Annotated in this window: 54 protein-coding genes and 1 tRNA gene; 27 read left to right on the forward strand and 28 right to left on the reverse strand. The window is 59.8% G+C overall.

All coding sequences use genetic code 11. From position 1 onward, the window contains the following. The first annotated feature begins 166 nt into the window (after positions 1-166). Genes E4O98_RS06715 through E4O98_RS06725 form a run of 3 tightly spaced genes read left to right on the forward strand, consistent with a single transcriptional unit; the run spans position 167 to position 3,732 of the window. Complete coding sequence (locus E4O98_RS06715; RefSeq protein ID WP_148853410.1) at positions 167-826, forward strand: paraquat-inducible protein A; 660 nt, start codon at positions 167-169, stop codon at positions 824-826. Further along, complete coding sequence (locus tag E4O98_RS06720; RefSeq protein WP_032878056.1) at positions 813-1,436, forward strand: paraquat-inducible protein A; 624 nt, start codon at positions 813-815, stop codon at positions 1,434-1,436. Before E4O98_RS06715 ends, E4O98_RS06720 begins: the two co-directional genes overlap by 14 nt. Next, positions 1,429-3,732 carry an MlaD family protein gene (locus E4O98_RS06725; RefSeq protein WP_248134504.1) on the forward strand — a complete coding sequence of 768 codons (2,304 nt, stop codon included), beginning with the start codon at positions 1,429-1,431 and terminating at the stop codon, positions 3,730-3,732. The genes E4O98_RS06720 and E4O98_RS06725 overlap by 8 nt, the downstream gene beginning before the upstream one ends. Positions 3,733-3,918: 186 nt before the next feature. Here E4O98_RS06725 and mksF read toward each other — a convergent pair whose 3' ends face one another. From mksF to mksB, 3 genes are read right to left on the reverse strand one after another with little or no spacing between them, the layout of a single operon-like run. Beyond that, positions 3,919-6,759 carry an Mks condensin complex protein MksF gene (gene mksF / locus E4O98_RS06730; protein ID WP_103734688.1) on the reverse strand — a complete coding sequence of 947 codons (2,841 nt, stop codon included), beginning with the start codon at positions 6,757-6,759 and terminating at the stop codon, positions 3,919-3,921. Next, the gene (gene mksE / locus E4O98_RS06735) at positions 6,756-7,463 is read right to left on the reverse strand and encodes an Mks condensin complex protein MksE (RefSeq protein WP_032878054.1); all 708 of its coding nucleotides are present in this window, start codon (positions 7,461-7,463) and stop codon (positions 6,756-6,758) included. The genes mksF and mksE overlap by 4 nt, the downstream gene beginning before the upstream one ends. Then, entirely contained in the window at positions 7,453-8,730 is a 1,278-nt protein-coding gene (gene mksB / locus E4O98_RS06740) for an Mks condensin complex protein MksB (protein WP_005784507.1), read from the reverse strand. The genes mksE and mksB overlap by 11 nt, the downstream gene beginning before the upstream one ends. A gap of 187 nt (positions 8,731-8,917) precedes the next feature. Between mksB and E4O98_RS06745 the strand changes: the two genes are divergently transcribed. Beyond that, positions 8,918-9,664, forward strand: a complete 747-nt coding sequence (locus tag E4O98_RS06745) for a hypothetical protein (RefSeq protein WP_050549356.1) — start codon at positions 8,918-8,920, stop codon at positions 9,662-9,664. Next, positions 9,657-10,109, forward strand: a complete 453-nt coding sequence (rimI, locus tag E4O98_RS06750) for a ribosomal protein S18-alanine N-acetyltransferase (protein ID WP_003188286.1) — start codon at positions 9,657-9,659, stop codon at positions 10,107-10,109. The genes E4O98_RS06745 and rimI overlap by 8 nt, the downstream gene beginning before the upstream one ends. 58 nt (positions 10,110-10,167) lie before the next feature. Here rimI and E4O98_RS06755 read toward each other — a convergent pair whose 3' ends face one another. Further along, on the reverse strand, positions 10,168-10,572 hold the full coding sequence (locus E4O98_RS06755; RefSeq protein ID WP_032878051.1) for a hypothetical protein: 405 nt from the start codon (positions 10,570-10,572) through the stop codon (positions 10,168-10,170). 139 nt (positions 10,573-10,711) lie between these two features. Here E4O98_RS06755 and can point away from each other — a divergent pair, with 139 nt between their 5' ends. After that, on the forward strand, positions 10,712-11,356 hold the full coding sequence (can, locus tag E4O98_RS06760) for a carbonate dehydratase (RefSeq protein WP_005784518.1): 645 nt from the start codon (positions 10,712-10,714) through the stop codon (positions 11,354-11,356). On the opposite strand, the gene E4O98_RS06765 is transcribed toward can, so the two are convergent. The 3 genes from E4O98_RS06765 to acpA all read right to left on the reverse strand — a co-directional run bounded on the left by E4O98_RS06765 (position 11,353) and on the right by acpA (position 14,995). Next, positions 11,353-11,868 (reverse strand): hypothetical protein, encoded by a 516-nt coding sequence (locus E4O98_RS06765; protein WP_032878050.1) that lies wholly within the window; start codon positions 11,866-11,868, stop codon positions 11,353-11,355. The two genes, can and E4O98_RS06765, sit on opposite strands and share 4 nt — an antisense overlap. Before the next feature lie 137 nt (positions 11,869-12,005). Beyond that, complete coding sequence (locus E4O98_RS06770; protein WP_032878049.1) at positions 12,006-13,175, reverse strand: hypothetical protein; 1,170 nt, start codon at positions 13,173-13,175, stop codon at positions 12,006-12,008. A 119-nt stretch (positions 13,176-13,294) separates the two neighbouring features. Next, positions 13,295-14,995 carry an acid phosphatase gene (acpA, locus tag E4O98_RS06775; RefSeq protein ID WP_032878048.1) on the reverse strand — a complete coding sequence of 567 codons (1,701 nt, stop codon included), beginning with the start codon at positions 14,993-14,995 and terminating at the stop codon, positions 13,295-13,297. A 157-nt stretch (positions 14,996-15,152) separates the two neighbouring features. On the opposite strand from acpA, the gene E4O98_RS06780 reads away from it, so the two are divergent. Both E4O98_RS06780 and E4O98_RS06785 read left to right on the forward strand, forming a co-directional pair. Then, entirely contained in the window at positions 15,153-15,443 is a 291-nt protein-coding gene (locus tag E4O98_RS06780) for a nucleotidyltransferase family protein (protein ID WP_248134506.1), read from the forward strand. After that, positions 15,440-15,781, forward strand: a complete 342-nt coding sequence (locus tag E4O98_RS06785; protein WP_103734685.1) for a DUF86 domain-containing protein — start codon at positions 15,440-15,442, stop codon at positions 15,779-15,781. The genes E4O98_RS06780 and E4O98_RS06785 overlap by 4 nt, the downstream gene beginning before the upstream one ends. A gap of 38 nt (positions 15,782-15,819) precedes the next feature. Here E4O98_RS06785 and E4O98_RS06790 read toward each other — a convergent pair whose 3' ends face one another. Next, complete coding sequence (locus E4O98_RS06790; RefSeq protein ID WP_032878044.1) at positions 15,820-17,238, reverse strand: TIGR00366 family protein; 1,419 nt, start codon at positions 17,236-17,238, stop codon at positions 15,820-15,822. Positions 17,239-17,424: 186 nt separating this feature from the next. Between E4O98_RS06790 and E4O98_RS06795 the strand changes: the two genes are divergently transcribed. Further along, positions 17,425-18,714, forward strand: coding sequence for an MFS transporter (locus E4O98_RS06795; RefSeq protein WP_248134508.1), 1,290 nt, complete (start codon positions 17,425-17,427; stop codon positions 18,712-18,714). A 3-nt stretch (positions 18,715-18,717) separates the two neighbouring features. Here E4O98_RS06795 and E4O98_RS06800 read toward each other — a convergent pair whose 3' ends face one another. After that, positions 18,718-20,088 (reverse strand): gluconate:H+ symporter, encoded by a 1,371-nt coding sequence (locus E4O98_RS06800; protein WP_228309310.1) that lies wholly within the window; start codon positions 20,086-20,088, stop codon positions 18,718-18,720. Between the two features lie 217 nt (positions 20,089-20,305). On the opposite strand from E4O98_RS06800, the gene E4O98_RS06805 reads away from it, so the two are divergent. The 4 genes from E4O98_RS06805 to E4O98_RS06820 all read left to right on the forward strand — a co-directional run bounded on the left by E4O98_RS06805 (position 20,306) and on the right by E4O98_RS06820 (position 26,834). Further along, positions 20,306-21,211 (forward strand): cation diffusion facilitator family transporter, encoded by a 906-nt coding sequence (locus E4O98_RS06805; RefSeq protein WP_032878042.1) that lies wholly within the window; start codon positions 20,306-20,308, stop codon positions 21,209-21,211. Between the two features lie 109 nt (positions 21,212-21,320). Continuing rightward, positions 21,321-22,547, forward strand: a complete 1,227-nt coding sequence (locus E4O98_RS06810; RefSeq protein WP_248134510.1) for a TolC family protein — start codon at positions 21,321-21,323, stop codon at positions 22,545-22,547. A gap of 19 nt (positions 22,548-22,566) precedes the next feature. Then, positions 22,567-23,673, forward strand: a complete 1,107-nt coding sequence (locus E4O98_RS06815) for an efflux RND transporter periplasmic adaptor subunit (RefSeq protein WP_248134512.1) — start codon at positions 22,567-22,569, stop codon at positions 23,671-23,673. A 17-nt stretch (positions 23,674-23,690) separates the two neighbouring features. Further along, positions 23,691-26,834, forward strand: coding sequence for a CusA/CzcA family heavy metal efflux RND transporter (locus E4O98_RS06820; RefSeq protein ID WP_148853414.1), 3,144 nt, complete (start codon positions 23,691-23,693; stop codon positions 26,832-26,834). A gap of 74 nt (positions 26,835-26,908) precedes the next feature. Here E4O98_RS06820 and E4O98_RS06825 read toward each other — a convergent pair whose 3' ends face one another. From E4O98_RS06825 to E4O98_RS06835, 3 genes are all read right to left on the reverse strand, one after another. Further along, positions 26,909-28,363 (reverse strand): heavy metal sensor histidine kinase, encoded by a 1,455-nt coding sequence (locus tag E4O98_RS06825; RefSeq protein WP_248134514.1) that lies wholly within the window; start codon positions 28,361-28,363, stop codon positions 26,909-26,911. Continuing rightward, a complete protein-coding gene (locus E4O98_RS06830; protein ID WP_005784544.1) occupies positions 28,360-29,034 on the reverse strand; it encodes a heavy metal response regulator transcription factor in 675 nt (224 codons plus the stop codon). Before E4O98_RS06830 ends, E4O98_RS06825 begins: the two co-directional genes overlap by 4 nt. 335 nt (positions 29,035-29,369) lie before the next feature. Beyond that, on the reverse strand, positions 29,370-30,689 hold the full coding sequence (locus tag E4O98_RS06835) for an OprD family porin (protein WP_228309313.1): 1,320 nt from the start codon (positions 30,687-30,689) through the stop codon (positions 29,370-29,372). A gap of 226 nt (positions 30,690-30,915) precedes the next feature. On the opposite strand from E4O98_RS06835, the gene E4O98_RS06840 reads away from it, so the two are divergent. Both E4O98_RS06840 and E4O98_RS06845 read left to right on the forward strand, forming a co-directional pair. Next, the gene (locus E4O98_RS06840; RefSeq protein ID WP_248134516.1) at positions 30,916-31,248 is read left to right on the forward strand and encodes a DUF2790 domain-containing protein; all 333 of its coding nucleotides are present in this window, start codon (positions 30,916-30,918) and stop codon (positions 31,246-31,248) included. A gap of 96 nt (positions 31,249-31,344) precedes the next feature. After that, positions 31,345-32,661 (forward strand): PAS domain-containing methyl-accepting chemotaxis protein, encoded by a 1,317-nt coding sequence (locus E4O98_RS06845; RefSeq protein ID WP_248134518.1) that lies wholly within the window; start codon positions 31,345-31,347, stop codon positions 32,659-32,661. A 153-nt stretch (positions 32,662-32,814) separates the two neighbouring features. Here E4O98_RS06845 and E4O98_RS06850 read toward each other — a convergent pair whose 3' ends face one another. Both E4O98_RS06850 and E4O98_RS06855 read right to left on the reverse strand, forming a co-directional pair. Further along, positions 32,815-33,051, reverse strand: a complete 237-nt coding sequence (locus tag E4O98_RS06850; protein ID WP_005784550.1) for a hypothetical protein — start codon at positions 33,049-33,051, stop codon at positions 32,815-32,817. Positions 33,052-33,497: 446 nt separating this feature from the next. Continuing rightward, positions 33,498-34,307, reverse strand: a complete 810-nt coding sequence (locus tag E4O98_RS06855; RefSeq protein WP_032878033.1) for an AraC family transcriptional regulator — start codon at positions 34,305-34,307, stop codon at positions 33,498-33,500. 162 nt (positions 34,308-34,469) lie between these two features. Here E4O98_RS06855 and ddlA point away from each other — a divergent pair, with 162 nt between their 5' ends. Further along, a complete protein-coding gene (gene ddlA / locus E4O98_RS06860; RefSeq protein WP_032878032.1) occupies positions 34,470-35,564 on the forward strand; it encodes a D-alanine--D-alanine ligase in 1,095 nt (364 codons plus the stop codon). 3 nt (positions 35,565-35,567) lie between these two features. On the opposite strand, the gene E4O98_RS06865 is transcribed toward ddlA, so the two are convergent. The 5 genes from E4O98_RS06865 to E4O98_RS06885 form a co-directional block, all read right to left on the reverse strand. Beyond that, positions 35,568-36,284: a polyphenol oxidase family protein gene (locus tag E4O98_RS06865; RefSeq protein ID WP_148853416.1), complete on the reverse strand. Its 717-nt coding sequence runs from the start codon at positions 36,282-36,284 to the stop codon at positions 35,568-35,570. A 27-nt stretch (positions 36,285-36,311) separates the two neighbouring features. Beyond that, positions 36,312-38,141 (reverse strand): gamma-glutamyltransferase, encoded by a 1,830-nt coding sequence (gene ggt / locus E4O98_RS06870; RefSeq protein ID WP_050549354.1) that lies wholly within the window; start codon positions 38,139-38,141, stop codon positions 36,312-36,314. 36 nt (positions 38,142-38,177) lie between these two features. Continuing rightward, positions 38,178-38,957, reverse strand: a complete 780-nt coding sequence (locus E4O98_RS06875) for a PhzF family phenazine biosynthesis protein (RefSeq protein ID WP_032878029.1) — start codon at positions 38,955-38,957, stop codon at positions 38,178-38,180. A gap of 127 nt (positions 38,958-39,084) precedes the next feature. Then, positions 39,085-39,161, reverse strand: a tRNA-Met gene (locus E4O98_RS06880). Positions 39,162-39,399: 238 nt separating this feature from the next. Next, positions 39,400-39,951: an RNA polymerase sigma factor gene (locus E4O98_RS06885; protein WP_078820225.1), complete on the reverse strand. Its 552-nt coding sequence runs from the start codon at positions 39,949-39,951 to the stop codon at positions 39,400-39,402. Positions 39,952-40,214: 263 nt separating this feature from the next. On the opposite strand from E4O98_RS06885, the gene E4O98_RS06890 reads away from it, so the two are divergent. The 11 genes from E4O98_RS06890 to sctU are packed head-to-tail and all read left to right on the forward strand — an operon-like array spanning position 40,215 to position 50,361. Continuing rightward, entirely contained in the window at positions 40,215-41,279 is a 1,065-nt protein-coding gene (locus E4O98_RS06890; protein ID WP_078820226.1) for a TyeA family type III secretion system gatekeeper subunit, read from the forward strand. Next, positions 41,276-43,369 carry a type III secretion system export apparatus subunit SctV gene (gene sctV, locus E4O98_RS06895; protein WP_032878025.1) on the forward strand — a complete coding sequence of 698 codons (2,094 nt, stop codon included), beginning with the start codon at positions 41,276-41,278 and terminating at the stop codon, positions 43,367-43,369. The genes E4O98_RS06890 and sctV overlap by 4 nt, the downstream gene beginning before the upstream one ends. Positions 43,370-43,406: 37 nt before the next feature. Then, positions 43,407-44,312: an FHA domain-containing protein gene (locus tag E4O98_RS06900; protein WP_032881120.1), complete on the forward strand. Its 906-nt coding sequence runs from the start codon at positions 43,407-43,409 to the stop codon at positions 44,310-44,312. Beyond that, positions 44,309-45,667 carry a FliI/YscN family ATPase gene (locus tag E4O98_RS06905; RefSeq protein ID WP_005784571.1) on the forward strand — a complete coding sequence of 453 codons (1,359 nt, stop codon included), beginning with the start codon at positions 44,309-44,311 and terminating at the stop codon, positions 45,665-45,667. The genes E4O98_RS06900 and E4O98_RS06905 overlap by 4 nt, the downstream gene beginning before the upstream one ends. Then, positions 45,654-46,082 carry a YscO family type III secretion system apparatus protein gene (locus E4O98_RS06910; protein WP_032878023.1) on the forward strand — a complete coding sequence of 143 codons (429 nt, stop codon included), beginning with the start codon at positions 45,654-45,656 and terminating at the stop codon, positions 46,080-46,082. The genes E4O98_RS06905 and E4O98_RS06910 overlap by 14 nt, the downstream gene beginning before the upstream one ends. Beyond that, positions 46,079-46,537, forward strand: coding sequence for a type III secretion system HrpP C-terminal domain-containing protein (locus tag E4O98_RS06915; protein WP_078820228.1), 459 nt, complete (start codon positions 46,079-46,081; stop codon positions 46,535-46,537). Before E4O98_RS06910 ends, E4O98_RS06915 begins: the two co-directional genes overlap by 4 nt. Beyond that, positions 46,534-47,547 (forward strand): FliM/FliN family flagellar motor switch protein, encoded by a 1,014-nt coding sequence (locus E4O98_RS06920; RefSeq protein WP_032878020.1) that lies wholly within the window; start codon positions 46,534-46,536, stop codon positions 47,545-47,547. The genes E4O98_RS06915 and E4O98_RS06920 overlap by 4 nt, the downstream gene beginning before the upstream one ends. Continuing rightward, a complete protein-coding gene (gene sctR / locus E4O98_RS06925; RefSeq protein WP_078820229.1) occupies positions 47,544-48,197 on the forward strand; it encodes a type III secretion system export apparatus subunit SctR in 654 nt (217 codons plus the stop codon). The genes E4O98_RS06920 and sctR overlap by 4 nt, the downstream gene beginning before the upstream one ends. A gap of 7 nt (positions 48,198-48,204) precedes the next feature. Then, positions 48,205-48,468 carry a type III secretion system export apparatus subunit SctS gene (gene sctS, locus E4O98_RS06930; protein WP_248134520.1) on the forward strand — a complete coding sequence of 88 codons (264 nt, stop codon included), beginning with the start codon at positions 48,205-48,207 and terminating at the stop codon, positions 48,466-48,468. Positions 48,469-48,478: 10 nt separating this feature from the next. Beyond that, positions 48,479-49,267, forward strand: a complete 789-nt coding sequence (gene sctT / locus E4O98_RS06935; RefSeq protein ID WP_248134522.1) for a type III secretion system export apparatus subunit SctT — start codon at positions 48,479-48,481, stop codon at positions 49,265-49,267. Further along, a complete protein-coding gene (sctU, locus tag E4O98_RS06940; protein WP_032878016.1) occupies positions 49,264-50,361 on the forward strand; it encodes a type III secretion system export apparatus subunit SctU in 1,098 nt (365 codons plus the stop codon). The genes sctT and sctU overlap by 4 nt, the downstream gene beginning before the upstream one ends. Here sctU and E4O98_RS06945 read toward each other — a convergent pair whose 3' ends face one another. The 9 genes from E4O98_RS06945 to E4O98_RS06985 form a co-directional block, all read right to left on the reverse strand. Beyond that, positions 50,362-50,727 (reverse strand): transcriptional regulator, encoded by a 366-nt coding sequence (locus E4O98_RS06945; RefSeq protein WP_248134524.1) that lies wholly within the window; start codon positions 50,725-50,727, stop codon positions 50,362-50,364. After that, positions 50,724-50,927, reverse strand: coding sequence for an HrpT family type III secretion system protein (hrpT, locus tag E4O98_RS06950; protein WP_081883307.1), 204 nt, complete (start codon positions 50,925-50,927; stop codon positions 50,724-50,726). Before hrpT ends, E4O98_RS06945 begins: the two co-directional genes overlap by 4 nt. Next, the gene (gene sctC / locus E4O98_RS06955) at positions 50,924-53,050 is read right to left on the reverse strand and encodes a type III secretion system outer membrane ring subunit SctC (protein WP_032878014.1); all 2,127 of its coding nucleotides are present in this window, start codon (positions 53,048-53,050) and stop codon (positions 50,924-50,926) included. The genes hrpT and sctC overlap by 4 nt, the downstream gene beginning before the upstream one ends. Positions 53,051-53,064: 14 nt before the next feature. Beyond that, positions 53,065-53,457 (reverse strand): type III secretion protein, encoded by a 393-nt coding sequence (locus E4O98_RS06960; protein WP_078820233.1) that lies wholly within the window; start codon positions 53,455-53,457, stop codon positions 53,065-53,067. Beyond that, positions 53,458-53,673: a hypothetical protein gene (locus E4O98_RS06965; protein WP_032878012.1), complete on the reverse strand. Its 216-nt coding sequence runs from the start codon at positions 53,671-53,673 to the stop codon at positions 53,458-53,460. 88 nt (positions 53,674-53,761) lie between these two features. Next, positions 53,762-54,355 (reverse strand): type III secretion system stator protein SctL, encoded by a 594-nt coding sequence (gene sctL / locus E4O98_RS06970; protein WP_032878011.1) that lies wholly within the window; start codon positions 54,353-54,355, stop codon positions 53,762-53,764. After that, positions 54,333-54,914, reverse strand: a complete 582-nt coding sequence (locus E4O98_RS06975) for a type III secretion protein (RefSeq protein WP_228309320.1) — start codon at positions 54,912-54,914, stop codon at positions 54,333-54,335. The genes sctL and E4O98_RS06975 overlap by 23 nt, the downstream gene beginning before the upstream one ends. Before the next feature lie 13 nt (positions 54,915-54,927). Continuing rightward, complete coding sequence (gene sctJ / locus E4O98_RS06980) at positions 54,928-55,728, reverse strand: type III secretion inner membrane ring lipoprotein SctJ (protein ID WP_005784601.1); 801 nt, start codon at positions 55,726-55,728, stop codon at positions 54,928-54,930. Between the two features lie 2 nt (positions 55,729-55,730). Beyond that, entirely contained in the window at positions 55,731-56,102 is a 372-nt protein-coding gene (locus tag E4O98_RS06985; protein WP_032878008.1) for a hypothetical protein, read from the reverse strand. Positions 56,103-56,182 lie beyond the last annotated feature (80 nt).

The following is a 56,182-nucleotide window of genomic DNA, read 5'->3' on the forward strand; positions in this document are numbered from 1 at the left end:
CCCTGTTTGCTAACGCAAACAGGGGTTTTGTTTTGGGCGGTCGAAAAGTGTCTGCCCTTGCCCCGTACCGCTGGCGTCCCTCAATCGCCCGACAAAATTGCACAGTTATTTCCGAGCCAGAGCACTAGAATAGCCACCTAACTATTTTAGAGTCAGAGCCCTATCTATGCCCGATCCGGTTGATGCCGTTGAGGTGTCGGATTTACCACTGGACGACCTGGTGGCATGCCATGAGTGCGATTTGCTGATGCGCAAGCCAACGCTCGCCCTTGGCGAAAAGGCCCAGTGCCCACGCTGTGGCTACGAGTTGTACGCTCACCGCCACAATGTGGTCGAGCGAAGCCTTGCTTTAGTACTTGCGGCACTGCTGCTTTACATCCCGGCGAACTTTTTGCCCATCATGCAGCTCAATCTACTCGGGCAGTCCTCGGAGGACACCGTATGGAGCGGCGTTGTTGGCTTATTCGATACCGGTATGCAAGGCGTTGCTGCCGTTGTGTTCTTGTGCAGCATGGGGATCCCCTTGCTAAAGCTGCTCTGCCAATTGGCAGTGTTGCTCAGCATCCGCTGGAACATCGGTCGCAGTTACGGGCTGTTGTTGTACCGCATCTACCACCATATGAAGGATTGGGGGATGCTGGAGGTCTACTTGATGGGCGTACTGGTGGCAATCGTAAAGCTCGCCGACATGGCCTCCATCACGATCGGCCTGGGTCTGGTCTGCTTCGTCAGTTTATTAATGGTTCAAGTTCTGCTTGAGGTGGTGATGTCACCCCATCAGATCTGGCAAGCACTGTCAGGAGAGGATGACCATGCGGGCGATTGATGCAGGCATTCTGATTTGTACCGAATGCCATGAATTGAACAAGCAAGAAGCGGATACCGACGAGCAACTCTGTACCCGTTGCGGCGCGTTGATCCATGCGCGTCGCCCCAATAGCCTCACCCGTACCTGGGCATTGCTGATCACCGCAGCAATCTTGTATATCCCCGCCAACCTGTTGCCCATCATGACTGTCAACTCCCTGGGTCAAGGCGACCCGAGTACCATCATGGCGGGTGTGATCCAGCTGGTGCAGCACGGCATGTTTCCTATCGCCGCCGTGGTGTTCATCGCCAGTATCCTGGTGCCTACATTCAAGTTGGTAGGCATCGGCCTGTTGCTGTTTTCGGTGCAGCGTCACCAACCGCTGTCCGCGCAACAACGCATTGTGATGTACCGCTTTATCGAATTCATTGGCCGCTGGTCCATGCTGGATATCTTCGTGATCGCCATCCTGGTGGCGGTCGTTAACTTTGGGCGACTTGCCAGTGTCGAGGCCAATCTCGGTGCTGCAGCGTTCGCCAGTGTGGTGATCTTGACGATGCTTGCCGCAGTAACTTTCGATCCCCGACTGATTTGGGATAACACGGAGTCGGACGACGACCATGAGTGATTTGCCTAAAGCTAAAACCCGCCCGGCCTCCAATTGGTCGGCTATTTGGGTGTTGCCCCTGATTGCCCTGATCATCGGTGGCTGGCTGGGGTGGCGCGCCTACTCCCAGCAAGGTCTTGAGATTCAGGTTCGCTTTGAGAGCGGCGAGGGTATTCAAGTCAACAAGACTGAAGTGGTCTACAAAGGCATGACCGTCGGCAAGGTCAAGACCCTGGCCCTGGATGACGAAGGCAGCAATCGCGGGGTGATCGCCACCATCGAGATGAACAAGGATGTAGAGCAGTATCTGAGGACCAACACCCGCTTCTGGTTGGTCAAGCCCAGCGTCAGCCTCGCCGGTATCACTGGCCTGGAGACCCTGGTTTCGGGTAACTACATCGCCGCCAGCCCGGGCGATGGTGAGCCCACGCGCAAGTTCAAGGCGCTGTCTGAAGAACCACCGTTATCCGACGCCAAGCCGGGCCTGCACCTGACGCTCAAGGCCGACCGCCTGGGCTCGCTGAACCGTGGCAGTCCGGTGTTCTACAAGCAGATTCAGGTCGGCCAGGTCAAAAGCTATCTGTTGTCCGAAGACCAGAGCATCGTTGAGATCAAGGTTTATATCGAGCCGACCTACGCCAGCCTGGTGCGCAAGCACACGCGTTTCTGGAACGCCAGCGGCATCAGTATCGACGCCAACCTCTCCGGGGTGAAGGTGCGCAGCGAATCGCTTTCCAGCATTGTGGCCGGTGGTATCGCCTTCGCCACGCCTGAGAATCGCCAAGACAGCCCACCCACCGACCCGAGCCTGCCTTTTCGCCTGTACGAGGACTTCGATGCCGCCGCAGCCGGCATCAAGGTCAAGGTCAAACTCACCGATTTCGAAGGCCTCCAGGCCGGGCGTACCCCGGTCATGTACAAAGGCATCCAGGTTGGTAGCCTGAAAACCCTGAAGATCGACCCGGACCTGTCCAGCGCCAGCGCCGAGTTGACCCTTGATCCTTTGGCCGAAGACTACCTGGTCCAGGACACGCAATTCTGGGTGGTCAAGCCGTCCATCTCCCTGGCAGGCATCACCGGCCTGGAAGCACTGGTCAAAGGTAACTACATCGCGATCCGCCCGGGTGACAAAGGCACCCCGCCACAACGTGAGTATGTGGCCCGCGCCAAGGCGCCGCCGTTAGACCTGCGCTCCCCCGGCCTGCACATGGTGCTGCTCACCGACAACCTGGGCTCGCTGGATGTCGGCAGCCCGATTCTGTACAAACAGGTCAAGGTGGGTTCGGTGCAGAGCTACCAGTTTTCACGCAAGAAGAAGCAACTCGTGATCGGCGTTCATATCGAGAAAGAGTATGAAGGCCTGGTCAACGGCTCGACACGTTTCTGGAACGCCAGCGGTGTCACTCTCACTGGTGGGCTCACCGGTGGCATCCAGGTCAAAAGCGAATCCCTGGCCAGCCTGATGGCCGGTGGTATCGCCTTCGAAACACCGGAGCCCAACGTTCCCCTGAAGCACCGTATCCCGCGCTTCCGTTTGTTCACCGACCGTGACGCCGCGAATCAGCATGGCACCCTGGTGACGATCAAGGTCGATCGTGCCGACGGCCTGCGCCCCGGTACAGCCGTACGCTTCAAAGGCCTCGATGTTGGCAAGGTCGAGAGTGTCGACCTCAGCGCCGACATGCAGTCCGTATTGCTGCGCGCCCGTATTACTCAGGTGGCTGATCGTATCGCCCGCGCAGGCAGCCAGTTCTGGGTGGTCAAGCCGGAGCTGGGCCTGATGAAGACCTCCAATCTTGAAACCCTGGTCACCGGGCAATACATCGAGGTGCAGCCTGCGGTGAAAAATGCCGGGCCGCAAAAAAACTTTGTTGCACTGGATCAGCCGCCGGAGGCTGTCCATCAGGAGCAAGGCCTGAGCCTGACACTCAGCGCCGCTCGCCGTGGTTCGCTCAAAGAAGGCGTGCCGGTCACTTACCGTGAAGTCACCGTGGGCAAGGTCACCGGCTATGAACTGGGCCAGACCGCCGACCGTGTGTTGGTGCATATCCTGATCGAGCCCAAGTACGCACCCCTGGTACGCAGTGGCAGTCGCTTCTGGAACACCAGCGGCTTCGGTCTCGACTTCGGCCTGTTCAAGGGCGCGACGGTGCGCACCGAGTCCCTGGAGACCTTGGTGGCCGGCGGTATCGCCTTTGCCACGCCGGATGGCGAACGCATGGGCAACCCGGCACGGCCACAGCAGACCTTCCCGTTGTTCGATAAGTTTGAAGATGAGTGGCTGACCTGGGCGCCCAAGATTCCACTCGGTAAATAAACCGATGCGCGGCCTTCGCGAGCAAGCCCGGCTCCCACAGGGATATGCATTTTCAGCAAGTATGCATTCCAACTGTGGGAGCCGGGCTTGCCCGCGATGAGGCCCACAAACACACCGCAAATCCCAAGCCGAAAAAAAGGCCGCGATCCAAAAGATCGCGGCCTTTTTGCATGTCAGCGCAACGCGTCAGACCTCATCCAGCTCCGGCTCATCGGCTTGCACATTCATCGTCGCCTTCACCACATCATGGCGACGGATGTATTTCCAGTCCGCCTCATCAATGTAGATTCCGTTCGGCCCGCTGCCGCCTTCCAGGTCGATCGCCACCTGGGCGGAGACCTGCGGCTTCACACTGGCCAGGATCGGCACGAAGCCCAGTTGCAAGCTGGTTTCCAGCAAGGCAGCCTGGTTCTTCTCATCAATGTCTGCAGCCTCATCGAGGTAATACGGCAAACGCACACGGCCGGCCTGGTCACGGTCCATCAAGTGCAACAACAAGTACATGTTGGTCAGCGCCTTGATGGTCATGGTGGTGCCGTTGGACGCGGCGCCATCGATGTCGGTATGAATCACCGGCTGACCGTGCACCTTGGTGATCTCGAACGCCAGTTCGAACAAGTCCTTGAGGCCCAGCTGGTTATGGTTGGCCGCAACGAGGCGCGCCAGGTATTCCTTGGCCTCTTCGTTCTTGTTGTCCTGCTCGGCGCTCTGGCTGAGGTCGAACACCGACAGCGTTTCGCCTTCTTCATACTGGCCAGCACTGTGGATGATCTGGTCGATATGCTTGAGGGCTTCCTTGTTCGGCGCCAGCACGATGCGAAAACTCTGCAGGTTGGAGACCTGGCGTTTGTTGATCTCGCGGTTGAATAACGCCAACTGGTGTTCAAGGCTGTCGTAGTCGCTACGGATATTGCGCAGGGTACGGGCAATATCGGTCACCGCTGCTCGGCGTGCCTTCCCCAGCGTCAACGCCTCATCGGTGCGGTGCGCGTAAGCGTTGATCAGCAGCTGCAGGCGACGCTCCATGTCATCTTCGCTGTCGAACTTGGCCACACCCTTGAGGCGCACCTGAGCGTACAGGGCTTCGATCTGGCCGTCGGCGCGCAGCAAGCCCTGCCAGCTATCCTGGTAGTCATTGAGCAGTGGCAGCAAGTTGTCCATGGAGTCGTCGACCGGGTCCATGAACGGCGTGCCGAACGGCAGGTCCGCCGGCAACAGCTGACGACGACGCAACGCATCATCCAGCGTGCGTTGCTTGGCTTCCATATCGCCGATCTGGCGGCCGACCAGTTGCAGCTTGGCCGATAATTGCTGGACGCGCTCGGTAAAGGCATCGCTGGAGCGCTTCAGCTCATCCTGGGCGGCTTCCATTTGCGCCAGGTTTTCCAGCTTCTCGCCTTCTTCTGCACTTAGGGTCTGGGTGCGGCGGAAATCTTCCAATGCCTTCTGAGCATCCAGCACCTGCTGATACAGCGCTTCGGTCTGGGTCTTGCTCGCCGCGCGGTCGGAAGCTACGGCGTGCTGGGTTTTGAGTTGCTTGAGTTCTTTTTCCAGGCGCTCCTTCTGGTCGCGCAATGCGGCGCGGTCGGCCAGGGCCTGCAACGCAGGCGGCTCGATGTGCGAGATGTCGATGGACAGCCCCGGCACTTCAAAGCGCTCGCCTTTGAAGCCATCGAGAATCTGCTCCAGGGATTTGACCCACTGGCCGTCCTCATCCAGCGTGATGCCGTGCTCACCCAAAGGCAGGCTGAACAACGAGCTGTTGAACAGGCGCATCAGACGTTCGACATCCTGTTGCGAGAACTCCTCGCGCAGCTTGGCATAGCTGTTGTTGTCGGCGTGATCGAGTTGCTGCCTGACCGACTTCAAGCGCTTTTCCAGGTCGCGCAGACGCTCGTCCAGGTCCTCGGCGCTGAACTGTCGCGACTGCGCCAATGCGCCCGCCAGTTCATCGTGGGCGTCCTTGGCGGCGAGCAACTGTTGCTCCAGCACCTTGACGTCATCCACCAGGGCAAAGCGATGCTTGAGTACCGACAGCTCGCCCAGCCAACGCTGGATACCGCTGATCTCCCGCTCCAGACGCATCAGTTCCTGAGTACCGCCACGCTGGTCGTTCTGCAGCGCGTCCTGCTCGTTGCGGTAGTGCTCGGCCTGGATGGTCAGCTCTTCCTTGCGCGCACTGGCGTAGTCCGACCAGGTGCCCAGCAACGAATCCAGCAGCGGTGACAGGCGATGCAGTTTGCCGCGCAAGGCGTCGCGTTGTTTCACGCCATTGGCCAACGCCTCGACCAACGGCCCGGCAGCCACCAGCGAGTTGTAGTCCTGCTCCATGCGTCGCACATCACGGAAGGCTTCTTCGCACGCAGCGATGTAGTCGACACTGCCTGAACGCAAGCTGTGTTCGAACGCGTCGAGGAACAGTTGCTTGAGCTTGGCCGCGGTGATTTCGCGCATGTGCAGCAGGTTGATAAACAACGCACGGAACGTCTTCAAGCTCTGTTCGCTGGTGGAGCGCAGCGGGATCAGGGTCAGATCCAGCGGGATCGACGTATGGCCGCCCACCAGCAAGCGCCGCAGTTCATCAGGCTTGAGTTCGTAGGCTTTGAGGCCCTCGCGCTCAAGGTTGGTAAACAGCTCTTTCTGACGCAGACAGGTGTCGTTTTTCTGGTAGTGAGCCAGGTCCAGCTTGCCCGCATAGGCAAAGAACTGGTGACCGAAACCGCCGCCCGGCCCGCGTCCGACCACGCCGATGACGTGCGGGCCGTGGGGCAGGGAGACTTCTACCAGGATGTAGCTGGTATCGGTGGCAAAGTAGAAGCGCCGCGATTGTTCCAGCGTGTACTTGCCGAAACTCATGTCCGACATGCGCGCCAGGATCGGGAACTGCAAGGCGTTGATGGATGCGGATTTACCCAGGTTGTTCGCGCCGTACACCGACAGCGGCTCTTCCAGCGGGAACAAGCCCAGGCTGTAACCGGCGGTGTTCAATAGGGCGAAGCGGCGGATGCCGTAACGTTCCTTACTCATACGTCGGTTTCCTGTTCTTCGGCAATGGCTCGGGCCAGGGCGTCTTCTTCGCTTTCCTCATCGAAGGCGCTAAGGTCCAGCGGGTCATCGGTCTTCAGCAGTTTTTCATCGCTGTCTTCGTCGATGATCACTGGCACCGGCAGCGGCAATACGCTGTGCACGCTGGCGGCGAGGTCGCGGTCCTGTTGCACCGACAGGCACACGTCGAGGAAACGGTGCATTGGTGGCAGGAAGCGGTAGATACCGTTGTCTTCGCTGGCAAAACCGAGTTGGGTCATGCGACGCATGATTTTTTCTTCGAGCTCTTCCTGGGTCTGCACTTCGGCCTGGATAAACAGGTCGCGGTACTTCTCCAGCAACGAAGGCAATTCGTCGCGCCCCAGGCTGCCGCCGTCGAGCACGGCAACCGGGTCGCGGCCCTGGTCGGCCAGGTGCTCGACGAGAATGAAGGTAAACAAGGCCAGGCGCTGGGCGGTCTTGTTGACCTGCGCGGCAGCCACGGCGGTGTCCGGGACGAAGTAGTAGAAACCGCGGGTATCGCATACCAGCTCAAAGCCCAAGGCCTTGAACAGCGTGCGGTACTGGTCCTGGAAGTTCGACAGCTGCGCGTACAGCTCCGGGTCGCGGCGGCTGACGTGGTAACCCTTGAACAGCTCGCGAAAAATCGGCGCCAGCTGGGACAGTTCGGATAGATCAAGATGCATAAGGGGTGCTCGCAGAATTCTCGGTGGCGTCAACGCCGGCCGGGAGCAGGGCGAAGGAGCGCAGGCTGACCTGATGCTCGTGGGTGTGGTAATCGCGACGTTCCAGGCGCTCGCGCTTGAAGCGTTTTTCCCGGGACAGGCGTGAAAACCAGTACAGCAATTCGTCGGTGGCGCCGTCGGGCTCCTGTTCCAGCAGCCAGGTCATCAGGTCCGGCATCGGCAGGGCGTCTTCGCAGCGCTCGAGCATTTCCTTGACCGTACGCGGCGCGCGCGGGGCTTCGCCCTTGTGGGATTTGTGCGCCTTGGGGAATCGCGCCGGTTTCGGCTCGAAATTGGCCAGGGCATACACATAAGCCTCGACCTGGCTGGCGCTGCCCAGGAAGGTGCTTTGCGGTCGGGTGAACATCGGCATCGCCGCTTGCGGCACCGCGTCCAGGCCTTTACGGCGAATCGCCGACAAGGCTAGCGCAGCGCCGCGAGTCACTGCGTTATGCCGGCGTGCTTCTTCGCGCAGCGGCAACAGCAGCTCGCGCGCATGGCGCAAGGTCAACTGGGCGCTGGTCTGCATTTCGAGGATGCGCGCGTGAGTGCGCAGCAGCATGTCGTCGTCCACCAGGTGGCCAAGACGCTGTTGCTCGGTGAGCATGCGCAGCAGCACGTTTTCCACCTTGCGCACGCCTTGCTCGAAGGCGCCGTCAGCGTTCACCAGCTGAATCATCGGCTCGACGTATTCGTCCCAGGTTGCCAACACCTCGGCGTAGCGCTGGCGCAACGGGATCTGGCGGTCGCTGGTCTTGGCGCGATCGGCCACGGCGGCGAGGGCCTGTTCGTCGTTGGCAAGTTTTTTCAGCACGTCGCGCACGCGCATATCCAGCAAGCGCAGTTGCCGGGCCAGGTCATGGCCGTCGCGGATGTCGAAGGCGTCCTGGATATAACCGGCCAGGCGCTCGAGGTGGCGCAGGTAGGCTTCGATTTCCAGGCACAGGCCAAGCCGGTGCTCCTTGCGAAGATAAGCGAGGAAGTCGTGGATCTGCGCGTTGAGCTCGAAACGGTTCGGGCTCTTGGCGACAGGTACCAGGATATCCAGGCGAATCCACACGTCCAGCAGGCTGGTAATGTCCTGGGGCGTGCTGTCCAGTTGTTGGGCGGCCAATTGTGCGCGCAGCTCGCTCAGGCTCAGGGTGCCTTGGTCGAAGTGTTCGCACAGAGGCTCAAGTAAGGCCCAGTGTTCGGCGAGGGCGCGCAGGACGCGCTTGGGTTCGATCATGGGAATGGCCGGCTGGTTGGCGATTAAAAGTCGCGATTGTACTGCATCAGGCGCGGGATTTATCCACAGCCGGTCAGTGCGCAGTGGGCGATTGTTGCCGAACAGCGGTAGAATCCCCGCTCTTTACTTATCCACAAGTGGCCGAGCTGTGCTTATCGAGTCCCGACGTCGCGCTTACTTGACCGCCATGCAGGTGGTCAACTGGCTGCCCCGCACCGAACTGCCGTTTGCCGCGCCGTCGCGGCCCGAGTTGTTGCAGGCGCTTGAGCCCTATGAGGCGTTCGAGTCGTCGGGGGAAGAGGCTGCCGCGCCCGTGGCGGTGGTCAAGCCCCCAGTCGAAACACGCCCGGTGGTCGAACGGGCAAAGATCGAAGTGCCACGCCCTGCGCCGGTGACCAAGGCTGCCAAGGTGGTGGAGGAGGCCGCGCCGGTGGTCAAGGCACCGGTAGTGCCGCCGCCCCGCTTTGCCCTGCAATTGCTGCGGGCCGGGCGTTGCCTGTTGCTGGTGGAACTGCCAACCGGCGAGCGCTTCCAGTCGCGCGACCCGGCCTACCTGCTGCTCAAGGACATGCTGCGCGCCGCCGGCCTGCCCGACAGCCCGCAAATCATCGGTGAGCCTGTGCGCTGGCCGCTGCTGGTACGCGGCACCATGGACCAGGGCCCGGAAGCTGCGCGGGATTTTGTCCAGGGCTTTGTCTCGGCGCGTCTGGAAGACGAACCCTGCGTGTGCCTGTGGCTGATCGGCTTGCCTGCCGTGCGGTTTGCCGGTGAAGCCAATGCCGAGGCCTGGTACCGCGAACTGCAGGTCGACAGCCTGGGTTCGGTATGGGCCCTGCCGGGTCTGGAATTATTAATGGAAGAGCCACAGCGTAAGGCTGATGTCTGGCAAGCCATGCGCCGGCTGATGGCGCGCTGGAAAACAACTGATGAGTGAGGCTTTATCCTTCCGCCCGATGACCGAGGCCGACCTCGACGCGGTGCTGAAAATCGAATACGCAGCGTTCAGCCATCCCTGGACGCGAGGGATCTTTCTCGACGGGCTGGGCAAGTACCAGATATGGCTGATGTTCGAAGGCGAGCAGCAAGTGGGCCATGGGGTGGTGCAGATCATTCTCGATGAGGCGCATTTGCTGAACATTACCGTCAAGCCGGAAAACCAGGGGCGCGGATTGGGTTTGGCGCTGCTGGAACACCTGATGTCCCGTGCCTACGCGGCCAACGCGCGGGAATGCTTCCTGGAAGTGCGGGACAGCAATACCGGGGCTTTTCGGTTATATGAGCGCTATGGCTTCAATGAGATTGGCCGTCGCCGGGATTATTACCCTGCTGTGGGTGGTCGCGAAGACGCGGTCGTCATGGCTTGCACCCTCGTCGACTAAATACCGGAACCAATGTGGGAGGGAGCAAGCCCCCTCCCACATTTTGAGCTGCGTTGTGTCAGCGTTTGCCGTTGAGCGGGTCCAGATCGGCCAGTTCGGCCTCATCCAGGCCATTTCCGCCACCAATATCCTCTTCACCAACAACACTCAGATCGTAGTCCGCCGGGCTGTCTTCTCCTTCCTCCCGAGCATCTCTGGCACCGTCCTCGTGAATCAGCGTTTCCGGGCTCATATCATCATCGGTTGATTCATGATCAGCGGTCGAGGCCCCGGTCATCCCGGCCTCTCGTACCCGTTCGTCGGGCATCAGCTGCTCGCGCTCGCCACGCGGGATTTCATCGCCGATTTCCGCTGTCTGGTCCTCTTCGTCAAAATCCAGCTCGCGCATCGAACCCATGCGGTCTTCGTTGTCGTCGATCGGTTCCGGCTGGGTTGCGCCGTAGGGACGTCGTGATTCAGTCATGGCCAGTCCTCATACTGTGGGGCTTATAGTGTGTGGACAGGCGCTGAGCCCCAAAGATTCAAGCTAATTTGCGCCAGGCGTGACCCGGACGAGGGGTTGTCAGTCACAAAACTGCGCATCATTCCTGAGGCTTTCCCTGATGAACGAACTACAAGACCTGCTTGATAACAACGAACGCTGGGCGGATGCGATCAAACAGGAAGATCCCGAATTCTTCGCCAAGCTCGCCCGCCAGCAAACCCCGGAATACCTGTGGATCGGTTGCTCCGACGCGCGGGTGCCGGCCAATGAGATCGTCGGCATGTTGCCCGGTGATCTGTTCGTGCACCGCAACGTGGCTAACGTGGTGCTGCACACCGACCTCAATTGCCTGTCGGTGATTCAGTACGCGGTGGACGTGCTCAAGGTCAAACACATCCTCGTCACCGGCCACTATGGCTGCGGCGGCGTGCGTGCGTCGATGCAGGACCGCCAGTTCGGCCTGATCGACGGCTGGCTGCGCACTATTCGTGATCTCTACTACGAGAACCGCGAACTGCTGGCTCAACTGCCAACTGAAGAAGAACGCGTCGACCGCATGTGTGAACTCAATGTGATCCAGCAGGTGGCCAATGTCGGTCACACCAGCATTGTGCAAAATGCCTGGCACCGTGGGCAGAGCCTGTCGATCCATGGCTGCATCTACGGCATCAAGGACGGTCGCTGGAAGAGCTTGAACACCACCATCAGTGGCTTCGAGCAACTGCCGCCGCAGTACCGCCTGCGTCCGTTGGGCGAAGCCTAGGACCTTTTGTTTTCGCGCCACCAGGCCAGGCCTTGGGCGTTCAACGGCTCTTTGCTGCCGGTGATCCAGCCCCGGCAGTTCAGCTCGCCGCAATGGCAAGCGAACTGCCGGTAAAGCGCGTCTTCAGTAATGGCGTAATCCAGGGTCAGCAGGCTGCCTGCGGTAATGGTGTTCAGGGTCCATAGTTCCATGTACGTGGTGTCCAGGAGCACGTTCGGCTTGCAGGAGTGCCGTATCAGGCCGCAGAACCATCTATCGTACAAGTGAATACGCGGCGACAGTTGCAGCGTATGCGCCCGGCGCTCGCTGACTGCGTAGCCTGAAACCAGAGCGATGCGTACTCGACTGTCAAAGTCGATGCGAGCCTTGATGCCACCCCGCTTGCCATTAGGGTATCGCACGACCTTGAATTGTGCGGTCGAGGGGTAACCCTGTTCCACCTGCAGCGTCTCAAAGGGGTAGAGGCAGTCATTCACTGCCGTTTTAGCCTTATCCATGGCTTGAGTCTTCATCACTCTCCTGAATTGGGCTGCATGGATCTGGGGTGTTCTGACTGCCAGTCTTGCAGCAAGTGGGCGCAAGCCAAGACTCGCCGAAGTTGAAGCCGGTTTCTACTGTCAGATCTGACAGTAGAAACCGCGGGTTCGCGTTAAAGCGCGGGAGAGGTAACAGTGGGGGGCGGCGCGGCGTTTTTCAGCTGCTTCAATTGCGCCTTGATAGGCGGTGTGGCGCACTTGGTATTGGCCTGCTCCGGGGTCAGGTTGCGCACCGAGGTGAAGAACAGCTCACAGGTCTGCTCCTTGCGTGTGACCTGCCAGGTATTCAAGCAGGCTTTGAGCAACACATTCGCATCGCTGGCGGGTTTCTGGCCCATGCCCGCTTGCCAGCAGGCCGCGCTTAAATCCTGCCCCATTACTTTCAATCCGGCCTCGTCGGCCTTTTGTTCATCGCCGTCATAGCTTGCCGGGTCCGCCGCGTACCAGATGTAGCTGGGGTGGTTGGCGCCCAGCACTGACACGCTCGTGCCTGGTGTCGGGCTGATCTGGGTCAGCTCCAGCACGCCGACGTTCTGACCGTATTGTTGCTTGAGCCAACTGCGCACCGGCGCGCCGAACGCCACCATCGGCAGTGAGCCGTTGGCGTGCAGGCTCAGTTCCTTGACCATGCGGGTCTGGTAGTCGGTGAAGTAGCTGTAGACGCTCTCGAGATCCTTGCCTGCGTTGGACGGTGCGGCGATGGGCGCGATATCGATGATGGTCTGGTAAGCCGGTGTCTCGCTGGCCGGGATGCCGTTGTCGGTAAGCAAGGCCGCCCAGCGGTCAGTGGTGGCCGACTCCAGGTAGTCCTGGGCCTGGGTGAGCGAGTAGTCCGGAGGAAAGTGCAGCAGTTCGATGCTCTTGCGGTTCTCCAGGGCCATGCCCAGCGGCAGGAACAGGTACCAGTTATAAGCCCACTTGCCATCGCTGTTGAGCCGGCTGGCCCCCTGGTAAGCGAGGTCGGCGGTATTGAGCAAGGTGGTCAGGGACTGGCCGTAGGTGTCCGGTACGCCGCTGAAATTCGCCCAGACCTGGCCATCGTGGGTTTTCACACTGACCCTGGCGCGGCCGTAGCCGTCACGCTGCAGGCTCTGGTTCAAGTAGTGCTCAGCGGTCTGCTCCAGCGTCCATGGCCGAAAGCAGATCACGTTGCAGTTATTGGGAAATGCGAATAACTGGGTGACGCGCTGCGTACTGCCCAGAGGCACCTCGATGTCGGCCTGTACGACCGCACTCACCAGCAGTGCGGCGAGGGTGAAGGACAGCCTGGTCGTTTTAAACATAGTTGGTTCCTTGTCAGCGACGCCCGTCTGCGCGGGATAAAAGCCCACCTGCACACAGTAGCGGCTGACCGGGAAAATCGCGTGTTAAATCGCCAGGCATGTCGTTATTGGATAAGCCTCTACGGGTGAAATTGCAAAGCGTTGGTCAGGTCGCCCATGGGCTTCTGGCCGCGGGCGATCATCGCGTCGTCACGCTGCTTGAGGCCGTCCAGAGTCTCCAATTGGAACACTCGGGTGATCAAACGCAGGATCGATGCAGTGTCGTACACCGTGTGGTCAACCGTGCCTTTGCGCGCAAACGGCGACACCACCAGGGCCGGCACCCGCGTGCCCGGGCCCCAGCGGTCACCCTTGGGCGGCGCGACGTGATCCCACCAGCCGCCGTTTTCATCGACGGTGACCACCACCACCATGTTTTTCCATTGCGGGCTCTCTTGCAGCACTTTCAGGGCGCGGGCGATATGGCGGTCGCCCGAGGCCACATCGGCATAACCGGCGTGCATGTTCAGGTTGCCCTGGGGTTTGTAGAAACTCACGGCCGGCAGCTTGCCGGCCTGGGCATCTGCGAAGAACTTGTTCGTGCTTGATTCATCCCCCAAGCCGCCGTCGCGCAGGCGTTTATCACGTTCCGCACGGTTTTGCGGACCTTGCTGCTTGAAGTAGTTGAACGGCTGGTGGTGGTACTGGAAGTTCGGGATCTTGGGGATCCCGCCCGAATCCTTGAACTGCTCCAGAGTGGCCTGCCACGCGCCGGCATACCAGGCCCAGTCAACGTTCTTTTTCGACAGCTTGTCGCCAATGTGCTCGTGGGTTTGCGGCACCAGCACATTGGGCAGGTCAGGCTTTGAGTAATCCGGGTTTTGCGGGTCGCGAATCCAGGTGGGCCAATACGGCGGGGCCAGGGTGTTTACGGCGTAACCGTCCGGGGTCAGCGCGCTGGGGCCGAACTGCGGCGGGCCGGTCATGGCGCTGGCCGGGGACGCGTCCAGCGGCTTGAGGCGCGTGTCGGTGGGGTCATCACTTTGCAGCGTGGCGATCTGCGCCTTGGCCACCGATTGCGCGGCATTGGGATAAACCGGCGCCGTGGCGCTGATCAGGTAGTGGTGGTTAAGAAACGAGCCGCCAAATGCGCCCTGGAAAAAGTTATCGCAGAGCACAAACTCCCTGGCAACGTCCCACAGGCGCAGAGAATAACGACTTTGGGCGTAATGGCCCATCACCAGGCCCCCGGCATCGCCCCAGGCGACAAAACCGTCGTTCTTGCCGCCGTTGATCTGCATCTGGTTTTGATAGAACACATGCCACAGGTCGCGGGTTACCAAGCTCAATGGCAGGTCTTCGGCGTTCGGGCCCTTGAGGGCAAACGGTGCGTTGGAAAGGTTTTCCTGGAATTGCACACCGCTGGGGTAGGTCACCCCGTCCACCGTTTGCGGGCCGACTTGCAACACACCGCCCCATGTGGGCGGCAGGCTGGCCAGCACACTACCGTCGCGGTCGCGCTGCCGGGTGTCAGTGGCGGATAACGCCGACAGTGGTTTTTCAAGCCCGGGGAAATCGGCAAACAGGTTGTTGAAGCTGCGGTTCTCGGCGTAGATCACCACCACGGTTTTAACCTGGTCGCTCAAGGCCTTGTCCAGTTCCTGGGGCGTGAGCGGCCTGGCTACCGGTGTGCTCGGCGCTTCGCTGGTATGGCCGCAGGCACTCAAAGTCGCGCCTACCCCCAACACCGCCGCACCGCCGAGGAAGCGCCGACGGCTGGTGTCGACCGGCGTTTTGGGGGCGGAGTCGGGGGTAGGGCGGTCGTTGTGCTCGTCACTCATTGCGGGGGGAGTCCTTGGCGAGATGTTGCAAGATATTTCGCAGGACGGTAGCAATGGAATGTGACGGAACGAAGACACACATGTGATGTGCGGGGCGTGTCTACACAGAGTAAGCGCTGCTAGACTGGGCTTCTAATGCACACCATCGAGGTGAGTCGTGAAACCTTCAACTGCACTTGATCTACAACGAGCAGCTGTCAGAGAAGTGATAGGACGTTTCCAAATATCAAACCCGAGAGTATTTGGGTCTGTATTAACGGGTACCGACCAAGAAGGCAGTGATCTTGATTTGTTGGTTGATGCGCCACCGGGGACAACTCTTTTTGATCTTGGCGGGTTGCAGGTCGAGCTTGAGGACTTGTTAGGCGTCAATGTCGACCTGTTGACGCCTGGCGACTTGCCTTTGAAATTTCGCGCCAAGGTGTTGGCTGAGGCCCGTCCTGTATGACAGAAAATCGCTTAGGGGATTATCTGGAGCACATAAGGCAAGCTGCCACTGACGCTATCACTTTTGTAGAGGGCTTGAGCAAAGAAGAGTTTTTGGAGGACCGGCGAACACAACAAGCTGTGGTCATGAGCCTGATCATCGTTGGTGAAGCGTCGACGAAAATCATGGATCAGCATCCGGACTTCGCGGCACGCCATTCACATATTCCTTGGCGCAATATGCGAGCGATGCGCAACCGAATCGCTCATGGTTACTTCGATATCAACTTGGATGTTGTTTGGGACACGATACAGAGTGCATTACCTGATCTATTGGCACGCCTTCCTGTAAATCCTTGACCGCAGCTGTTCTACCAACAGTTGCGGTCACCCGTTATTCAGGGCATCACAGGCGGCAAATACTTCAACGTCGTCCCCAGCGCCCACAACAAGAACAACACCAGCGGCGTGTGCACCAACAACTGCACAAACGAAAACCCGATCAAGTCCCGCGCCTTCAGCCCCAACACCCCCAGCAGCGGCAGCATATAGAACGGGTTGATCAAGTTCGGCAGTGCCTCGGCGGCGTTGTAGATCTGCACCGCCCAGCCCAGGTGGTATTGCAGGTCATTGGCCACTTGCATCACATAGGGCGCCTCGATAATCCACTTGCCGCCACCCGATGGGATGAAGAAGCCCAGCACCGCCGAATACACGCCCATCAGCAGCGCGTAGGTGTCGTGGGAGGCGATGGAGGTGAAGAACGTCGAGATATGGTGCGCCAGGGTCTGGCCGTCACCGCCCTTGACCACCGTCATCAGTGCGGCAATCGAGCCGTACAGCGGGAACTGGATCAGCACGCCGGTGGTGGTCGGCACCGCACGGGCCACGGCATCGAGGAAGCTGCGCGGGCGCCAGTGCAGCAGGGCGCCGACCATGATGAACAGGAAGTTATAGGTGTTGAGCCCCGAGATGGCGCTGATCGCCGGCTTGGTTGAGAACTCATGGAACAGCCAGCCGGCTGCCAGCAATGCCAGCAATATCGTCAGCAACGGGCTGTGTTCCAGCCATTCGCCAGGACGCGTCGGCGGTTGTGGCTTGGGCAGGTTAAAGGCCGGGTCGACGCCGCAGGCCTTGGCATCCCGGGCACTGTTGGGGCCTGGCGCGGTGGCGTAGGCGATGATCAGCGACACCACGATCAGCGCCAGAAGCAGCACACCGGATTGCCACAGGAAGATCGTTTCGGTGAACGGGATCATCCCGGTGATCGACAGGATCGACGGCGGCAAGCTGGCCGGGTTGGCCTGCAACTGCGCGGCTGACGACGATAGCCCCAACGCCCACACGGCACCGAGGCCCAGGTATGCTGCAGCGCCGGCGGCGCGGTAGTCCATGCGCAAATCGGTACGACGGGCCAACGCCCGCACCAGCAAACCGCCGAACACCAGGGACAAGCCCCAGTTGAGCAACGATGCCACCATGGAAATCAACGCCACCCAGGCTACCGCCGAACGACCGTTCTTGGGGATGCGCGCCAAGCGGTCGATCAACTTCACCGCGGGCGGCGAGCTGGCGACTACATAGCCGCCGATCACCACAAACGCCATCTGCATGGTGAACGGAATCAGGCTCCAGAACCCGTCGCCAAATGCCTTGGCCGCTTCGGCGGGCGCTGCGCCCATGCCCAGGGTCGCCACGGCGACGATAATCACCGCGAGGGCGGCAAACACCCAGGAGTCGGGAAACCAGCGCTCGGCAAAATTGGAACAACGCAGAGCAAATCGAGCGTAACGGCTTTCTTCGATAGCATCGGCCATGAAGCTTTCCTCTTGTATTTATTATGGGGTTTGGCAGTTTTACGGCATGTTCCTCTACCCCCATTGATTTTGGAATGTAGTTATCTTCAACGATCAATGAGTAAAACAAATATATCCGTCGTGATTGCCTTCAATGGGTTCAGCTCATAACCTGCACGCCATTTTGTTTGTCTGCCGAGCCTGCACATGACTGCCACCTTTTCCCCACGGGCGCAGCGTTTTTCCCGCTCCGACTACAAAACCCTGGGCCTGGCCGCCCTCGGTGGAGCCCTGGAAATCTACGACTTCATTATTTTTGTGTTTTTCGCGCTGACCCTCAGCCAATTATTTTTCCCCCCGGAAATGCCTGAGTGGCTGCGCCTGTTGCAAAGCTTCGGCATCTTCGTTACTGGCTACCTCGCCCGTCCGCTGGGCGGCATCCTGATGGCGCACTTTGCCGACCACCTGGGGCGCAAGCGCGTATTCAGCTTGAGCATCCTGATGATGGCCTTGCCCTGCCTGCTGATCGGCATCATGCCGACCTACGCGCAGATCGGCTATTTCGCACCCTTGATCCTGCTGGCGCTGCGCGTGCTGCAAGGTGCCGCAGTGGGCGGCGAAGTGCCCAGCGCCTGGACCTTCGTCGCCGAGCACGCGCCGCGCCATCACCGTGGCTACGCCTTGGGCTTCCTGCAAGCCGGCCTGACCTTCGGTTACCTGCTGGGCGCATTGACTGCCACCTTGCTGGCGCAAGTCTTCACCCCCGCCGAAATCCTCGACTACGCCTGGCGCTTGCCCTTCCTGCTCGGCGGCGTATTCGGCGTGATTGGCGTATGGCTGCGTCGCTGGCTCAGCGAAACCCCGGTGTTCCTCCAAATGCAGGCGCGTCGCCAGGCCGCCGCCGAAATGCCATTGCGCACCGTGCTGCGCGAGCATCGCGCCGTGCTGTTGCCGGCCATGATCCTCACCTGCGTACTCACCTCAGCCGTGGTGGTGCTGGTGGTCATCACCCCGACCATGATGCAGAAAACCTTCGGCATGAGCCCCAGCCACACCTTCGCCCTGAGCGCGTTGGGCATCGTTTTCCTGAATATCGGCTGCGTCCTCGCCGGCTTGCTCGTGGACCGCATCGGCGCCTGGCGCGCGGTGCTGGTCTACAGCCTGTTGCTGCCGGTAGGGATTTTTATCCTGTATGCCAGCCTGATCAGCGGCGGTGTGTGGCTGGGCGCGGCGTACGCCGTGGCAGGCTTGAGCTGCGGGGTGGTGGGCGCGGTGCCGTCGGTGATGGTCGGTCTGTTCCCGGCGCAGGTGCGGGTATCGGGGATTTCCTTCACCTACAACATTGCCTATGCGCTGTGGGCGAGTACTACGCCGCTGCTATTGATCGCGCTGATGCCGACCAGCCCGTGGGTCTGCGTGGGGTATTGCGTGGTGATGGGGGCGGTGGGAGTGGGAAGTGTGGCGTTGTTTGGCAAACGCCACACCTTGGCCGCCTGAAGTTCAGGTCAAGAAGTGCCAGAGCAACAAGGTACCCACCAGCCCAACCACCGAAACAATCGTCTGCAACACCGACCACACCCAGATCGTCTGTTTCAACTGCAAGCCAAAGTACTCGCGCACCATCCAGAACCCGGCGTCGTTGACGTGGCAAAAAAACACCGAACCGGCGCCAATCGCGAGGGCGACCAATGAGCTTTGCGTTGCCGCCAGCCCGGCCATCATCGGCGCGAGGATGCCCGCCGTCGTAGTGGTAGCGACGGTGGCCGAGCCGGTGGCTTGGCGCAGGGCCACGGCGATCAGCCAGGCCAGCAACAGGTAGGGCATGTGCGCGCCTTCGGCGACCTTGCTGATGGTCTGGCTGACGCCTGCGTCCAGCAGGGTTTGCTTGAGGCCGCCACCAGCGCCGATGGTCAGCAGCAACACGGCGATGGGCGCCAGGGCTTTGCGCAGGGTGTTGCCGACGTCGGCGCGTGGCATGCCTGCGGCCCAGCCGAGGCAAATCACTGCGGCGATGACGGCCAGGCCGAGAGCGATCAGCGGTTCACCGAGGAACTTCAAGGTCAGGCCGAGGGGGCTTTCTGGCGCCAGCGCGACTTTGGCCAGCGTGCTGCCGAGCATCAGGATCACCGGCAACAGAATGATCAGCAACGACACCCCAAAGCTCGGCTGGCGCGGAGCCTTGGGCGGTGCGCTGAACAGCGCGCCAATCTCGGCCGGTTCGTCCACATGCAGGCGCTTGGACAACCAATTGCCGTAGAGCGGCCCGGCCAGGATCACCGCCGGTACCGCCAGGCACAAACCCAGCAACATGGTCAGGCCCAGGTCGGCGTGCAACGCACCCACGGCAATCAGCGGCCCCGGATGCGGCGGCATCAGGGCGTGCAGGGTGGTCATGCCCGCCAATGCCGGGATGGCGATTTTCAGCAGCGGCTGGTTCGAGCGCTTAGCCATCACAAAGATGATCGGCACCATCATCACCAGGCCCACTTCAAAGAACAGCGGCAGGCCGATCACCATGGCGACCAGCGCCATCACCCACGGCAATGACTTGCCTTTGCCCAGCCCAAGCAAGGTAGTGGCGATACGGTCGGCTGCACCGGATTCGGCCATCAGCGCGCCGAGCATTGCGCCCAGGGCAATGATAATACCGGCCTCACCCAGAATCGCCCCGGCGCCCTTGCTGAACGCTTTGGCCACTTCCTCTGGTGGTAGACCGGCACCCACACCGGCGATAAAGGTGCCGATCAGAATCGACAGGAACGGCGGCAATTTGGTCGCGCTGATCAGCACGATGATGCTCGCGATGGCCAGCAGGACGCAGAGCATAAGACGGGTGTCGTGAACCATCCACGCGGCAGTCGATAACTCCAAAACGGAACTCCTTATCGAGCAGGTTGGCTAATATGTTTCTTTTTGTTTCGGCTTGAAAAGCATACCTGATAGAACTGCCCCAGCGTGTCCATGAACGATTTTGGTGCGCTCAACGCTAACGACGTTCTGGCGTGCAGATGACAATTTTGCAAACCATGCCCGTGGATCTGGCCTATAGCTCTATGATCCGTTTCCTCCCAACCCACAAGGACATCCCATGAGCGCAGGACACAGCCACGCCCAAGTACGCGCCGGCCACGAACGCAAGTTGTGGATCGCCCTGGGGCTGACCGGCAGCTTCATGCTGGCCGAAGTCATCGGCGCCTTTATCACCGGCAGCCTGGCACTGTTGTCGGACGCGGCGCACATGATGACCGACGCCCTGGCCCTGGCGATTTCCCTGGTGGCGATCCAGGTCGCCAAGCGCCCGGCAGATCGCAAGCGCACCTTCGGGTATGCGCGGTTCGAGATTCTGGCGGCTGCGTTCAATGCATTGCTGCTGTTCGCCGTGGCGTTCTACATCTTGTACGAGGCTTACCTGCGGCTGCAGACGCCCGCCGAGATCCAGTCCACCGGCATGTTGGTGATTGCGCTGCTGGGGCTGGTCGTCAACCTGATCTCCATGCGCCTGCTCAGCGCGGCCAGCGGCGAGAGCCTTAACGTCAAGGGTGCCTATCTGGAAGTCTGGAGCGACATGCTCGGCTCCGTCGGCGTGATCATTGCCGCGCTGGTGATCATGTTCACCGGCTGGGGGTGGGTCGATTCCGTGGTCGCGGCCGCCATCGGCTTTTGGGTATTGCCGCGCACCTGGACCCTCCTCAAGGCGAGCATGAACATCCTGCTGCAAGGTGTGCCGGAAGGCGTCGATATCGAGCAGGTGGAGCAGGCCATCCGCAGCGTGCCTGGGGTCAGGGACGTGCACGACCTGCACATCTGGGCCCTCACCAGTGGCAAGAATGTGCTGAGTACGCATTTGGTCGCGGATGCATCCCAGGGCACTGAGCAGCAGATCCTCAGCCGAGTGACGGAGTTACTGCACGAGCAATTCGATATTTCCCATGCCACGATCCAGGTCGAGGGCGAGGGTTTTCAGCATGACGATCACGACGACGTGCATGCCTGAGCCTGGCTAACGGATTTGTAATCTTTCACCCACGGCCCTGATAAGTACCGACAGCTACATTGCCCCCGCTGGGACACCTCAGCGACTTCATGGGCGTGGAACTCTCGTTATGGCAATTTCCGTTAGAACACTGTTGGGGGCGGCAGCATTGGCATTGTGGATATCCGCAAACGCCGCCCAGGCACAACCCCTCACCCTCGATGCAGCGCTGCAAACCGCCTTCGCCAACAACCCGGACCTGGCGGCCGCACAATGGGAAATCGACATCGCCCAGGGCGGCCGCCAGCAGGCCGGCTTGATCCCCAACCCGGTGGCCTCCTGGGATGCCGAAGACACCCGCCGCAACAGCCGCACCACCAGTATCAAACTCAGCCAGACCCTGGAACTGGGCAGCAAGCGCGGTGCGCGCATCGAGGTGGCCACCCGCGCCCAGGACGCCGCCGCGCTGACCCTGGAGCAGCGCCGTAACCTGTTGCGCGCCGAGGTCATCGACAGCTACTACGGCGCCCTGCGCGCCCAGGAGCGCCTCGACCTGGCGCAACGCTCCATGACGCTTGCCGAGCGCGGCCTGGTGGTCGCCAACGGGCGTGTCACCGCCGGCAAGTCATCACCGGTGGAAGCTACCCGCGCCCAGGTGCAGGTGTCGGAAATCCGCCTGGAATTGAACCGCGCACAGATTGGCCTCACTGATGCCTACCGTCGCCTGGCCACCAGCACCGGCAGTGCGGCCACCGACTTCCAGGCCGTCGCCACGCCAAACACCTCCGCGCCGGCGTTACCCGCCGCCGCGCCATTGCTGGCACGTCTTGAGCAAACCGCCGAACTGCGCCTGGCCGAACTGAACATTGTGCAGAACGAAGCCAGCGTGGGCCTGGAAAAAGCCCAGCGCATTCCGGACCTGGATGTGTCCATTGGCAGCCAGTACGACGCCAGCGTGCGCGAGCGGGTCAACCTGGTGGGCGTGTCGATGCCGATCCCGCTGTTCAACCGCAACCAGGGCAACATCCTCGCGGCCACTCGACGCGCCGACCAGGCCCGCGACCTGCGCAACGCCGCCGAGCTGCGCCTGCGCACCGAAACCCGCCAGGCCCTGGACCTGTGGCAAACGGCGAACACCGAAGTGCGTGCGTTCAACCAACAGATCCTGCCTGCCGCACAGAGCGCGGTAGACAGCGCCACCCGTGGTTTCGAGATGGGCAAGTTCAGCTTTCTCGACGTGCTCGACGCCCAGCGTACCTTGATCGCGGCCCGCACCCAGTACCTCGCGGCGACGGCCCAGGCCACCGACGCCTGGGTGCGTATCGAACGAATTTACGGCGACCTCGCCCGGTTTTGATTTTTCCTGGAGTCCCCTGATGAACAAAAAACATGGCATGGCGCTCGCCGTCGCCTTGGGCCTGCTGCTATCGGGCTTGGCCCACGCCGAGGAAGAAGAAGGCAAACTTGAACTCACCGAGCAGCAGATCCAGGCCGCCGGTATTCAACTGGCCCAGGCGCAACCGCGCTCGATCAGCACGGTGCTGACGCTGCCCGGCGAGGTGCGTTTTGATGAAGACCGTACCTCCCACATCGTGCCCCGTGCTGCGGGCGTAGTGGAAGCGGTGAACGTCAATCTGGGCCAGTCGGTAAAAAAAGGCGAACTGTTGGCGGTGATCGCCAGCCAGCAGATTTCCGACCAGCGCAGTGAGTTGGCGGCCAGCCAGCTCCGGGTCGAACTGGCGCGTACCACCTTTGAGCGCGAGCGCCAGTTGTGGCAGGACAAAATCTCCGCCGAGCAGGATTACCTGCTAGCGCGGCAAACCCTGCAAGAGGCCGAAATCGCCCTGAACAATGCGCGGCAGAAGATGACCGCCCTCAGCGGCAGCGCAGTTCTGGCCGGTGGCAATCGCTATGAACTGCGGGCGCCGTTCGCCGGGGTGGTGGTGGAAAAACACCTGGGCGTGGGCGAGGTGGTCAGTGAAACCAGCAACGCATTCACGCTCTCGGACCTGTCTCAGGTGTGGGTCACCTTCGGTGTCTTTCCCAAGGACTTGAACAAGGTCCGTGTAGGCAAACCAGTAAAAGTCAGCTCGACGGAAATGGGCACCGAAGTGCTGGGCACCGTGGCGTATGTCGGCAACTTGCTCGGCGAGCAAACGCGTACCGCCACCGTGCGTGTGACGGTGCCCAACCCCGACGACGCCTGGCGTCCTGGTTTATTCGTGGCCGTGCAAGTCGCCACCGATACCTACCAGGCCAAGGTGACCGTGCCGCAAGCCGCCATCCAGACCGTCGAGGACAAGCCCTCGGTGTTCGTGCGCACTGCAGAAGGCTTTATCACCCGCCATCTTGAACTGGGCGTCAGTGAAAACGGCTACGTCGAAGTGCGTCAGGGCCTGGAGGCCGGTGCGCAAGTGGCGACGGCTGGCAGCTTCATCCTCAAGTCCGAACTGGGCAAAGGCTCGGCCGAACACGCCCATTGATCTGCGAGTGATTCCCCATGTTTGAGCGCCTTATCCAATTCGCCATCGAGCAGCGCATTATCGTGTTGCTGGCGGTGCTGTTGATGGCCGGTGTCGGCATCGCCAGCTATCAGAAACTGCCCATCGACGCGGTGCCCGATATCACCAACGTGCAGGTGCAGATCAACTCGGCGGCCGCCGGTTTTTCGCCGCTGGAAACCGAGCAGCGCATCACCTTTCCCATCGAAACCGCCATGGCCGGTCTGCCCGGCTTGCAACAGACACGTTCGCTGTCGCGTTCCGGTTTGTCCCAGGTCACGGTGATTTTCAAGGACGGCACCGACCTGTTTTTTGCCCGCCAACTGGTCAACGAGCGCCTGCAAGTGGCCCGAGGACAATTGCCCGATGGCATCGAAACCGCGATGGGGCCGATTTCCACCGGGCTTGGGGAAATTTTCCTGTGGACCGTGGAAGCTGAGGACGGTGCGCGCAAAGAGGACGGTACGCCTTACACCCCCACCGACCTGCGGGTGATCCAGGACTGGATCATCAAACCGCAGCTGCGCAATGTGCCGGGCGTGGCCGAGATCAATACCATCGGAGGCTTCGCCAAGGAGTATCAGATTGCGCCGGACCCCAAGCGCCTGGCCGCCTACAACCTGACGCTCAACGATCTGGTGACCGCTCTGGAGCGCAACAACGCCAATGTCGGCGCCGGTTATATCGAGCGCAGCGGCGAACAGTTGTTGATCCGCGCGCCGGGGCAAGTGGCGTCTATCGATGACATCGCCAACATTGTCATCACCACCTCGGACGGCACCCCGATTCGTGTGCGTAACGTGGCCCAGGTCGACATTGGCCGCGAGCTGCGCACCGGCGCCGCCACCGAAAACGGCCGCGAAGTAGTACTGGGCACCGTGTTCATGTTGATCGGTGAGAACAGCCGCAGCGTGTCCCAGGCAGTGGCGAAAAAGCTCGAGGAGATCAACCGTTCACTGCCCGAAGGCGTGGTGGCGGTCACCGTCTACGACCGCACCAACCTGGTGGAAAAAGCCATCGCCACCGTGAAGAAGAACCTCTTCGAAGGTGCGTTGCTGGTGGTGGCGGTGTTGTTCCTGTTCCTGGGCAATATTCGTGCGGCGCTGATCACGGCGATGGTGATTCCGCTGGCGATGCTCTTCACCTTCACCGGCATGTTCACCAACAAAGTCAGCGCCAACCTGATGAGTCTCGGTGCGCTGGACTTCGGCATTATCGTCGACGGTGCGGTGGTGATCGTCGAGAACGCCATCCGTCGTCTGGCCCATGCGCAGCAGCGTCACGGCCGCCTGCTGACCCGCAGTGAGCGCCTGCACGAAGTGTTCGCTGCTGCCAAAGAGGCGCGACGGGCGCTGATCTTCGGGCAACTGATCATCATGGTGGTGTACCTGCCGATCTTCGCTCTTACCGGGGTGGCCGGGAAGATGTTCCACCCGATGGCGTTCACGGTGGTGATTGCCTTGCTCGGCGCGATGATTCTGTCGGTGACCTTCGTACCGGCGGCGATTGCGTTGTTCGTCACCGGCAAGGTCAAGGAAGAAGAAAACTTCGTCATGCGCAGCGCACGCCGGGTGTATGACCCAGTGCTCAATTGGGTGATGACGCGCCGCCCCTTGGTATTTGGCCTGGCGCTGCTGACCATCGTCGTATCGGGCCTGGTCGCCAGCCGTATGGGCAGCGAATTTATCCCCAGCCTCAGCGAGGGCGACTTCGCCCAGCAGGCGCTGCGCGTACCTGGCACCAGCCTGACGCAATCGGTGCAGATGCAGCAGCAATTGGAAAAAACCTTGCTGGCCGAAGTGCCGGAAATCGAGCGGGTATTTGCGCGCACCGGTACGGCGGAAATCGCCTCCGACCCGATGCCGCCGAACATCTCCGACAGCTACGTGATGCTCAAACCCAAGGACCAATGGCCGGACCCGAGCAAGTCACGCGAGGCGATCATTGCCGACATCCAACGCGCCAGCGCGATTGTGCCGGGCAGCGTGTATGAGCTGTCGCAACCGATCCAGCTGCGCTTCAACGAGCTGATTTCCGGGGTGCGCAGCGATGTGGCGGTGAAGGTGTTTGGCGATGACATGGCGGTGCTCAACCAGACCGCCGCAGAGATTGCCGAGACCTTGCAGAAACTCGACGGTGCCTCGGAAGTGAAAGTGGAACAGACCTCCGGCCTGCCGGTTCTGACCATCAATATCGACCGCGACAAGGCCGCTCGCTTTGGCCTGAATGTGGGCGATGTGCAGGACACCATCGCTGTCGCCGTCGGTGGGCGTCAGGCCGGTACGTTGTACGAAGGTGATCGGCGTTTCGACATGGTCGTGCGCTTGTCCGACGCACTGCGCACAGACATCGAAGGCTTGTCACGGTTATTGATTCCGGTGCCGGCGCTGGCCGGTAGTACCTCGGGACAACTGGGCTTTATCGCCTTGTCCCAGGTCGCCAGCCTCGACCTGGTGCTGGGCCCCAACCAGATCAGTCGCGAGAATGGCAAGCGCCTGGTGATCGTCAGCGCCAACGTGCGTGGGCGTGATATCGGCTCGTTTGTCGAGGAAGCCGAAGCGGCCATTGCCACTCAGGTGAAAGTGCCCGCCGGTTACTGGACCACCTGGGGCGGGCAATTCGAGCAGTTGAAAGAAGCCTCCGAGCGCCTGCGTATCGTGGTGCCGGTGGCGTTGCTGCTGGTGTTCGGCCTGCTGTTCATGATGTTCAACAACCTCAAGGATGGCTTGCTGGTGTTCACCGGGATTCCGTTCGCGTTGACTGGTGGAATCATGGCGCTGTGGCTGCGGGATATTCCGCTATCGATTTCGGCAGGGGTGGGCTTTATCGCCTTGTCCGGTGTGGCGGTGCTGAACGGCCTGGTGATGATCGCCTTTATCCGCAACCTGCGCGAAGAAGGGCGCTCGTTAGCGGTGGCGATCCACGAAGGCGCGCTGACCCGCTTGCGCCCGGTGCTCATGACTGCGCTGGTGGCGTCCCTCGGGTTTATCCCCATGGCACTCGCCACCGGCACCGGCGCCGAAGTACAACGCCCGTTGGCGACGGTGGTGATTGGCGGGATTATTTCCTCGACCTTGCTGACGTTGCTGGTGCTACCAGCGTTGTACCAATGGGCTCATCGCCGTGAAGAAGAGGCCGAATAACAATCTTGAATGCACCACACAACCAATGTGGGAGGGGCGGTGCGACGATTCGACTTGCTCCCGATAGCGGCAGGTCAGTTGATACATGTGTTGACTGACACACTGCCATCGGGGGCGAGCCCCCTCCCACATGAGATCTCTGTTGTTTGCAAAGGAAACACCAGGCTAAACCGTGTGAAACGCCCAGGTTGGCTGGTGACATGAGCATGCCCCTGATGCAAATGCATGATCGATTTCACTATGGCCAACCCCAGCCCGTTGCCGCCTTCGGCGCGGGTACGACTGCTGTCGGCGCGGTAGAAACGTTCGAACAGGTGCGGCAGGTGGTGCGCGTCGATGCCTCGGCCGGGGTTGCCCACCGACAGCGACACGCTCTGGCCATAGGTTTCCACCAACAGCAGGATGCTCGAACCTTCTGGCGTATGGCGTATGGCATTGGAGAGCAAATTGGAAATCGCCCGCTGGATCATCAGACGATCCCCCGTCACCCAGGCCTCGCCGCGCAGGCTCAGGGTGACTTGCTTGTCTTCGGCACTCAGGGCAAACAGCTCCATCACTCGCTCGGCCTCTTGCCCCAGGGATACGTCGGTGAATGACGCCCGCGCCGCCGGATGGCTGACCTGGGCAAGGAACAGCATGTCGCTGACAATACGCCCCAGGCGTTCAAGCTCTTCGGTGCTGGATTCCAGCACCGCCTTGTATTCCTCCGGCGGGCGCTGGCGCGACAGGGTCAGTTGAGCCTTGCCCATCAGGTTGGTCAGCGGGGCGCGCAGTTCGTGGGCCAGGTCATCGGAGAATTGCGAGAGTTGCTGTACGCCCGCATCCAGGCGGTCGAGCATCACGTTGAAGCCTTGGGCCAGTTCCCCCAGTTCGTGGGGCAAATTGTCGACGGACAAACGGTGTGTCAGGTCCTGGGTGGTGACCTTCGCCGCCACCTGGCTGAATTGCTTCAACGGCGCCAAGCCGCGTTGTACCAACCACCAGGCACCCATGCCGATCAGTATCAACAGCAGCGGCAGCGCAACCAGCGTGGCGCGCAGATAGGCGCTGAGCAGTGCCTGGTCGTCTCTGCGGTCCAGGGACAGCAGCACCCGCACGCGTTCACCGCTGGCCAGGCGCATCAGGCTGGAGGCGCTGAGCACCTGGTTGCCGTCGCTGTCGGTCCAGTTCAGGTAGCCGAGGGTTTCCCGCGGTTTGAAGTCGGTGAGCAACGGCGATTGGGGCTTGGCGCCGATGTTCAGTAACACGCGGGTGTCGGGCGCGGTGCCGACGATAGTCAGGTAGAAATTGTCGTGGCCGATGACCAGGTCCAGCAGCGCATGGGGACGAGCGCGAATGGCCTGGGCGTCGAGCCCCAGGGACAGGCTGTGCTGGAGCTGCTCCATCTTGCTTTCCAGGCCCTTGCGCGCCAGTTTTTCCAGTTCATGGGTGAGGGCCAGGTAGGCCAGGGTGGCCAGCAGCAAGACCAGGCCCGCGCCCATCAGGCTGACGGTCAAACCCAGGCGCATCGACAGGCTGCCGGTTTTCATGGACGCGCCTCCAGCACGTAGCCGACGCCGCGAATGGTGTGGATCAGCTTGACCTCGCTCTGGTCGTCGACCTTGGCGCGCAGGCGGCTGATGGAGACTTCCACCACATTGGTGTCGCAGTCGAAATTCATGTCCCATACCAGCGAAATAATCTGCGTGCGGGTCAGCACTTCACCGCTCTGGCGCATCAGCACCTGCAGCAGGGCGAATTCCTTGGTGGTCAAGTCGATGCGCCGAGTGCCGCGATAGGCGCGGTGGCGACGCGGGTCCAGTTCCAGGTCCGAGACGCGGAACACTTCCGGCTGGGGGATGTGTTCGCTGCGCCGCAACAGGGTGCGCACCCGCGCCAGCAGCTCGGGGAACTCGAACGGCTTGACCAGGTAATCGTCGGCGCCCATGTCCAGGCCCTTGATCTTGTCCGCCAGCCTGCCGCGGGCCGTGAGCATCATCACCCGCTGGTTGCCGTTGCGGCGCAGTTGTTCCAGCACTTGCCAGCCATCCTTGCCCGGCAGGTTGACGTCCAGAATCACCAACTCGTAGGCATGCTGCTCGGCCAGGTGCAGGCCATCAATGCCATTGGCGGCGCAGTCGGCCACGTAGCCGCTTTCGTTCAAACCCTGTCGCAAATAGTCAGCGGTTTTTTGCTCGTCCTCAATCACAAGGATACGCATGGGGGTTACCTCTTGAATGATGGAGAGAAGGCGCCCATGTCCTTATGGCGGCTGTTATCAAAGTGGGAAAAGTCTGAAGGCTAAAGTAGCTTTAGGGTCAACTGCGACCATCGGTCGCATAGCCCGGCGCACAAAAAAAACGCCCCAAGCGGGGCGTTAAAAATTCATCTCTTTCCAAAGGAGCTACACAAAAGCTTCAGAGATGAACGTGCTCGGTAAATAAGTTGGCGCGAGTATAGAAAGTTGAAACTAACGAGAAGCTGAGGCCAATATTACAATTTTGATAACCGGCTATTTGTGAACAGATGTTAGTTAATCGCGAGCGAATGTAAGTGTCACAAAATGGCCAGTGGATATTCGGCGATCAAGCGAACTTCTTCCAGATCGGACTCAAAGGCGCTGGAGCGCACGGTGGCCTGGCGCAAGCGCAGGGACAAATCCTTGAAACGCCCACTTTGCACCACGTACTTGGCCTCGATATCCCGTTCCCAACGGCGTTGATCGGTCAGCGGGTTACCCGCCGCATCGCGACGCATGTACACGGCGTTGGCGTTGCTGTAGTCGGCGCCGGTGCCCTTGCCGTAGCGGGTCATGAACGACAGGCCCGGGATGCCGAACGCCTGCATGTCCAGGTCGTAGCGCACCATCCATGAGCGCTCCTTGGGCGAATTGAAGTCGCTGTACTGGATCGAGTTGTTGAGGAAGATCGAATCAGACTGGCGCAGGTAGTCGAAGTCATCGTCGCCATTGTTGCGCTGGTGCGACACGGCCACGCTATGGGCGCCGACCTTGACCCCAAGCCTGGCGCTCCAGATGCTGTTGTCGAATTCGCCGAGCCGTTTGCGGCCTTCGTCCACGGCCTTGTAGTAGTTGAAATCGCCGAACAGTGACACGTCGTCGGTCAGCGCATAGTTGGCGTTGCTGCCCAGGTAGTACTGATCCCAGGCGTCCTTCAAGCGGCTGCTGTAGAGGCTAAAGCCCAGATGGCTGTTGAGCTGGTAGTCACCACCGAAGTAGGCGATCCAGGGCGAGTCGACCTTGCCTGCATAGAAGGTGGCAAAGCCTTTGTTCATGCCGCTTTCACTAGGCTGGCTCATGCCGCTCAGGCGCCCGCCTTGCAGGCTCAAGCCTTCCAGGCTGGTGTTTTGCAGGGTGACGCCGCGAAAGCTCTCGGGCAACAGGCGAGAGTCGCCGTAGGCCACCACCGGGGTGAGTGGGAACACGTCGCCGGCCTTGATCACCGTGTCCAGCACGCGCAGTTTTGCCGCGCCGCCGATTTTGCTGTAGCTGTTTTCCGGCTGGTTGTCGCTGTTCACCGGCAGCACGCCGAACGAGCCTTTGCCGCCGCTGCGGCCGCTGCCCGAGTCAAGCGTAAGGCCGTACATGGCGAACGCGTCCAGACCAAAACCCACGGTGCCCTGGGTAAAACCGGATTCGAATTTGCCTATAAAACCTTGGGCCCAGGCTTCGGAGTAACCATTGCCAGTGGGGCTGGACTGGCCTTTGCGGTCATCGCGGTTGAAGTAGAAATTGCGTGCCAGCACGTTGATGCGGCTGCCCTCGATAAAACCCTCGGGTGTGTCTTGCACCGCCACAGCGGTCAGGGGCAACGCGGCCATCAATGAAAAGGGAAGGGTGTAATGACGAATGCTCATGATGCGCTCCTCGGTGATGGCAGTTATCAGCTTCTTATAGAGGCGGGCGTTCTTATTGATCTGGCCCTGGCTGATAGTTGCAAACGACGGATAACAGCTGCATGGCGCGAAGATTACAATTCTGGAAACTAACGGCCATCTAACAAATAAGTAATGTTCTGGTGAACCTGGCGTCAGGGTGGGTTGGTTAATCTCGACACTGAACTTTTCAGTCGAGGAAACCGCAATGAACTTTTATAAAGCAGGTGTGGCTGTATTAACGGCTGTGTTGTCATTTGGCGCACTGGCCGAAGGGGGCGGGGATCGCACCTTTGCCCTGATGATGGAGCGCAATGAGAAAGCCATGGCCGCCTACGCGATCAAAAAAGGCAAGCCGGTGCCCGAGGTTCAGGCTTACCGCTATGGCATGGACCTGGACATTGCCAAGGTCGTCAACGTGACGCCGCCGATCCGCTCGTGCAACGTCGTGCCGTCGCGCATGACCTATGAAGACTCCAGCGGCAAGCTCAATACCCTGGAATATCAGGTCATGGGCGTATGCCGTAACAATGGCGGTTGAAAATATAGTTCGGCCCAGGGCTCAAGCGCTCTTCAGAAAACCCCGGCAGCGCCGATGCAAGTTAGAACACCCACCTCACTTGCCTAACGGTGCCCCATGTTCAATACCGGCCTGAAGCAGGAGCTGACCGCTCTGCGCGAAGAATTGTCGAGCTTGCTCCAGGTGAAAGAGAGCCTGGAAAACGAAATGCTCTGCCTGACACTGGACCCTGAAGGCCGTGTGGAGTGGGCCAATGCCAACTTCCTGCAGGAACTGGCTTACTCGCTGGGCGAGATTGTCGGGCGCGCGATCGAAGACCTGGTGCCGGCACATGTGCGCCAGGACGAGTTCCAACTGCGCTTCAAGCACGCGCTGGCCCGCGGGGAACACTTTGCCGGCGCCGTGCGCCTGATGCGTGGCAATGGCAAAGAAGCCTGGTTGCGCTCAATCTTGCAGCCGGTGCGCAGTTCACAGGGGCATATCAAGCATTTTTCGATGTTCTCCAGCGACCTCACCCGCACCATCGAGAGTTCGCGTGAGCATGAAAACCTGATCACCGCGCTGATGCGTTCCACCGCGTTGATCGAGTTCGACCTGGACGGAAACGTGCTCACCGCCAATGACCGCTTCCTCAGCAGCATGGGTTACAGCCTGGCGCAGATCGAAGGTAAACATCACCGTATGTTCTGTGAGCCACAGGAATACAACAGCGCCGAGTACCAGCAGTTCTGGAAGCGCTTGAACGCCGGTGAGTTCGTGGCGGCGCGCTTCAAGCGCGTGGACAGCCACGGTCGCCTGGTGTGGTTGGAAGCCACCTATAACCCTGTGCTGGACGCCAACGAACGGCTGTACAAAGTGGTCAAGTTCGCCACGGTGATCACCGAGCAGGTCAACCGCGAGCAGGCGGTGGCCGAGGCCGCCAACATTGCCTACAGCACCTCCTTGCAAACCGACGACAGCGCCCAGCGCGGCACCACCGTGGTCACCCAGGCGGTGGACGTGATGCGCGACCTGGCCCAACACATGCAACAGGCCGGCGAAGGTATCGAGGCGCTGAACGCTCAGTCCCAGGTGATCGGCAGCATCGTCAAGACCATCAGTGGCATTGCCGAGCAGACCAACCTGCTGGCGCTCAACGCCGCCATCGAAGCCGCGCGTGCCGGTGAGCAGGGGCGTGGCTTTGCGGTGGTGGCCGATGAAGTGCGGCAACTGGCTTCACGCACCAGCAAAGCCACCGAGGAAATCGTCGGCGTAGTGCGCCAGAACCAGGACATGGCCCGCGATGCGGTTGCGCTGATGGCCGACGGTCGCCTGCAAGCCGAGCAAGGCCTGGCCCTGGCAGCCGAGGCGGGTACGGTGATTGTGGAAATTCAGGACGGTGCGCAAAAAGTGGTGAGCGCGGTCGGGCAGTTTGCCAATCAGTTGTCGAGCTAAAGAGCACGTTCGGACACCAAACTCGATTTTGGCGACAACAGAACCCAAATGTGGGAGCTGGCTTGCCTGCGATAGCATCACCTCGGTGTACCTGATGTACCGAGGTGTTTGCATCGCAGGCAAGCCAGCTCCCACATGAGTTTTGTCGTGTTTTCAGGTGCGCGGCATGCACTCGATGGTGCGGTTTAGCACGGTCTTGGCCATCTCCAGCAAATGCCACGCGGCATGGATTCTGGCGCGGTCATGGGGTTGCAGGTGATCGCAACAGTCCCACACGGTGGCAGAGGCGCTGTTGATCAGGTGTGAGATATAGAGTTGAGCGTCTTCGAAGCTGAGGTCTTCGTTGACGACGAGGCAGTCCATGGGTGGATCGGGAAGTGCTTTGGTCATGGTGTAACTCCTATTAACTCAAAGGAGCCGACCCGTCGCGACTAAACGTTGGGTGGCGGCTGTACGCAGGTTAGTCGACCGGCAAATAGGCAAAGTCCGGCGCACCCGAGGGCGCCCTGCGCACAGCCACCATAAAACCTCATGGAGAACCATGCGCCTATTAAATCCGAGCGACTAAACCCGATCACTGAAAAGGCAGTGACGGACCGAAGACTAGCCATCGATTCCAACAGGCACAAGGCGGCAGGGATTGTCTCGGAAACGTCCTGCAATTTAAAGGGACACAGCTTGCTGGCCCTTTACAAACCATGACCAAATGCCAGCAACACCACCTCATCCAACTGTGGGAGCTGGCTTGCCTGCGATAGCGGTGTGCCTGATACACCGAGGTGTCTGCATCGCAGGCAAGCCAGCTCCCACAGTTTGAACGTATTCCAACCCAGCACTCAGCGTCCGAGCATCTTTACCCAACGCGACGGCGGCATGCCGTAGGTGCTGCGAAATTGCCGGGTCATGTGGCTTTGGTCGGTGAAGCCGGCGGTCATTGCGGCATCCACCAGAGATTGGCCCTGGGCCAACAAGTGACGCACCAGGTCCAGCCTGCGCATGGTCAGGTAGCGGTAGGGGCTGGTGCCGAACAACAAGCGAAAATCCCGCGATAACGCCCAGCGGTCGCGGTCGGCATGGTCGGCTATTTCATCCAGGGTGATGCTGCGGCCCAGGGCGCTGTGGATAAATTCACGGGCGCGTTCGGCGGCCACGTAGTCGAAGGATTTACGGCTGACGACGGCACCGGATGCCTCGCTCAGGGCCTGGGCCAGGTCGAACATGGCGTCTTGCTCTTGCATCGGGTCAATCGGGCAATCCAAGCTTTGCAGCAGCACTTCGCTGGCGCGGTGCAGCCGAGGGTCGGTGGACAGGCCGCCGGGAATGAAAGGCAAGGGTTTGCCGCCGAGGATCTGCTGGATTAGCGCCGGCTCCACATAAATCATCCGGTACTTGAAGCCTTCATCGCTGCCGGCACGGCCGTCGTGGGTTTCGTCCGGGTGAATCACCATGGTGGTGCCAGGCATGCTGTGGGTCATGCCACCGCGATAATGAAAACTCTGCACGCCGAACAACGTGCGCCCGATGGCGTAGGTGTCATGGCGATGGGGGTCGAATGCGAAACCGGCAAAGTACGCCTCGATACGGTCCAGGCCACTGGCGTGCGGCGCGCGGTGCAGCCAGTCGAGGGAGTGGGTGGGTTTGCCCATGGTGACTTGTCACAGAAGGAGGTGGGAACACGTTAACCGAGTCTGCCACGGTTGTCTGTCTGGGGTCTTGTACGATTGTGCAGGCGTCGGGTGGTGCAGATTGCTAGCGGATCGCTGACCGCCCGTGTTAAGAAGCCTTACTTTCAACAGTGAGGCCAGGTCATGAGCAAGGTGCGGGTAGGTATTATTTTTGGTGGCCGTTCGGCTGAGCATGAGGTCTCGCTGCAATCGGCGCGCAACATCGTCGATGCCCTCGACCGTTCGCGCTACGAACCCATCCTGATCGGTATCGACAAGGCCGGTCACTGGCACCTCAACGACACGTCGAACTTCCTGATCAACCAGGAAAACCCGGCCCTGATCGCCCTCAACCAATCCAACCGCGAATTGGCGGTGGTGCCCGGCAAGGCCAGCCAGCAGGTGGTGGAAACCTCCGGGCAGGGCCTGCTGGAACATATTGATGTGATCTTCCCGATTGTCCACGGCACCCTTGGCGAAGACGGTTGCCTGCAAGGTTTGCTGCGTATGGCCGACTTGCCTTTCGTCGGCTCCGACGTGCTCGGCTCGGCCGTGTGCATGGACAAAGACATCAGCAAGCGCCTGCTGCGTGACGCCGGTATTGCCGTCACGCCGTTCATCACCCTCACCCGTGGCAACGCGGCGCGCACTTCCTTTGAAGCGGCGGCGAACAAGCTCGGCGTGCCGATGTTCGTCAAGCCCGCCAACCAGGGCTCCTCAGTGGGCGTGAGCAAAGTCGGCAGCGAAGCCGAGTACCACGCTGCGGTTGAGCTGGCGTTGGGTTTTGATGAAAAAGTGCTGGTGGAGTCCGCCGTCCAGGGCCGTGAAATCGAATGCGCCGTGTTGGGCAATGACCACCCAATCGCCAGCGGTTGTGGTGAGATCGTGGTGAGCGACGGTTTTTATTCCTACGACAGCAAATACATCGACGATCAGGCCGCCCAAGTGGTGGTGCCTGCGGCTATCAGCCGTGAAGCCAGCGAACGAATTCGCAGCTTGGCCATTGAAGCCTTTGAGGTGTTGGGTTGCGCAGGGCTGGCGCGGGTGGATGTGTTCCTGACGAATGAGGGCGAAGTCCTGATCAACGAGATCAACTCACTGCCTGGTTTTACCCGCATCAGCATGTACCCCAAGCTTTGGCAGGCGGCGGGCATGAGCTACAGCGAGTTGGTGAGCCGGTTGATCGAATTGGCGCTGGAGCGACATGCGCGGCGCAAGGGGTTGAAGAGCAATCGCTGATCGTTAGCGTTTACGAGCAATCCACGAATAGATCAATGTCTTCGGCTCCTCCAAGTGATGCGTCCTCCTGCGATAGCTGGCAAACGTCGGCGACGTGCAATAAGTGCACACGTCACTCACCTCGATCTGCTCGCGCTTGACCCCCGCCGCTTGCAGCAACAGCAGCCCATACCCGCTCAAGTCAAACCAGGCACTTCCCGCTTGCCTGGCGTGGGGCGGTGTAATGTGCGGAGCTTGTAGCGGTGTCGGTTGCTCAATGCTCCAGGGTGCCTGGCTGTCCTCCCATAGGTGGCCTTGATCCGCTTGGAACTGGGCAATGAACGTTTCACTCACCTCATAGCAGCAAGGCTTGATCGACGGCCCAATTGCCACCCGCAACTGGTCCGCGCTAATGCCTTCATCAATAAAACGCTGCACGGCATTGCCGATAATCCCGCGTTGCAGGCCCTTCCAGCCGCCATGAATGGCGGCCACTAAATCACCGCCTGCGATCAGGATGGGCAAACAGTCGGCCGTGATGACCGCAATTGGCTGCCGGCTCCGGGTGAACACCCCGTCCGCCTCAACCGTATTAGTCACTTGGCCCGACTGCCATTCAATCACCGACGCGCTGTGCACCTGCTTGCAAATGAACACATCATCAGGTCGCAGCGGGTCATCAATCGAACAAAAACCGTGATCGACGCCGGGTAGGGCGCCGAGGTTGTGGGCTGTGTGCACCGTGCATTCTCCGTTGATCAAAACCCCTTAGTCACCCAGCGCCTCGCCTTCACGCCGAGGGTCGGCGCCGCCGCTCAGCGACACCTTGCCCTGGGCATCCCGCGTGCGCACGATGGCCTGTACGCCGCTGGTCATATCGATCTCGCTCAGGGCATGGCCCTTGTCCTTGAGCGCTTGTTTGAGCGCAGGGCTGAACAGGCCGGTTTCCAACTCAGTTGCGCCATTGCGGCTGCCGAAATTCGGCAGGCTGATGGCCGCTTGCGGGTCGAGCTTCCAGTCGAGCATGGCCACCAGGGATTTGCTCACGTACTCGATGATCTGCGAACCGCCCGGGGAGCCCACGGTGGCCAGCAACTCACCACTGTTGCGATCGAACACCAGGGTTGGAGCCATGGCCGAGCGCGGGCGCTTGCCGGGTTGCACGCGGTTGGCCACAGGCTGGCCGTTTTCTTCGGGGATGAACGAGAAATCGGTCATCTGGTTGTTGAGCAAAAAGCCCTGGACCATCACGTGGGAGCCGAACGCCGCTTCCACGGTGGTGGTCATCGACACCGCGCCACCCTGGTCGTCCACCGCCACCACTTGCGAGGTGGAGATGCGCAGCGGCGAGCGATCCGGTGCATACGCCACTTGAACGCCCTCCGGTTGGCCAGGCTTGGCGACCCCCATGCTGCGCTCGCCGATCAGCGCGGCGCGCCGGGTCAGGTAGTTGGGTGCAACAAGGCCGGCAACCGGCACGGGGGTGAAGTCTGCATCGGCCACATACAGGGCGCGATCGGCAAAGGCCAGGCGCCCGGCTTCGGCGATCAGGTGCACGGCCTCGGGTGTCGGTTCAAGCCCGGCCGGCGAAGTACTCTTGTTCGGGGTCATCGGCGCGATCGCCAGGCGCGGGTCGCGGGTCTGCAGCGCCTGCAAGGTGCCAAGGATCTGCGCCACGGCAATCCCGCCAGAGGAGGGCGGCGGCATCCCGCAGATTTTCCATTGTTTGTAGTCGGTGCACAGTGGGGCGCGCTCCTTGGCGCTGTAGCCCTTGAGGTCGGCTACGGACAAGCTGCCGGCATTGTGATTGCCCTGCACCTTGCGTGCGATCTCATCGGCAATCGCCCCGTGGTACAGCGCATCCGGCCCTTCCTTGGCGATGCGCTTGAATACCGCGGCCAGCGCCGGGTTTTTCAACAGCGTGCCGGTGGCTTTGGGCGAGCCATCGGCATTCAGGAAGTACGCCGCCATCTCGGGCGATTGCACAATAAAGCGATCCGCCGCGATCAAGCTATGCAAGCGCGGTGAAATGGCAAAGCCCTGCTCCGACAGGCGGATCGCCGGCTCGAACAGCTTGGCCCATTGCAGATGGCCGCTCTTCTTGTGCGCCATTTCCAGTGCGCGTAATACACCCGGCGTGCCGACAGAGCGCCCGCCAATTTGCGCATCGGTGAACGCCATCGGCGTGCCGTCGGCCTTCAGGAACAAGCGCTCGGTCGCCCCCGCCGGTGCGGTCTCGCGGCCATCGTAGGCCTGCACGTTTTTGCCATCCCATAGCATGATGAACGCACCGCCACCAATGCCGGAAGACTGTGGCTCTACCAGGGTCAGCACCGCTTGCATCGCAATCGCCGCGTCGATGGCCGAACCGCCTTGGCGCAACATCTCGCGTCCGGCTTCGGCAGCCAACGGGTTGGCAGCGGCGGCCATATGGTGCTCGGCGTGGCGGGTACTCAGGTCAGTGCGATAGCCCGAACCCAACTCCGGTGCCGGTGGTTGTTCGGTGACAGACGTGTGGCAGGCCGCAAGGGCCAGGGCTGCTGCGATGACCGTCAGCTGACGGCGGGAAGTCAAAAGCACGCGCTGAACTCCGTTCATTTTGAGAATGATCTGTTGTCCTTCGGGAATTGCGTTTTACAGATAAATCGTGCCTTGCATATACAGCACCGCCTTGCCGGAGATAATCACGCGGTCGCCCTTGAGTTCACAGCGCAACTGGCCCTTGCGCTGGCCGCCTTGCTCGGCGGTCATCTGCAACTTGCCCAGGCGCTCGGCCCAGAACGTTGCCAGCGAGGTGTGCGCCGAGCCGGTGACCGGGTCTTCATTGACCCCCACATTCGGGCCGAACCAGCGTGAGACAAAATCAAACTGTGTGCTTTTGGCGGTGACTGCAATCCCACGTTTGGGCAGGCCCTTGAGCCGTGCGAAATCCGGTGTCAGTGCCGCCACCTGCGCTTCATTTTCCACCAGCACGATGTAGTCATCGGTGCCAAACACCTCAGCAGTTTCAATGCCCAGTGCGCTCAACATTCCGGCCGGTGGCTCGCAGCGTTGCGGCTGTTTGGCTGGGAAATCCATCGCCAGTTCATCGCCATTGCGCGTCACCCGCAACTCGCCGCTACGCGTTGCAAAGCGCAGCACTTGCGGCGCATCGGCCAGCATATGAATCAATACCCAGGCCGCCGCCAAGGTGGCATGGCCGCACAGGTCTACCTCGACTTCGGGGGTGAGCCAGCGCAGCTCGTAGAACTCGCCACGGGGTACAAAAAACGCGGTTTCCGAGAGGTTGTTTTCAGCCGCGATACTCTGCAGTTGCTCGTCGGGCAACCATTCGGTGAGCGGGCACACCGCCGCCGGGTTGCCGCCGAAGGGGTGTTGGCTGAAAGCGTCGACTTGGTAGATGTCCAGTTTCATCGGGGCACTCCGCATTTTAGGGAGGCTGGACACTAACAGTGGGGGTGGGGGGCGTCAAAATACAGTTGGGGAGTTTTTTACGCGCACAAAAAAACGGCCTACCTTTCGGTAAGCCGTTTTTAGTACTTGGTGGCTACACAGGGACTTGAACCCCGGACCCCAGCATTATGAATGCTATGCTCTAACCAACTGAGCTATGTAGCCAAGTGGCGCGCATTATTCGCTCGGAACGGCAATGCGTCAAGTCTTTTTGTTGAGTTTTTTTCTACGCTTTCAACCGTTTAACCGAAAACGCTGCTTTGGGTGACAGGCGGCAGGGAGGCTCGCTGGCGGATGCGCTCTGTAGCGGGGGGCAGATGCAGAGCATTGGCGTCTATCAGGCCAAGTCTGACAGTGTTGGGCAGATATCCCTGTCGCCCAACGCTTGCCCGGCTAATTCAGCTTAGCGATGCAGGGGGGTGTGGGTCACGCGCTTGAGCTGTTCGCGTGCCCGTGACAGGCGCGAGCGCACGGTGCCGATAGGGATGTCCAGTACGTCGGCGGTGTCCTGATAGCTACCGTCGGTTTCCAGTGAAGCGTACAGCGTCTTGCGCATCTCGGTCGGCAAGTGATCGATAGCGCTCAGGGTATTTTCCAGGCGCCGGTTGATCTCAAACTCCCAATCCAGACTGTGGGTGTCTTCCTGGCCATGCCACAGCGACTCATCGAATTCGCAATGTGCGGGTTTGGCGTACAGGCGCCGAAAGTGATTGCGGATCAGGTTCTGCGCGATGCCACACATCCAGGTGCTGAGCGTTGCGGTGCCGCTGAAACGTTCGCGATTACGCCAGGCTTCCAGGTAGGTCAATTGCAAAAGATCATCCGCATCTTCCGGGTTAAGCACGCGTTTATGAATAAAGCGGCGAAGCTTTTTCTGTTGATCGTCTGTCAGATGAAGCATGAATTGAGGCGAATTGCCACCAAGGTGAACTAAGGCTTCAATAGGAATATTCATGATTTTTTCCTTAAGGTAGACGCAGTCGAAACGTATCGACAGGAACCCGATTGCACTGCTTGTGCCAAACAGAAAAAATCACGTAACTACTTAATTTATATATATAAATATCTTGAATTGATGCTTTTTTACGCAGGCTTTTGCACGTGAGGATTAGAGGTCCGTGCAAGTATTTTCAAACGTGCCGTCGTCTCGAATTTCAATGGAACCGTATGGGTAGGCTTTGCCACACAGAGACACACTCTTCCTGAACTGGCCTGTCCATGAAAGTCGAATCGCGCAACGATGTGCCAACGGTCCAACGCCTGGATCAACCTGTTATCAGCAATACTGCCGTGCCTGCGCCTGCGAAGGGTGTTGATGAACTGGCCCAACTGTTCAATCAGGAAGTAGAGCTCAATAAACTTCCGCTGGCCCAGCGGCAGATGGCCCAGCGCGTGCCTGCTGCGGAACAACTGGTGCAGCTTTATGACCAGTTGGGGCATCCGGCCCAGGCGAGCATGGCCTCGGTTTCTCGCCGCATCAGGATGCAGTTACTGCAAAACGCCAGCGTCGACAAATTGCTCGACCTCACAGGCGGCGACCCGGCGCGTGCGTTCGTGGTCCTCAAGCACGTGGCAGGCCAGGCGGACGCTGAACTGCGTAAATCCGAGGCTGCCTTGGCCCGTGCAGCCATTGCCAAATTCGAGGCGCGTTTCAAGGGAGAAATCCAGGCTGGCCTGAACATTGCCGTAGCATTGCAAGCAGCCGGCGCGGACCCGCAGGAACGCCAGGCGCTCCGCGCGCTCTACTATGCCAGCGTGGTCACGCGCCAATCGCTGGCGACCATGATGCAAGCCCTGCTGGGCGTATACGGCGGCGAGCGCTTCTATGAAGGGCTCAATGTGATGCGTAAAGCCTTGGCAGACGATATCGCGGCCCGGGTGTCATCGATGCCCACCCCACTGTTGCGTTCTGTGCTGCTGGGCCTGCGAAGTTGCGGGCAGTTGGGCACCGTATTGGCCGATTGCCTGGCGTTCAACCTGCGACTGGGCATCGATCATGACGCCGTTTCCCTGCTGCAGCGCCTGCTTGGATACGCCGATAGCGGCATCGCCGCCGATGAAATCCTGCGGTTGGGGAATGAGATGGGGAGTGGATCACCCTCCAGGCAACTGGCCGCTCTCAACGCGCTTTACCCTCTTATCCGGCAGTTACCGTTGGCCTTATGGTCTGACAGTAGAGTCCGCGAGGAAACCTTGTTCAGGTTTGTAGCGGTGATGGACGAGCTGAACCGGATCGACGGTGGTACCCAGCGTTTTCCTGAGTTGGCCGGGGTTATGACGTGACCCTGCTGTCGACCATCAACGGCTTGCTGCTCAAAGTGGCACAGCGCGCAGAAGTGCTGGGCGCCGTGGTGGTCATGGCCATTGTCTTTATCTTTATCGTGCCACTGCCGACCTGGCTGGTAGATATTCTGATTGCGCTCAATATCTGCATATCTTGCCTGTTGATCGTACTGGCGCTTTATCTACCAGGCCCTCTGGCGTTCTCATCGTTCCCATCGATCCTGTTGCTGACCACCATGTTTCGTTTGGCGCTGTCGATTGCGACCACGCGCTTGATCCTGCTGGAACAGGACGCCGGTGACATCGTCGAGGCCTTCGGCAATTTCGTGGTGGGGGGAAACCTGGCGGTAGGGATGGTGATCTTTCTGATCCTGACCCTGGTCAACTTCCTGGTGATCACCAAGGGCTCGGAGCGGGTCGCCGAGGTGGCGGCGCGGTTCAGCCTGGATGCGATGCCGGGCAAACAGATGTCTATCGATAGCGATCTGCGTGCAGGGCTGATTGACGGCATGCAAGCGAGGGACAAGCGTGAGCAGTTGTCGCGTGAGAGCCAACTGTTCGGGGCCATGGATGGGGCCATGAAGTTCGTCAAGGGCGACGCTATCGCCGGCTTGATCATCGTCGTGGTCAACCTGTTGGGCGGCTTCTCCACAGGAATGTTCCAGCACGGCTTGAGCGCAGGCGATTCGATGGCGTTGTATTCGGTACTGACGATCGGCGATGGCCTGATTGCACAGATTCCGGCGCTGCTGATCTCTTTGACTGCGGGCATGATCATCACCCGTGTTGCGCCGGATGGACGCAAAGGCGTCAGTAACATGGGCGTCGAAATTGCCCGGCAAATGACCAGCGAGCCCAAGAGTTGGGTGATTGCCTCGGTGGGAATGCTTGCGTTTGCCGCGGTCCCTGGCATGCCTACCCTGGTATTTATCCTGATCGCGCTGATCACCGGCAGCGTGGGTTACTACCTGGTGCGCCAGCGTCAACACCAGGCAGGGCCTTCCAACGAGGCCGCCGAAGTCGTTCGCCCTGAAGAGAACGGTAAAGAGGACTTGCGCGGCTTTGACCCGTCGCGCCCTTACCTGTTGCAGTTTTCCCCTGTTCTGCGTGGCACGCCTGAAGTGACGAATCTGATTCACGGGATTCGCCAGGCGCGAAATTCGCTGGTCGCCAATATTGGCCTGACATTGCCGCCGTTCGAAGTCGAGCTCGATGACTCCCTGGCTCCCGATGAGATGCGCTTTTGTGTGCATGAAGTTCCCATGGTCAGGGCGTCAGTGGTCAATCATATGGCCGTTGAGCGCATGGCGCTTGAGGTTGAGCCAGAGCACGCCATCGCCGGGTTGGCTGAGCGCGATGAACAGGATTGGCTCTGGTTGGCCCCTGACGATCCGCTGCTTGATGATCCGCAACTGGAGCGCTTCACCGCCACGAGCCTGATCCTGGAGCGTATGCGCAAGGCGATGATGCTCAGCGGGCCACAGTTCCTGGGGATTCAGGAGAGCAAGTCGATCCTGAGTTGGCTTGAGCATAATCAGCCGGAACTGGTGCAGGAACTGCAGCGCATCATGCCGCTGTCGCGTTTTTCTGCGGTGTTGCAGCGCCTGGCCAGTGAAGGTGTCCCCCTGCGGGCGGTGCGCCTGATTGTCGAATCGCTGATCGAGTACGGACAGCATGAGCGTGAGCCGGAAGCCCTGGCCGACTATGCACGCATTGCTCTCAAGGCGCAGATCTATCACCAGTACAGCGAGGCCGACGGCCTGCACGCCTGGCTGTTGTCTGCGCAAAGCGAAAACATCCTGCGCGAAGCCCTGCGCCAAACCCAGACCGGGGTGTTCTTTGCGTTGGACCAGGATCACAGCGCGGCGTTTATCAACCTGCTCAATCAGGCCTTTACCTTGAGGGCCAAGAGCAAAAGCGTGATGTTGGTGGCGCAGGACTTGCGCAGCCCCTTGCGGACTCTATTGCTCGAAGAGTTCAACCATGTACCGGTGCTGTCTTTCGCTGAGTTGGGGAGCGCATCCAAGGTCAAGGTGTTGGGGCGCATTGACCTCGGTCAGGAAGCATTGATGCGTGGCGCAGCGGCATGATTTCGCAGCCATGGACAGTACGAAGGAGGGCTCGATGATGTATGAGTTACGCGTGCTTGATGGGCTGCGCCAGGGCGCTGCGTTGCCGTTGTTCGGCGAGCGATGGAGCATCGGTGCCCAGCCGGACGCTGACCTGGTGCTGAGCGATCCAGGGGTCGCCGAGCATCATGCCCTGCTGCAGTTTTGCGACGTTAACTGGTCGGTGCAGGCCCAGGCGCAGTTGGTGTACGGGGCTGATGGCCAGGCCCTGGCGCAGATCCCGAGCCTGGCGTTGAACGTGCCCTTTCTGGTGGGTAGCGTGAGATTGTGCGTCGCCTTGGCAGATCATCCATGGCCTGAGCCTGTGCCTGAGGCCCCGGTATCTGCGGCATTGCCATCACCGGAACAACCTGTGCAGACACTGCCGTTATCGTCGATATCACCCTCGCAGCAAAAGCGGTTGATCAGCCTGATGCTGGTGGTGGCGGTAGTCATCGCAGTGGTGGGCATGGTTTCGACAGGGGAGCATGACGCGCAGGCTTCCCTGATGCCATCGGTGATTGGCAAACACGAATTGGCCTCACCGTTTGATGTGCGTCAGCAGTTGTTGAAAATGCTCGGCGAGCGTGAGCTGAGCCAACGGATCGACCTGCAAGTCATCAACGGTCAAGTCGTGCTCAACGGCGATGTTTCCCAGGACGATGTGGAGCTGGTGTCGCGGATGCTCAGCCGCTTTGGTGAGCAATTCGACAGTATGGTGCCGGTGATCAGTCGTGTACGTGTGCGAGATGACGCCTTGCCGTTCAGGATCGTGCAAATTGTCGGCGGACCTAACGGTCATGTGGTTCTGGAAGAGGGTAGCCGGCTCTTTTTGGGGGATCAGGTGGACGGCTTGCGCCTGGTGCTGATCGACAACAGCAAAGTGGTTTTTGATGGCGCACAGCGTTACGAGGTGCACTGGTGAGTACCTCCGAGCAAGCGCGTCTGGACGCCTGGCAGCAACGCCAGGCCCAGGCGCTCGGCAGCTTTGCGCCGGTGTCCATGCGCGGGCGAATCCAGCGCGTCAACGGCATGCTGCTGCAGTGCCGGCTGCCTCAGGCGCGTATCGGTGATTTGTGCCAGGTGGAAAAAGGTCCGGGTGACTGCATGCTCGCTGAAATCATTGGTTTTGATCAGCAGGATGCGGTGCTCAGTGCCCTTGGGAACCTGGAAGGCGTGCGCGTGGGGGCGCCTGTCGAGCGCCTGGGCGTGTCGCATAGAGTGCAAGTCAGCGAGGCGCTCCTGGGCCAGGTTCTGGACGGTTTCGGAAGGCCGATTACGGGCCAGGGTGCCAGCGCATTTGTCGAATCCGAACTGCCGGATACCAGCCCGGTGTTATGTGAAGCGCCCTTGCCCACCGAGCGGCCGCGTATCAACCGTGCGTTGGCCACCGGGGTGCGGTCCATCGATGGATTGATGACGCTCGGTGAAGGCCAGCGTGTCGGTCTGTTCGCTGGGGCCGGTTGTGGCAAAACCACCTTGTTGGCCGAGATCGCCCGTAACGTCGAATGCGATGTCATCGTGTTCGGCTTGATCGGCGAGCGGGGGCGCGAGCTGCGTGAGTTTCTCGACCATGAACTCGATGAGCAACTGCGCTCTAAAGCGGTACTGGTGTGTGCCACGTCTGATCGCTCCAGCATGGAGCGTGCCCGCGCCGCTTTTACCGCCACGGCACTGGCTGAAGGTTTTCGGCGCAAGGGCCAGCGGGTGTTGCTGCTGATCGATTCCCTGACCCGTTTCGCCAGGGCCCAGCGTGAAATCGGCCTGGCTGCCGGCGAACCCCTGGGGCGCGGAGGCCTGCCGCCTTCGGTGTACAGCTTGCTGCCGCGCTTGGTGGAGCGCGCCGGGTTGACCCGTGACGGCGTGATCACAGCGATCTACACAGTGCTGATTGAGCAGGACTCCATGAACGATCCGGTGGCCGATGAAGTACGTTCATTGCTCGACGGCCATATCGTGCTGTCGCGCAAATTGGCTGAGCGTGGGCACTATCCGGCGGTGGATGTGTTGGCGAGCCTTTCACGAATATTGAGCAACGTTGCGGCGCCAGAGGATATTCAGGCGGGCACGGCGTTGCGACGGTTGTTATCGGCGTACCAGCAGATCGAGTTGATGCTCAAGCTGGGCGAGTACCAGCCTGGCAGCGATGCGTTGACGGACCTGGCCGTGAACAGTCGCCAGGCGGTGGACGGTTTCCTGCGCCAGGATTTGCGTGAGCCGACACCGATGGCCGTCACGCTGGAGCAACTCAAGGAGCTGACGACCTATGTCCCCTTCTGATGTGCTGCACGGTGAAGTGCAGATGCTGCGTTGCCTGCGCAGGCACAGGGCTGATCGTGCCGAACGTGCCCTGCGTGAGGCCAAGCGTGCGCAGCAGGCCCTGCTCGCGCATATCCAGCAGGCCCAGGATGCACTTGAACACACTCGGCAGGAGCAAGCCCGGCAAAGTGCTGAGTTGCTCAGTCAGCACCAGGGCCAGCTCTTGACCTTGGCGGGCCTGAAATCCTGGAACGCACAGGAGCGCTCCTTATCCGCCAGTACCCAGCGCGAAGAGGGGCAGCTTGAGGCGCTGCGCAACCAACGGCAAGAAAAGGAACACCACGTTGGCAGTGCCCAGAGGCAAGCCACCGAATGCCTGCGGCAGGTGGAAAAGTTACAGGAGCTATCACTTTTGCTTGCACAGGAGCCGACATGACCCAGGTTGCGAATAAACCCACCGAACGACCCCCCCTGCGTGAGCCCCGCGAAGAGCGTGACTCGGGAGCAGCGGGCATGGTTGCGTGGGAACAAGGGCGACTGTTTACGCGGTTGTTTGCGGGTGATGGGGAGGGCGCAGGGACGAGCGCCTCCTTGTCGCGAAAAAAATCTGCGGCCGGTATTGCCATGATCGAGGCGCTGGCCGAACAACTGACGCCTCGTGTGTTGGCCGGTTCGCAGTGGCCGTTGCAGGCAGTGTTGTACTTGCCACGCCTGGGACGGATCAACGCCAGCGTGCGCCGAGAGCAGAGCGGCTGGGCCATTGAATTGGAAGCGGAACACGACGCCACGGCCCGCTGGCTCAGCGGCGTACGGCAACAGTGTGAGGACCGTTTTACGCAAGCGCTGGGTCTGCCGGTCAGCCTGCTTCTGCCAAGCGTCGGCAACCCATGATCGTACCGCTACTGACATTACCTTCGATCAAGAGCGACGGGGTTGCCGCGCGCCGCCAGCTGGGCCGCGGCCTGTACCTGCCGTTCCATGTTGCGGGTCAGGCCGGTGAATTGCGGCTTGAGCCTGGACGTGCGCCTGTTGGCGGTGACGTGGTGTGCTTCGACACGCAGTGCGGTGTGCTGGCGCTCGCTAAGGCGGGGCCGTTGCTTAGCCTGCTGGGTGAATGTCCGGTGACCCTTGCAGGGGCCGACAACGAACCGGATTCCTGGTTCTGGACGTTGTTTCAGTATTACCTGAGCCCCGAAGTGCGAGCGCTGTTGGGTTATGTGCGATTGCTACACACCGGGCGACCAAAAGGCTTTGGCTGTCGCCTCACCGTGACCCTGGGGGCATCGTGGGTTGAGGGTTATGTGTGGTTGAGCCCCGAAAGCTTTTTGGCGTTGTACGAGGCGGGGGCCTGGCGGGCCACGGCTGCGCCGCTGCCGTTGTCGTTTCAACTGGCAATTGCCGTGACCCTTGGGCGGTTGCGGTTACCGATTGTACAGGCCGGCAGTCTGCGAGCTGGCGATGTGCTGGTGCTTGAACAGACCTTTTTCCAGGCCCGGGGCAGCGGCTATGTGTCGGTCGGCAGAGAGCGCCTGCATGGCGGCATTGACGATGACACCGGGTGGTTACGTTTCACTCTTACTTCTATCGAGGACGTGTCTGTGGACGAAGATTTAGATGTACCTCATCACTCGGGGCATGAAGACGATGAACCCGTAATGGACGTATTCGGCCCCGAGCCGTTCGATGAATTGAGCATGACGCTGAGCGTACGCTGCGGAACACTGAACCTGACCCTGGGGGAGTTGCGTAACCTCGTGCCCGGCTCGGTACTGGGCATTACCGGCTTTGCCCCAGGCATGGCGGGTCTGTTTTATGGCGATCGGCCCATCGGCCAGGGGCAGTTGGTGGAAGTTGACGGGCGCCTTGGGTTGCAGTTGTCCCGAGTGGTGTTCGGTCGATGATACTTCAAGGGCTGGACCCGATCGTCCTGGCGATATTTCTGGGCGCGCTGTCGTTGATGCCCATGCTGTTGGTGGTCTGCACAGCCTTCTTGAAAATCGTGATTGTGCTGATGATTACCCGCAATGCCATCGGCGTACAGCAAGTACCTCCGAGCATGGCCATCAACGGAATCGCTCTGGCGGCTACCTTGTTCATCATGGCGCCGGTGGGGTACGAAATCGCCGAGAATATCAAGGCGTCGCCTCTGGACATGAGCAACGTGCAAACGTTTCTGCATACCGGCAATGAGGCCATCAACCCCTTGCGTGCATTCATGTTGCGTAATGTGGACCCGGATGTGCTGACCCATCTGCTGGACAATACCGCACGTCTGTGGCCTGCGAAAATGGCTCAGGAGGTACAGCGTGAGGATCTTATCCTGCTGATCCCGGCCTTTGTGCTTTCGCAATTGCAGGCGGGGTTCGAGATCGGTTTCCTGATCTACATTCCCTTCATTGTGATCGACCTTATTGTTTCCAACCTGTTGCTGGCGTTGGGTATGCAGATGGTCTCGCCGATGACCATTTCCCTGCCGCTCAAGCTGCTGCTGTTTGTGCTGGTGTCTGGCTGGTCGCGGTTGCTCGACAGTCTGTTCCTTTCCTATCTCTGAGTGGCGTATGGAACCTATCGTGCTGTTCAAGCAGGGCATATTGCTGGTGGTTGTACTGTCTGCACCGCCGCTGATCGTGGCGGTGGTGGTGGGGGTGCTGACCTCTTTGGTACAAGCGCTGATGCAGATCCAGGACCAGACATTACCCTTTGGTATCAAGCTAGTGGCGGTGGGTGTCACATTGATCCTCACGGGCCGATGGATTGGCGTGGAGTTGATCCAGCTGATCAACCTGACGTTTGAAATGATCGGCCGTTCGGCCCTGAACTAAGGCGTTGCCTGTGCTGCTTTATCTTGAGTATCTCCCCAGCCTGTTGATCGGCATGGCGCGTATCTACCCCTGTGGCATCCTGGTAGCGGCGTTTTGTTTTCAACATGTGCGCGGCCTGCCCCGGCACACCATCGTGATGGTCATGGCGTTGTTGCCCGCTCCAGGTATTCATGCTGCTTTGGCAGGGCAGGACTATTCAGCATTGATGCTCGGTGCGCTGATGCTCAAGGAGGTAGCGTTGGGGTTGCTGCTGGTGGTGTTGTTGGCGATGCCGTTCTGGATGTTCGAGTCGGTGGGAGCGCTGCTGGACAACCAGCGTGGAGCCTTGGCCGGTGGCCAACTTAACCCGTCACTGGGGCCGGACGCGACGCCGATCGGGCACATGTTCAAGCAACTGGCGATTTACTTGCTGATGGCCATGCTGGGGTTGGGCGCGCTCACCCAGGTGATCTGGGACAGTTACCTGATCTGGCCACCCACCGTGTGGTTTCCGCTTCCAGCAGCTAATGGCATGAGCGTATTTGTTGGGCTGCTCAGTGACACATTCATGCACATGATGCTTTATGCCGCGCCCTTTATTGCCGTGCTGTTGCTGTTGGAGTTCGGTATCGCGTTACTGGGGGTCTACAGCCAGCAATTGCAAGTGAGTACCTTGGCTCCGCCGGTCAAGTGCCTGGCGGGAATCGGTATTTTGTTGCTGTACTTCGCACTGTTACAGGATCTTATTGTCGGGCGTATGAGCCAGCTGGGTGACCTTAAGCACTACCTGGGGCTTTTGTTCAAGGTCTCGGCGCCGTGAGTGATTCGGGGGAAAAAAAGCATCCGGCGTCCGCCAAGAAGCTGCGTGACCAACGTAAGAAAGGTCAGGTTGCGCAGAGCCAGGATGTGAGCAAGCTGCTGGCGCTGACGGCTATCAGTGAGGTCGCTTTGTTCACTGCCGAAACCAGCTTGCAACGCTTTCAGCAACTGCTGGTGTTGCCGATATCACGCTTGGGCCAGCCGTTTGCGCGGGTGCTGGAAGAAGTGCTGGTGGAGGGCCTGGTGATGTTTTTCTCGTTCTCTCTGTTGATGGCCGGGCTTGCGATTGCCGCGAAGCTGATTGCCAGTTGGATGCAGTTCGGCCTGCTGTTCGCGCCGGACACGCTGAAGATGGATTTCAATCGCCTCAACCCTATCAGCCAGATCAAGCAGATGTTCTCTGCCCAGTCGTTAATGAATCTGCTGATGAGCATCGCCAAAGCGTTCCTACTGGGCCTGATTGTGTACGTGGTGGTCTGGCCCGCGTTGGGGGCGTTGATTAACCTTGCCAACAGCGACCTGCAGAGCTATCTGCTGGCGCTGATCGCGTTGTTCCGTCACCTGCTGCATGCCTGCCTGGGGCTGTTGCTGGTGTTGGCGCTGATCGATCTGACTTTGCAAAAGCACTTCTTCGCCAAGCGTATGCGCATGACACAGGTTGAGGTCGTCAAAGAGTACAAGGACATGGAGGGCGACCCGCATGTGAAAGGCCAGCGCCGCCAGTTGGCGCAGGAATTGGCGCAAGAGGAGCCGAAGGTCAAGCTGCCCAAGCTGGAAGAAGCCGACATGTTGGTGGTCAACCCGACGCACTTTGCAGTCGCGCTGTACTACCGCCCAGGCGAGACGCCTTTGCCCCTGCTGATCAGCAAGGGCACGGACGACGAAGCGCGAAAACTGATCGCGCGCGCAAAGGTCGCCGAGGTCCCGGTGATTCAATGTGTGTGGCTGGCCCGCACGATCTATACCAAGCAGCTGGGTGCAAGCATTCCTCGCGAGACCTTGCAGGCCGTAGCGTTGATCTACCGCACCTTGCGCGAGCTGGATGACGAAGCCAAGCGCGAAACGCTGGAATTGCCTGAGCTTGATCAGCGCTGATCAGCGACTGGAGCCTGGGTCCAGAGCGCTGAGATTGGCCAGCGAGAGCATCCTGCTGAGGATCCTGCCCGGATTGCAGTGGGAGGTGGGCAATGCGTGCCAGATCACCAAGGCGCCCTGGGTATCGAGATAGATAAAACAGCCATCAAACACCTGTGCCTGCTCAAAGCGGCGCTGCAATACGCGTTGTAGTTGCCCGGCTTGCAACGCTTCGCGAATGATGTGCAAGGCCAGTCCAGGGTAATTACCCGCGTTGAGCGCGCGCACCTCGATGCCGCGAGTGAGAACCTGGTGAGTGGCAGCGCCGCTCACCAGGTTCTCCAGAAATACCTGGCGTGGTTCGTCGGGTATTTCCTTGATGCTCATCGTTCCAGCGATATCGTCTGGTAATCCGCTCGCTCCCCGGAAGGGCCGGGCTCGACGCGCATGTGAGATGGCCACCAGATCACCATCTTTTGTGCGGTCGATTGGGGACGTGAGCAGGAGTCGCCTTTGCACGTGGGGGTGCAAGCGCTGACAAGCAGCGCCGTACCGATCAGAGTGACGCACAACAATTGATGTTTCATGGGCGGACCTTTTGAGATGGCGTAATCAAGGTGGGGCGCGGTACGCTGAGGTGTTCATCCTTCACCACCGGACGCATGGCAATAAATACCTCGGCTTCCTCTCCCGGTTTCAACCAGGCGTGTGGCCACACGGTGACGGCAAGCGTTTGCGAGTTGCTGCATTCTTTTTCATCGATGCGCACATTGCGGTTGAACTGGTTGCGTAGTACTACGACTGCAACGTTGTACTCAGGGCCTGCATACCATTGGCTGCGCTCGGTACTCAGTGCGAGCAGGTCGCGGGTGCTGCACAGCGTGTTCAACCCCACGGGCATTGGCGCCAACTTGAAGGCCTTGGGCACTTGCCCAGTCACCAGGTGCGCCAGGGTACTGATCACGTCGCTACGCTTGATCACCGGCTGGTGAGGGGCGTTACGCCTGGCCAGCGGTGCCAGCGCCGCCTGCAATTGGGCCTGATCTGCCTGGGGTAAATAGCGAGACGGATCGGCCTGGTCGCCGATGACGCGCGGCGTGATGATAAACAGGCGTTCCCGCCGATTGTTCTGCCTTTCGCTGGAAGAGAACAGCGCCTTGCCCAGCAACGGGATATCACCCAGCAGTGGCACCTTGCTTTGCCTGTCGGTGCTTTCCGTGACGTGGAAGCCGCCTACAACCATAGAGCGCTTTTCCGCCATGACGGCCTGGGTGCTGACGTTACCGCGGCGAACATCCAGGTCCCTGAGGTTACGGTTGGGGTTGGATTCGTCGAACGTGCCGTCCTCGATATCCACGACCAAGTGAATCTGATGGCTGCCGCGGCTGGTGATGACGCGGGGTATGACCTGAACGCTGGTCCCCACGGTGACCGGCAAGATGGTTGCGTTCTGCCGACCAGGTGTCAGGTATTGAGTGCGGTTGAAGTCGATCACCGCCGGCTGGTTTTCCAGGGTGAGCACGGACGGGTTGGAAACCATCGTCGCCAGCCCCTTGGCTTCCAGGGCGCGTATGTCGGCATAGAAACGTTCGCGATTCTCAAGCGACAACTGTTGGGATGACGAACCTGCACGGAACCGGCTGTTCTGAAACCCCCAGTTCACGCCGAACTCATCCAACTGCGTACGCTCGATATCCAGAATGATCGTGTCGATCTCCACCAGTTTGCGCGCCACATCGAGTTGAGCGATCAACTCGCGGTACATGGCCTGGCGCTCTGGCAGGTCATAGATCAGGACTGCGTTATTGCGAATGTCGGCTTCGACGCGAATCCGGCTGCTGGGTATCGGTGCACGCGGGGGGAGTGTGGCGCCAATATCCAATGGCATGGTGTTGCTGTTTGTACCGAGTATCTGCCCCAGCATGGGATTGCTCAAGCGGGGAACATTCGGCGCAATAGGCGAGGGCTGTGAGGAAGGGCGCTGGCTCAGCACCGAGGAGATCGGATTTGAACGGGGCTCCAGCAGCCCTTGCACAATGCTGGAAACACCGGCAATGGTCAGCTTCTGGCCGCGGTAATCCACTTGACGATCAGCGGCATTGGCGAACTTCAGCGGGAAGCTCAGCACCGTCTGTTTTTCATCCACGGTGCGGCGTTGGCTGCTGAACTGCTTGATTTGTTCGATATAGCGCCGAGGCCCGGAGACGAGCACGACGCCATCCTCGGGCAACTCACCCCAGCCGAAGCGACTATCGAGCAGGCCAATATCAGTGAGCGCCTGCTTGAGGTCGGCAATGGTCTCAGAGGAAACCTCCAGGCGCGCGGACTCCTGCTGGTCCAGGGTGCTGATGTAGAGTGTGTTGTTGTACAGATACCATTGGAAGCGATGTTCTACTCCCAGCCGGTCGAGCAAGGATTGTGGGGTATTGGCGCGTATCTTGCCGTTGACGGTGCCCTCCAGCAGGCCCTCGATTTGCAGTTGCGTACCGAAGGTTTGGGCGAAGTCGTCGAGCACGTCCCGGACTGGCTTATGCTCGGCTTCATAAGCGTAGGCGGTGTTCTTCCATTCGGCGGGGATCGCCGCCACCGCGCTTTGAGTTGAAACCAGCAGCCAGGAAAACAGGAACACATTCCGCCAATGGGCTCTTTTGAATGAAGCATCAGGCGAGTCAAGGCACAAGCGGCCGCCCTTATGGGTCTTGTTAGGCATAGACAGTTCTCTGATTAGTACGCGCGTGAACGTAGCGGGGTGGGTTTGAGGTTTTGGGCTGGACGAGCAAGACGCGCAACGATGGCGCGCCATGTGTCACGTTGGTTCAGCAGGGTCTCGAGGCAATTCAGTACGTGGGCTTCACCACGGTCGGTGCGCAGACTTTGAATCAGCCATAGCGCACCTGTGTCAGCTTTTTGAGCCAATGCACCCTGAAAATGGTTCAAGCTGGCAGCACCCAGGCGCAGCCAGCCTTGCAAGGCTGAGTTATCTGTCACCGCTGAGGTCAGTTGAACACCCAATAAAACGGCGTCGCCCTGACGTCGCAAGGTGACTTCGTCGTCACCTTCAAATATGGCGATTTTTTCCTCCCTGCCGCTCAACCAGTCACCCACGAGCGCTTTCATTTACTGAAAACTTTCAATGGTTGTTTTGAGCATCTGATTGACTGTTTTACCGTGCTCACTATAAAGCGCAAAGGTGACCTCTCTGCGCGTTACTAAATTGTGAAACCGCTCGCTGTCTTCGGCCGCCAGGCTTTCTTCAAAACCGGACTTGAACTCTTTGTATGTAGAAGTTTTATTTCTGGCAATCGAATGAGTCAGCTCTTTGAAAAAATCCATGATTTCCCTCTGATAGCTATGTTGATGGGTGAATTTAAACAGTTAGTTCTGAGTGGAGAATATAAATAAAGTCTCTGTGCTCGTAGGATTAGATCTCGATCGAGTACTCTTTGCCCTGGTTGAAAAAAGTGTCGAGCATGGCATTCCAGCTGATACGGAAGTCCCCCTCATCTGTTTTCAATACGAGTGTTTGAGGATGAACCGTGTCGTCGGCGTTTAACTTCCAGAATCTGCTCTTGTGACGGGCAAGGCCCTGTCTTATCTCCTCAAGATCATGGGGATGACAGAGCAACGTCGCACTGACTTCCTGAACTTGGCTATCCAGCAATTGTTTCAACAGCGCTGCGAGCCGTTGCGGGGCAGTTGTCTCGTCGAGCAGACAGCGAATGGCTTGGTTGGTGATGGCGGTCGCGTAGTGTTCAAGGTTGTCGCACATCGATTGACGGTCGCGTTCCCATTGTTTGAGTTGAGCATCGGCGCGTTGCCAGATTTCCAGTGAGGCTTGTTCAAGCATGGCCTCGCATTTTTTTTCGGTCATACGTATCAATTCGTCGGCCTGGGCATTGGCGTGGCTCAAGAGATGGTTGGCCTGTTCCCAATTGGCTAGCTCTTCGCGCGGGATAAGGTTGGCTCGCGTACCGGACGCGTCCTTGCGTAACTCAATAGTATGTCGGCATAACATCGCTGCTTTCCTCATCCTTGCGAGACAGGGGCATGTTGTCGCTCGCCATGCTTGCGACGCGCCAGACGACGGCCTGCCAGAGGGTGTTCAATCGGCTGCTCGCACTTTCGAGTGGGGCGTCTGCTGTTTCAGCCTCGCTCACACGTGTACGGGGGAAACGCAATCGAAGGCGCTGCCAGGTAGCGGGCTCAACCCAGCTATGAAGTAGTCGCAGCGGATCGGAATGTGGGGGCAGCATGGAAGGGTGCAGCGCCATGGAGAGGCGCATGCACCACTCATGATGATCTTCACTCAAGGGTGATGCTGCCTGGGGATTGAACGTGTGGTTGGCCAATGCCAGCGCCAGGTTGAGTTGGTCCGTGGAGGCCAGGGCCAACCGAAGCACAGTGGCATGAGGTGCAGCCGGCAAGCAGGCGACAAAACCCGTAAGGTCTTCTGGCGCTGACCGACCGCTATAAAAAAGCCTTTCAATCGCACGATACTTGTCGCCTCTCCAGTCTTCGTGGGCCTGTTTCCAGGGAAAAGCCCACCATTGAGCCCAGGCCAGTTGCTCACGCATCAGATGATCGGGTCTAGGTGCCATGCGTTGGCCCCGTTGAGTTTCCTGTAAGCGCGGGCTCCAGATGAGGACGCTTGCGCCGCGCTTGCAGGAAGATCATGGCTGCCACGGCCGAAGCCAGACCGAGCAGCAAGATCATGATGCTGGCTCGCCAGAATCCGAGATCGTCGCCGGGCACCAGGAAGGGGCCGAAATACACCAGGCGTTGTTGTTCCTGATAAGTGGAGGCCGGTACAAACACCACGGTGAGTTTTTGCGGGTTATCCACTGCGGTGGTCATCCCCGGGATACTGCTCGCCACCATTCTGCGGACCCGGGCGCGAATGTTGTCGGGGTCCAGGCGTGGATCATGCTTGATGAATACGGAAGCGGATGCGGGTTGGACCGGCTCTCCTGGCGCTATGCGTTCAGGCAATACCACATGCACACGTGCGACGATCACACCGTCGATCTTGGATAACGTGGTTTCAAGCTCTTGAGATAAGGCATAGATGTAGCGGGCACGCTCTTCCAGAGGGGTGGAAATTACCCCTTCCTTGCGAAAGGTATCCCCCATAGTGGTCCGGGCGAGCCGGGGAAGGCCGGCGGCTTCCAAGGTACGTACGGCGCGCCCGATGTCGCTTGTATTAACCGTTACGACGACCCCGTCTTTGGCCGGTACCTTTTGCGCACGAATATGTTTATCAGCCAATTCGGCTACAACCTCATTGGCTTCTTGTTCGGACAGTTGGCGATGCAGTTCTACCCGGTCACCACATCCGCTCAATATAAAAGTCATACTCAAAACTAAAGCGACAAGCAGAGAGTTATTCATGCTCAAGACTGCATGTTGCTGATCTTGTCAATGCACTGCGTTGTCTTGGCAAGACATTTCACCATCAGTTGTGTTGTAAGTTGCGCGTTATGTAACTCGCGTGGGTAATTTCCTATGGCCTCAACATCAATCCCCTTTTTGGTTGAGCGGATTATTTTTGCGAAGCCATCTCTTGAGTTGCTCAGGTGCTTTGATGCTTCTGTCAAAAGGAGTGAGCCTTCAGGCTTGGCAGAGATTGTGCTTGTGGGATGGGAACCTTCGAACAGTGACGTGAAAAAACTGACGTCCGTACCGCCTGCCGATTGTTCCTGTGGCTTACGGTCGTGTTCGGTATTGCTGCTTTTCTGTGAAAAGCGGTCGTTTATTATTTGCATGGAGTGTCTACTCATTCAGGGTGGACAGCGGCTCTAGAGCACTAAAATGGTCTGTCGGGCCGGTTGGATGATTACCTTTC

Origin of the sequence: Pseudomonas sp. W2Jun17, assembly GCF_023127795.1 — a bacterium.
GTDB lineage: Bacteria > Pseudomonadota > Gammaproteobacteria > Pseudomonadales > Pseudomonadaceae > Aquipseudomonas > Aquipseudomonas synxantha_A.

Excerpts from the sequence above, each read along its gene's own strand:
- E4O98_RS06715 (WP_148853410.1), top strand. The coding sequence starts at position 167 with ATGCCCGATCCGGTTGATGCCGTTGAGGTGTCGGATTTACCACTGGAC.
- E4O98_RS06720 (WP_032878056.1), top strand. The coding sequence starts at position 813 with ATGCGGGCGATTGATGCAGGCATTCTGATTTGTACCGAATGCCATGAA.
- E4O98_RS06725 (WP_248134504.1), top strand. The coding sequence starts at position 1,429 with ATGAGTGATTTGCCTAAAGCTAAAACCCGCCCGGCCTCCAATTGGTCG.
- mksF (WP_103734688.1), bottom strand. The coding sequence starts at position 6,759 with ATGAGTAAGGAACGTTACGGCATCCGCCGCTTCGCCCTATTGAACACC.
- mksE (WP_032878054.1), bottom strand. The coding sequence starts at position 7,463 with ATGCATCTTGATCTATCCGAACTGTCCCAGCTGGCGCCGATTTTTCGC.
- mksB (WP_005784507.1), bottom strand. The coding sequence starts at position 8,730 with ATGATCGAACCCAAGCGCGTCCTGCGCGCCCTCGCCGAACACTGGGCC.
- E4O98_RS06745 (WP_050549356.1), top strand. The coding sequence starts at position 8,918 with ATGCAGGTGGTCAACTGGCTGCCCCGCACCGAACTGCCGTTTGCCGCG.
- rimI (WP_003188286.1), top strand. The coding sequence starts at position 9,657 with ATGAGTGAGGCTTTATCCTTCCGCCCGATGACCGAGGCCGACCTCGAC.
- E4O98_RS06755 (WP_032878051.1), bottom strand. The coding sequence starts at position 10,572 with ATGACTGAATCACGACGTCCCTACGGCGCAACCCAGCCGGAACCGATC.
- can (WP_005784518.1), top strand. The coding sequence starts at position 10,712 with ATGAACGAACTACAAGACCTGCTTGATAACAACGAACGCTGGGCGGAT.
- E4O98_RS06765 (WP_032878050.1), bottom strand. The coding sequence starts at position 11,868 with ATGAAGACTCAAGCCATGGATAAGGCTAAAACGGCAGTGAATGACTGC.
- E4O98_RS06770 (WP_032878049.1), bottom strand. The coding sequence starts at position 13,175 with ATGTTTAAAACGACCAGGCTGTCCTTCACCCTCGCCGCACTGCTGGTG.
- acpA (WP_032878048.1), bottom strand. The coding sequence starts at position 14,995 with ATGAGTGACGAGCACAACGACCGCCCTACCCCCGACTCCGCCCCCAAA.
- E4O98_RS06785 (WP_103734685.1), top strand. The coding sequence starts at position 15,440 with ATGACAGAAAATCGCTTAGGGGATTATCTGGAGCACATAAGGCAAGCT.
- E4O98_RS06790 (WP_032878044.1), bottom strand. The coding sequence starts at position 17,238 with ATGGCCGATGCTATCGAAGAAAGCCGTTACGCTCGATTTGCTCTGCGT.
- E4O98_RS06795 (WP_248134508.1), top strand. The coding sequence starts at position 17,425 with ATGACTGCCACCTTTTCCCCACGGGCGCAGCGTTTTTCCCGCTCCGAC.
- E4O98_RS06805 (WP_032878042.1), top strand. The coding sequence starts at position 20,306 with ATGAGCGCAGGACACAGCCACGCCCAAGTACGCGCCGGCCACGAACGC.
- E4O98_RS06810 (WP_248134510.1), top strand. The coding sequence starts at position 21,321 with ATGGCAATTTCCGTTAGAACACTGTTGGGGGCGGCAGCATTGGCATTG.
- E4O98_RS06815 (WP_248134512.1), top strand. The coding sequence starts at position 22,567 with ATGAACAAAAAACATGGCATGGCGCTCGCCGTCGCCTTGGGCCTGCTG.
- E4O98_RS06820 (WP_148853414.1), top strand. The coding sequence starts at position 23,691 with ATGTTTGAGCGCCTTATCCAATTCGCCATCGAGCAGCGCATTATCGTG.
- E4O98_RS06825 (WP_248134514.1), bottom strand. The coding sequence starts at position 28,363 with ATGAAAACCGGCAGCCTGTCGATGCGCCTGGGTTTGACCGTCAGCCTG.
- E4O98_RS06830 (WP_005784544.1), bottom strand. The coding sequence starts at position 29,034 with ATGCGTATCCTTGTGATTGAGGACGAGCAAAAAACCGCTGACTATTTG.
- E4O98_RS06835 (WP_228309313.1), bottom strand. The coding sequence starts at position 30,689 with ATGAGCATTCGTCATTACACCCTTCCCTTTTCATTGATGGCCGCGTTG.
- E4O98_RS06840 (WP_248134516.1), top strand. The coding sequence starts at position 30,916 with ATGAACTTTTATAAAGCAGGTGTGGCTGTATTAACGGCTGTGTTGTCA.
- E4O98_RS06845 (WP_248134518.1), top strand. The coding sequence starts at position 31,345 with ATGTTCAATACCGGCCTGAAGCAGGAGCTGACCGCTCTGCGCGAAGAA.
- E4O98_RS06850 (WP_005784550.1), bottom strand. The coding sequence starts at position 33,051 with ATGACCAAAGCACTTCCCGATCCACCCATGGACTGCCTCGTCGTCAAC.
- E4O98_RS06855 (WP_032878033.1), bottom strand. The coding sequence starts at position 34,307 with ATGGGCAAACCCACCCACTCCCTCGACTGGCTGCACCGCGCGCCGCAC.
- ddlA (WP_032878032.1), top strand. The coding sequence starts at position 34,470 with ATGAGCAAGGTGCGGGTAGGTATTATTTTTGGTGGCCGTTCGGCTGAG.
- ggt (WP_050549354.1), bottom strand. The coding sequence starts at position 38,141 with ATGAACGGAGTTCAGCGCGTGCTTTTGACTTCCCGCCGTCAGCTGACG.
- E4O98_RS06875 (WP_032878029.1), bottom strand. The coding sequence starts at position 38,957 with ATGAAACTGGACATCTACCAAGTCGACGCTTTCAGCCAACACCCCTTC.
- E4O98_RS06885 (WP_078820225.1), bottom strand. The coding sequence starts at position 39,951 with ATGAATATTCCTATTGAAGCCTTAGTTCACCTTGGTGGCAATTCGCCT.
- E4O98_RS06890 (WP_078820226.1), top strand. The coding sequence starts at position 40,215 with ATGAAAGTCGAATCGCGCAACGATGTGCCAACGGTCCAACGCCTGGAT.
- E4O98_RS06900 (WP_032881120.1), top strand. The coding sequence starts at position 43,407 with ATGTATGAGTTACGCGTGCTTGATGGGCTGCGCCAGGGCGCTGCGTTG.
- E4O98_RS06910 (WP_032878023.1), top strand. The coding sequence starts at position 45,654 with ATGTCCCCTTCTGATGTGCTGCACGGTGAAGTGCAGATGCTGCGTTGC.
- E4O98_RS06915 (WP_078820228.1), top strand. The coding sequence starts at position 46,079 with ATGACCCAGGTTGCGAATAAACCCACCGAACGACCCCCCCTGCGTGAG.
- E4O98_RS06920 (WP_032878020.1), top strand. The coding sequence starts at position 46,534 with ATGATCGTACCGCTACTGACATTACCTTCGATCAAGAGCGACGGGGTT.
- sctR (WP_078820229.1), top strand. The coding sequence starts at position 47,544 with ATGATACTTCAAGGGCTGGACCCGATCGTCCTGGCGATATTTCTGGGC.
- sctS (WP_248134520.1), top strand. The coding sequence starts at position 48,205 with ATGGAACCTATCGTGCTGTTCAAGCAGGGCATATTGCTGGTGGTTGTA.
- E4O98_RS06945 (WP_248134524.1), bottom strand. The coding sequence starts at position 50,727 with ATGAGCATCAAGGAAATACCCGACGAACCACGCCAGGTATTTCTGGAG.
- hrpT (WP_081883307.1), bottom strand. The coding sequence starts at position 50,927 with ATGAAACATCAATTGTTGTGCGTCACTCTGATCGGTACGGCGCTGCTT.
- sctC (WP_032878014.1), bottom strand. The coding sequence starts at position 53,050 with ATGCCTAACAAGACCCATAAGGGCGGCCGCTTGTGCCTTGACTCGCCT.
- E4O98_RS06960 (WP_078820233.1), bottom strand. The coding sequence starts at position 53,457 with ATGAAAGCGCTCGTGGGTGACTGGTTGAGCGGCAGGGAGGAAAAAATC.
- E4O98_RS06965 (WP_032878012.1), bottom strand. The coding sequence starts at position 53,673 with ATGGATTTTTTCAAAGAGCTGACTCATTCGATTGCCAGAAATAAAACT.
- sctL (WP_032878011.1), bottom strand. The coding sequence starts at position 54,355 with ATGTTATGCCGACATACTATTGAGTTACGCAAGGACGCGTCCGGTACG.
- E4O98_RS06975 (WP_228309320.1), bottom strand. The coding sequence starts at position 54,914 with ATGCGTGAGCAACTGGCCTGGGCTCAATGGTGGGCTTTTCCCTGGAAA.
- sctJ (WP_005784601.1), bottom strand. The coding sequence starts at position 55,728 with ATGAATAACTCTCTGCTTGTCGCTTTAGTTTTGAGTATGACTTTTATA.
- E4O98_RS06985 (WP_032878008.1), bottom strand. The coding sequence starts at position 56,102 with ATGCAAATAATAAACGACCGCTTTTCACAGAAAAGCAGCAATACCGAA.